This is a genomic window from Streptosporangium sp. NPDC049248 (genome assembly GCF_040678965.1).
Lineage (GTDB): Bacteria > Actinomycetota > Actinomycetes > Streptosporangiales > Streptosporangiaceae > Streptosporangium > Streptosporangium fukuiense.
Window position 1 is genome coordinate 1 of the sequence record NZ_JBFAQY010000033.1, and the last position, 53,760, is coordinate 53,760.

63 protein-coding genes, 2 tRNA genes and 1 pseudogene are annotated in these 53,760 nt (G+C 67.7%); 29 read left to right on the forward strand and 37 right to left on the reverse strand.

Annotated features, from left to right (window positions below; genetic code table 11):
• Positions 1-278: 278 nt before the first annotated feature.
• From AB0K21_RS37750 to AB0K21_RS37760, 3 genes are all read right to left on the reverse strand, one after another.
• Positions 279-665 carry a hypothetical protein gene (locus AB0K21_RS37750; RefSeq protein WP_343970877.1) on the reverse strand — a complete coding sequence of 129 codons (387 nt, stop codon included), beginning with the start codon at positions 663-665 and terminating at the stop codon, positions 279-281.
• A 3-nt stretch (positions 666-668) separates the two neighbouring features.
• Entirely contained in the window at positions 669-1,091 is a 423-nt protein-coding gene (locus AB0K21_RS37755; RefSeq protein WP_364156920.1) for a hypothetical protein, read from the reverse strand.
• A gap of 243 nt (positions 1,092-1,334) precedes the next feature.
• The gene (locus AB0K21_RS37760) at positions 1,335-1,958 is read right to left on the reverse strand and encodes a hypothetical protein (protein WP_364156923.1); all 624 of its coding nucleotides are present in this window, start codon (positions 1,956-1,958) and stop codon (positions 1,335-1,337) included.
• A gap of 111 nt (positions 1,959-2,069) precedes the next feature.
• Here AB0K21_RS37760 and AB0K21_RS37765 point away from each other — a divergent pair, with 111 nt between their 5' ends.
• A complete protein-coding gene (locus AB0K21_RS37765) occupies positions 2,070-2,645 on the forward strand; it encodes a cadmium resistance transporter (protein WP_364156926.1) in 576 nt (191 codons plus the stop codon).
• 106 nt (positions 2,646-2,751) lie between these two features.
• Positions 2,752-3,501 (forward strand): PrsW family glutamic-type intramembrane protease, encoded by a 750-nt coding sequence (locus AB0K21_RS37770; RefSeq protein ID WP_343970889.1) that lies wholly within the window; start codon positions 2,752-2,754, stop codon positions 3,499-3,501.
• 18 nt (positions 3,502-3,519) lie between these two features.
• Here AB0K21_RS37770 and AB0K21_RS37775 read toward each other — a convergent pair whose 3' ends face one another.
• Positions 3,520-4,383, reverse strand: a complete 864-nt coding sequence (locus tag AB0K21_RS37775) for an NUDIX domain-containing protein (RefSeq protein ID WP_343970892.1) — start codon at positions 4,381-4,383, stop codon at positions 3,520-3,522.
• Between the two features lie 255 nt (positions 4,384-4,638).
• On the opposite strand from AB0K21_RS37775, the gene AB0K21_RS37780 reads away from it, so the two are divergent.
• Positions 4,639-5,100, forward strand: a complete 462-nt coding sequence (locus AB0K21_RS37780; RefSeq protein WP_343970895.1) for a DUF4328 domain-containing protein — start codon at positions 4,639-4,641, stop codon at positions 5,098-5,100.
• On the forward strand, positions 5,091-5,441 hold the full coding sequence (locus AB0K21_RS37785) for a VOC family protein (RefSeq protein ID WP_364156932.1): 351 nt from the start codon (positions 5,091-5,093) through the stop codon (positions 5,439-5,441). Before AB0K21_RS37780 ends, AB0K21_RS37785 begins: the two co-directional genes overlap by 10 nt.
• 71 nt (positions 5,442-5,512) lie before the next feature.
• Here AB0K21_RS37785 and AB0K21_RS37790 read toward each other — a convergent pair whose 3' ends face one another.
• Together AB0K21_RS37790 and AB0K21_RS37795 are read right to left on the reverse strand one after the other, a co-directional pair.
• A complete protein-coding gene (locus AB0K21_RS37790) occupies positions 5,513-6,529 on the reverse strand; it encodes a TerC/Alx family metal homeostasis membrane protein (protein ID WP_343970901.1) in 1,017 nt (338 codons plus the stop codon).
• A 490-nt stretch (positions 6,530-7,019) separates the two neighbouring features.
• The gene (locus AB0K21_RS37795) at positions 7,020-7,286 is read right to left on the reverse strand and encodes a hypothetical protein (RefSeq protein ID WP_364156935.1); all 267 of its coding nucleotides are present in this window, start codon (positions 7,284-7,286) and stop codon (positions 7,020-7,022) included.
• Positions 7,287-7,427: 141 nt separating this feature from the next.
• On the opposite strand from AB0K21_RS37795, the gene AB0K21_RS37800 reads away from it, so the two are divergent.
• From AB0K21_RS37800 to AB0K21_RS37810, 3 genes are all read left to right on the forward strand, one after another.
• A complete protein-coding gene (locus AB0K21_RS37800; RefSeq protein WP_364156938.1) occupies positions 7,428-8,132 on the forward strand; it encodes a hypothetical protein in 705 nt (234 codons plus the stop codon).
• Between the two features lie 82 nt (positions 8,133-8,214).
• Positions 8,215-8,583 carry a hypothetical protein gene (locus AB0K21_RS37805; RefSeq protein WP_364156941.1) on the forward strand — a complete coding sequence of 123 codons (369 nt, stop codon included), beginning with the start codon at positions 8,215-8,217 and terminating at the stop codon, positions 8,581-8,583.
• The gene (locus AB0K21_RS37810; protein ID WP_364156944.1) at positions 8,580-9,335 is read left to right on the forward strand and encodes a DUF2637 domain-containing protein; all 756 of its coding nucleotides are present in this window, start codon (positions 8,580-8,582) and stop codon (positions 9,333-9,335) included. The genes AB0K21_RS37805 and AB0K21_RS37810 overlap by 4 nt, the downstream gene beginning before the upstream one ends.
• 63 nt (positions 9,336-9,398) lie before the next feature.
• On the opposite strand, the gene AB0K21_RS37815 is transcribed toward AB0K21_RS37810, so the two are convergent.
• Positions 9,399-9,629 (reverse strand): GntR family transcriptional regulator, encoded by a 231-nt coding sequence (locus AB0K21_RS37815; RefSeq protein WP_364156947.1) that lies wholly within the window; start codon positions 9,627-9,629, stop codon positions 9,399-9,401.
• Between the two features lie 168 nt (positions 9,630-9,797).
• Here AB0K21_RS37815 and AB0K21_RS37820 point away from each other — a divergent pair, with 168 nt between their 5' ends.
• Both AB0K21_RS37820 and AB0K21_RS37825 read left to right on the forward strand, forming a co-directional pair.
• Entirely contained in the window at positions 9,798-10,046 is a 249-nt protein-coding gene (locus AB0K21_RS37820) for a hypothetical protein (RefSeq protein WP_364156950.1), read from the forward strand.
• Complete coding sequence (locus AB0K21_RS37825) at positions 10,043-10,249, forward strand: hypothetical protein (RefSeq protein WP_364156953.1); 207 nt, start codon at positions 10,043-10,045, stop codon at positions 10,247-10,249. The genes AB0K21_RS37820 and AB0K21_RS37825 overlap by 4 nt, the downstream gene beginning before the upstream one ends.
• Before the next feature lie 107 nt (positions 10,250-10,356).
• Here AB0K21_RS37825 and AB0K21_RS37830 read toward each other — a convergent pair whose 3' ends face one another.
• The 10 genes from AB0K21_RS37830 to AB0K21_RS37875 all read right to left on the reverse strand — a co-directional run bounded on the left by AB0K21_RS37830 (position 10,357) and on the right by AB0K21_RS37875 (position 17,882).
• Entirely contained in the window at positions 10,357-10,962 is a 606-nt protein-coding gene (locus AB0K21_RS37830; RefSeq protein WP_364156956.1) for a CheR family methyltransferase, read from the reverse strand.
• A complete protein-coding gene (locus tag AB0K21_RS37835; protein WP_364156959.1) occupies positions 10,959-11,684 on the reverse strand; it encodes a methyltransferase domain-containing protein in 726 nt (241 codons plus the stop codon). The genes AB0K21_RS37830 and AB0K21_RS37835 overlap by 4 nt, the downstream gene beginning before the upstream one ends.
• Before the next feature lie 3 nt (positions 11,685-11,687).
• Entirely contained in the window at positions 11,688-12,413 is a 726-nt protein-coding gene (locus AB0K21_RS37840) for a hypothetical protein (protein WP_364156962.1), read from the reverse strand.
• 14 nt (positions 12,414-12,427) lie between these two features.
• Positions 12,428-13,108: a hypothetical protein gene (locus AB0K21_RS37845; protein WP_364156965.1), complete on the reverse strand. Its 681-nt coding sequence runs from the start codon at positions 13,106-13,108 to the stop codon at positions 12,428-12,430.
• Between the two features lie 110 nt (positions 13,109-13,218).
• The gene (locus AB0K21_RS37850; RefSeq protein WP_364156968.1) at positions 13,219-13,629 is read right to left on the reverse strand and encodes a hypothetical protein; all 411 of its coding nucleotides are present in this window, start codon (positions 13,627-13,629) and stop codon (positions 13,219-13,221) included.
• Entirely contained in the window at positions 13,626-13,853 is a 228-nt protein-coding gene (locus AB0K21_RS37855; protein WP_364156971.1) for a hypothetical protein, read from the reverse strand. Before AB0K21_RS37855 ends, AB0K21_RS37850 begins: the two co-directional genes overlap by 4 nt.
• Positions 13,828-14,529, reverse strand: a complete 702-nt coding sequence (locus AB0K21_RS37860) for a helix-turn-helix domain-containing protein (RefSeq protein ID WP_364156974.1) — start codon at positions 14,527-14,529, stop codon at positions 13,828-13,830. Before AB0K21_RS37860 ends, AB0K21_RS37855 begins: the two co-directional genes overlap by 26 nt.
• Positions 14,530-14,641: 112 nt before the next feature.
• A complete protein-coding gene (locus AB0K21_RS37865; protein WP_364156977.1) occupies positions 14,642-15,118 on the reverse strand; it encodes a hypothetical protein in 477 nt (158 codons plus the stop codon).
• Positions 15,115-17,631 carry a DUF3854 domain-containing protein gene (locus tag AB0K21_RS37870; protein WP_364156980.1) on the reverse strand — a complete coding sequence of 839 codons (2,517 nt, stop codon included), beginning with the start codon at positions 17,629-17,631 and terminating at the stop codon, positions 15,115-15,117. The genes AB0K21_RS37865 and AB0K21_RS37870 overlap by 4 nt, the downstream gene beginning before the upstream one ends.
• Positions 17,628-17,882, reverse strand: a complete 255-nt coding sequence (locus tag AB0K21_RS37875) for a hypothetical protein (RefSeq protein WP_364156983.1) — start codon at positions 17,880-17,882, stop codon at positions 17,628-17,630. Before AB0K21_RS37875 ends, AB0K21_RS37870 begins: the two co-directional genes overlap by 4 nt.
• 204 nt (positions 17,883-18,086) lie before the next feature.
• Here AB0K21_RS37875 and AB0K21_RS37880 point away from each other — a divergent pair, with 204 nt between their 5' ends.
• Both AB0K21_RS37880 and AB0K21_RS37885 read left to right on the forward strand, forming a co-directional pair.
• Entirely contained in the window at positions 18,087-18,797 is a 711-nt protein-coding gene (locus AB0K21_RS37880) for a helix-turn-helix transcriptional regulator (RefSeq protein ID WP_364156986.1), read from the forward strand.
• 173 nt (positions 18,798-18,970) lie between these two features.
• Positions 18,971-20,113 carry a site-specific integrase gene (locus tag AB0K21_RS37885; RefSeq protein ID WP_364156989.1) on the forward strand — a complete coding sequence of 381 codons (1,143 nt, stop codon included), beginning with the start codon at positions 18,971-18,973 and terminating at the stop codon, positions 20,111-20,113.
• A gap of 15 nt (positions 20,114-20,128) precedes the next feature.
• On the opposite strand, the gene AB0K21_RS37890 is transcribed toward AB0K21_RS37885, so the two are convergent.
• Entirely contained in the window at positions 20,129-20,929 is an 801-nt protein-coding gene (locus AB0K21_RS37890) for a M15 family metallopeptidase (protein WP_364156992.1), read from the reverse strand.
• Between the two features lie 93 nt (positions 20,930-21,022).
• Positions 21,023-21,430, reverse strand: coding sequence for a MerR family DNA-binding transcriptional regulator (locus AB0K21_RS37895; RefSeq protein WP_343970907.1), 408 nt, complete (start codon positions 21,428-21,430; stop codon positions 21,023-21,025).
• A 53-nt stretch (positions 21,431-21,483) separates the two neighbouring features.
• On the opposite strand from AB0K21_RS37895, the gene rplK reads away from it, so the two are divergent.
• Both rplK and AB0K21_RS37905 read left to right on the forward strand, forming a co-directional pair.
• The gene (gene rplK / locus AB0K21_RS37900; RefSeq protein WP_343970910.1) at positions 21,484-21,909 is read left to right on the forward strand and encodes a 50S ribosomal protein L11; all 426 of its coding nucleotides are present in this window, start codon (positions 21,484-21,486) and stop codon (positions 21,907-21,909) included.
• A 360-nt stretch (positions 21,910-22,269) separates the two neighbouring features.
• Complete coding sequence (locus AB0K21_RS37905) at positions 22,270-23,451, forward strand: ATP-binding protein (RefSeq protein WP_030921042.1); 1,182 nt, start codon at positions 22,270-22,272, stop codon at positions 23,449-23,451.
• A gap of 155 nt (positions 23,452-23,606) precedes the next feature.
• Here the strand turns inward: AB0K21_RS37905 and AB0K21_RS37910 are convergent, their stop codons facing one another.
• Both AB0K21_RS37910 and AB0K21_RS37915 read right to left on the reverse strand, forming a co-directional pair.
• Positions 23,607-24,446, reverse strand: a complete 840-nt coding sequence (locus AB0K21_RS37910) for a MauE/DoxX family redox-associated membrane protein (protein ID WP_343970915.1) — start codon at positions 24,444-24,446, stop codon at positions 23,607-23,609.
• A gap of 5 nt (positions 24,447-24,451) precedes the next feature.
• Positions 24,452-25,402 (reverse strand): hypothetical protein, encoded by a 951-nt coding sequence (locus AB0K21_RS37915; RefSeq protein ID WP_343970918.1) that lies wholly within the window; start codon positions 25,400-25,402, stop codon positions 24,452-24,454.
• 306 nt (positions 25,403-25,708) lie between these two features.
• Here AB0K21_RS37915 and AB0K21_RS37920 point away from each other — a divergent pair, with 306 nt between their 5' ends.
• A complete protein-coding gene (locus AB0K21_RS37920; RefSeq protein WP_343970964.1) occupies positions 25,709-26,215 on the forward strand; it encodes a SigE family RNA polymerase sigma factor in 507 nt (168 codons plus the stop codon).
• Positions 26,216-26,355: 140 nt separating this feature from the next.
• Here AB0K21_RS37920 and AB0K21_RS37925 read toward each other — a convergent pair whose 3' ends face one another.
• Entirely contained in the window at positions 26,356-26,853 is a 498-nt protein-coding gene (locus tag AB0K21_RS37925; protein ID WP_343970921.1) for a MarR family transcriptional regulator, read from the reverse strand.
• 96 nt (positions 26,854-26,949) lie between these two features.
• On the opposite strand from AB0K21_RS37925, the gene AB0K21_RS37930 reads away from it, so the two are divergent.
• Together AB0K21_RS37930 and AB0K21_RS37935 are read left to right on the forward strand one after the other, a co-directional pair.
• A complete protein-coding gene (locus AB0K21_RS37930; protein ID WP_343970924.1) occupies positions 26,950-27,513 on the forward strand; it encodes a YceI family protein in 564 nt (187 codons plus the stop codon).
• A gap of 271 nt (positions 27,514-27,784) precedes the next feature.
• Positions 27,785-27,874 (forward strand) — tRNA-Ser (locus AB0K21_RS37935).
• Between the two features lie 215 nt (positions 27,875-28,089).
• Here the strand turns inward: AB0K21_RS37935 and AB0K21_RS37940 are convergent.
• Positions 28,090-28,230: a hypothetical protein gene (locus AB0K21_RS37940; protein ID WP_343972340.1), complete on the reverse strand. Its 141-nt coding sequence runs from the start codon at positions 28,228-28,230 to the stop codon at positions 28,090-28,092.
• Positions 28,231-28,985: 755 nt separating this feature from the next.
• On the opposite strand from AB0K21_RS37940, the gene AB0K21_RS37945 reads away from it, so the two are divergent.
• Positions 28,986-29,336 carry an Imm8 family immunity protein gene (locus AB0K21_RS37945; protein WP_343972342.1) on the forward strand — a complete coding sequence of 117 codons (351 nt, stop codon included), beginning with the start codon at positions 28,986-28,988 and terminating at the stop codon, positions 29,334-29,336.
• Positions 29,337-29,917: 581 nt separating this feature from the next.
• On the opposite strand, the gene AB0K21_RS37950 is transcribed toward AB0K21_RS37945, so the two are convergent.
• Positions 29,918-30,832 (reverse strand): CU044_5270 family protein, encoded by a 915-nt coding sequence (locus AB0K21_RS37950; RefSeq protein ID WP_343972347.1) that lies wholly within the window; start codon positions 30,830-30,832, stop codon positions 29,918-29,920.
• Positions 30,820-31,434: an RNA polymerase sigma factor gene (locus AB0K21_RS37955; protein WP_343972350.1), complete on the reverse strand. Its 615-nt coding sequence runs from the start codon at positions 31,432-31,434 to the stop codon at positions 30,820-30,822. The genes AB0K21_RS37950 and AB0K21_RS37955 overlap by 13 nt, the downstream gene beginning before the upstream one ends.
• Before the next feature lie 512 nt (positions 31,435-31,946).
• Between AB0K21_RS37955 and AB0K21_RS37960 the strand changes: the two genes are divergently transcribed.
• From AB0K21_RS37960 to AB0K21_RS37990, 7 genes are all read left to right on the forward strand, one after another.
• Positions 31,947-32,399 (forward strand): hypothetical protein, encoded by a 453-nt coding sequence (locus AB0K21_RS37960; protein WP_343972354.1) that lies wholly within the window; start codon positions 31,947-31,949, stop codon positions 32,397-32,399.
• Positions 32,386-32,943 carry a DUF3995 domain-containing protein gene (locus tag AB0K21_RS37965; RefSeq protein ID WP_343972357.1) on the forward strand — a complete coding sequence of 186 codons (558 nt, stop codon included), beginning with the start codon at positions 32,386-32,388 and terminating at the stop codon, positions 32,941-32,943. The genes AB0K21_RS37960 and AB0K21_RS37965 overlap by 14 nt, the downstream gene beginning before the upstream one ends.
• A 4-nt stretch (positions 32,944-32,947) precedes the next feature.
• On the forward strand, positions 32,948-34,144 hold the full coding sequence (locus AB0K21_RS37970) for a histidine kinase (RefSeq protein WP_343972360.1): 1,197 nt from the start codon (positions 32,948-32,950) through the stop codon (positions 34,142-34,144).
• 24 nt (positions 34,145-34,168) lie between these two features.
• Positions 34,169-34,822: a response regulator transcription factor gene (locus AB0K21_RS37975; RefSeq protein WP_364157004.1), complete on the forward strand. Its 654-nt coding sequence runs from the start codon at positions 34,169-34,171 to the stop codon at positions 34,820-34,822.
• Positions 34,823-35,820: 998 nt separating this feature from the next.
• Complete coding sequence (locus tag AB0K21_RS37980; RefSeq protein ID WP_343972366.1) at positions 35,821-37,293, forward strand: endo-1,4-beta-xylanase; 1,473 nt, start codon at positions 35,821-35,823, stop codon at positions 37,291-37,293.
• Positions 37,294-37,703: 410 nt separating this feature from the next.
• On the forward strand, positions 37,704-38,075 hold the full coding sequence (locus tag AB0K21_RS37985) for a ClpX C4-type zinc finger protein (RefSeq protein ID WP_343972369.1): 372 nt from the start codon (positions 37,704-37,706) through the stop codon (positions 38,073-38,075).
• A gap of 306 nt (positions 38,076-38,381) precedes the next feature.
• Positions 38,382-39,425, forward strand: coding sequence for a hypothetical protein (locus AB0K21_RS37990; protein WP_343972372.1), 1,044 nt, complete (start codon positions 38,382-38,384; stop codon positions 39,423-39,425).
• A gap of 17 nt (positions 39,426-39,442) precedes the next feature.
• On the opposite strand, the gene AB0K21_RS37995 is transcribed toward AB0K21_RS37990, so the two are convergent.
• The 8 genes from AB0K21_RS37995 to AB0K21_RS38030 all read right to left on the reverse strand — a co-directional run bounded on the left by AB0K21_RS37995 (position 39,443) and on the right by AB0K21_RS38030 (position 47,766).
• Positions 39,443-40,216 (reverse strand): alpha/beta fold hydrolase, encoded by a 774-nt coding sequence (locus AB0K21_RS37995; protein ID WP_364157009.1) that lies wholly within the window; start codon positions 40,214-40,216, stop codon positions 39,443-39,445.
• A 68-nt stretch (positions 40,217-40,284) separates the two neighbouring features.
• On the reverse strand, positions 40,285-41,064 hold the full coding sequence (locus tag AB0K21_RS38000; protein ID WP_364157012.1) for a DUF6069 family protein: 780 nt from the start codon (positions 41,062-41,064) through the stop codon (positions 40,285-40,287).
• A gap of 5 nt (positions 41,065-41,069) precedes the next feature.
• Entirely contained in the window at positions 41,070-42,068 is a 999-nt protein-coding gene (locus AB0K21_RS38005) for an RNA polymerase subunit sigma-70 (protein ID WP_364157015.1), read from the reverse strand.
• Positions 42,069-42,836: 768 nt separating this feature from the next.
• Entirely contained in the window at positions 42,837-43,022 is a 186-nt protein-coding gene (locus tag AB0K21_RS38010; protein WP_343972384.1) for a hypothetical protein, read from the reverse strand.
• Positions 43,023-44,558: 1,536 nt separating this feature from the next.
• Positions 44,559-44,990: a hypothetical protein gene (locus tag AB0K21_RS38015; protein WP_364157018.1), complete on the reverse strand. Its 432-nt coding sequence runs from the start codon at positions 44,988-44,990 to the stop codon at positions 44,559-44,561.
• Positions 44,991-45,252: 262 nt separating this feature from the next.
• The gene (locus tag AB0K21_RS38020) at positions 45,253-46,008 is read right to left on the reverse strand and encodes an SDR family NAD(P)-dependent oxidoreductase (protein WP_364157021.1); all 756 of its coding nucleotides are present in this window, start codon (positions 46,006-46,008) and stop codon (positions 45,253-45,255) included.
• 63 nt (positions 46,009-46,071) lie between these two features.
• Entirely contained in the window at positions 46,072-46,479 is a 408-nt protein-coding gene (locus AB0K21_RS38025) for a MarR family transcriptional regulator (protein ID WP_364157023.1), read from the reverse strand.
• A 78-nt stretch (positions 46,480-46,557) separates the two neighbouring features.
• Positions 46,558-47,766: an esterase-like activity of phytase family protein gene (locus tag AB0K21_RS38030; RefSeq protein WP_343972395.1), complete on the reverse strand. Its 1,209-nt coding sequence runs from the start codon at positions 47,764-47,766 to the stop codon at positions 46,558-46,560.
• Positions 47,767-47,884: 118 nt separating this feature from the next.
• Between AB0K21_RS38030 and AB0K21_RS38035 the strand changes: the two genes are divergently transcribed.
• A complete protein-coding gene (locus AB0K21_RS38035) occupies positions 47,885-48,349 on the forward strand; it encodes a MaoC family dehydratase (RefSeq protein WP_343972397.1) in 465 nt (154 codons plus the stop codon).
• Between the two features lies 1 nt (position 48,350).
• Here the strand turns inward: AB0K21_RS38035 and AB0K21_RS38040 are convergent, their stop codons facing one another.
• Both AB0K21_RS38040 and AB0K21_RS38045 read right to left on the reverse strand, forming a co-directional pair.
• Positions 48,351-48,986 carry a response regulator transcription factor gene (locus tag AB0K21_RS38040; protein WP_343972399.1) on the reverse strand — a complete coding sequence of 212 codons (636 nt, stop codon included), beginning with the start codon at positions 48,984-48,986 and terminating at the stop codon, positions 48,351-48,353.
• Positions 48,983-50,110 carry a histidine kinase gene (locus AB0K21_RS38045; RefSeq protein WP_364157026.1) on the reverse strand — a complete coding sequence of 376 codons (1,128 nt, stop codon included), beginning with the start codon at positions 50,108-50,110 and terminating at the stop codon, positions 48,983-48,985. The genes AB0K21_RS38040 and AB0K21_RS38045 overlap by 4 nt, the downstream gene beginning before the upstream one ends.
• Positions 50,111-50,241: 131 nt before the next feature.
• Here AB0K21_RS38045 and AB0K21_RS38050 point away from each other — a divergent pair, with 131 nt between their 5' ends.
• Positions 50,242-50,796, forward strand: a complete 555-nt coding sequence (locus AB0K21_RS38050) for a hypothetical protein (protein WP_343972405.1) — start codon at positions 50,242-50,244, stop codon at positions 50,794-50,796.
• A 68-nt stretch (positions 50,797-50,864) separates the two neighbouring features.
• Here AB0K21_RS38050 and AB0K21_RS38055 read toward each other — a convergent pair whose 3' ends face one another.
• Positions 50,865-51,494, reverse strand: coding sequence for a nitroreductase family protein (locus AB0K21_RS38055; RefSeq protein ID WP_364157029.1), 630 nt, complete (start codon positions 51,492-51,494; stop codon positions 50,865-50,867).
• Between the two features lie 103 nt (positions 51,495-51,597).
• On the opposite strand from AB0K21_RS38055, the gene AB0K21_RS38060 reads away from it, so the two are divergent.
• Positions 51,598-51,897, forward strand: coding sequence for a helix-turn-helix domain-containing protein (locus AB0K21_RS38060; protein ID WP_364157032.1), 300 nt, complete (start codon positions 51,598-51,600; stop codon positions 51,895-51,897).
• A gap of 107 nt (positions 51,898-52,004) precedes the next feature.
• A tRNA-Arg gene (locus tag AB0K21_RS38065) sits at positions 52,005-52,077 on the forward strand.
• 180 nt (positions 52,078-52,257) lie between these two features.
• Here AB0K21_RS38065 and AB0K21_RS38070 read toward each other — a convergent pair.
• Positions 52,258-52,618, reverse strand: a pseudogene (locus AB0K21_RS38070) (integrase core domain-containing protein); the annotation flags it as partial.
• 157 nt (positions 52,619-52,775) lie between these two features.
• Here AB0K21_RS38070 and AB0K21_RS38075 point away from each other — a divergent pair.
• A complete protein-coding gene (locus tag AB0K21_RS38075) occupies positions 52,776-53,645 on the forward strand; it encodes a GNAT family N-acetyltransferase (protein ID WP_343972414.1) in 870 nt (289 codons plus the stop codon).
• The last annotated feature ends 115 nt before the right edge of the window (positions 53,646-53,760 follow it).

The window sequence follows — 53,760 nt, forward strand, 5'->3', positions numbered from 1 at the left end:
GTCTGAGTACCTCATACCTCCAGGCTGTCACCTGGGCAAACAGTGCGGACAAGCACCCCCGAGCAACCCGTGACGCCCAACTTTCTTCGTCAGTACCTGGTCGTATTCCGGTCCGTCAGGAATGTCGAGCTTGATGCGCCTCGTCTGGAACGTCACTCTCCCAGTGTGAAAGCCCCGGCTCCGAAAATCGATCGCGCGCGCAATGATATTTGGCATCGGTTTCAACCGGATGGTTATGGCGGTCTGCCCGGGACGACGCTCCCGCGGCGGGCGGGGAGCTACGGCAGCGGATCGATCTCAAGGTTCTGGTCGTACTGGACGAGCTCGGCCCCGCGGTCCGTGAGGATGGGCCATCGGGTGGCGCGGGCACACCAGATGACGTGTCCGGCCGTGATGTCGCGCGATCCGTCGAGGATCTCCGCGATGTCCCCGACCTTCCCGTGTGTGAAGTCATCGATCTTCACGCCGGGTGTCGTGACGAGCTCGAACAGCTCCACCTGGGTGGAGATCGGGGAGATGGACAGGACGGCCGCGAGGCTGGTCGCCGGGACGCATATCCCGCCACCACGGAAAAGGCACATGGCGGCGACACTTCTGGAGTATTCGGTCTTCGCCACCGCGATGTCGACCAGCGCGCTCACGTCGAGCACTCGACCGGGAAGCACGGCTCAATGCCTCCTGAACGGGCGAATGCCGATCTGGCCCCACTCCGCCTCGGAGATCTGGTCGACCCCGAGGGATTCGGCTGCCACGTCGAGGTCTTCTCGGTTCAGGTTCCAGCGGTGCATCAGGGTGATCACGTGGGGTTTGTTGCCGATCTCTCGCTGGACCGCCGTGTGGATCACGTCGACGAGGCGGTTTCCGGTCAGCCGTGCCTTACGAGAGAGTGCCTCATAGTCCGCTTTATCCAGCTCTATAGTGATAGAGGTTTCGGGAGCTGATGTGCTGATGGTCTTCTGTCCTTCTCTGAGCTGAAGATGTGCCAGCCAGAGCGGAACCGAATCCGATTCATGTCTGGCGCTATCTTGATCATTCGCTGATGGTTTTTCCGATCCTGTGCCGTCTCGCCTTGTCGGCATGGAGTGGGCCATAAGCTCGACAGTAGCTGTGAATTGCGGATTATGGCAGCACTTCTACATGACTTCGATGGCAGGTGCGAGGGGGATTCCCGGTCGCGTGCCGGTTGTCGTCCGCGTCACCTGCCTTTCCGTACCCCGAGATCGCGTCTCATCTCCGGTGGGGACATCGCCGGTTTCGGACATCCCCGGGACTACGCGTATCTCTACGCAACCAAGCGTATCCACATATGTGCATATGTGCAGGTCCCAAATTCATTATTCAAGGAAACCTGATGGCTGGGTGGGGGTGGATGGGCCTGGAGCGGGATCGGAGGGGGCTGAGGTGGGAGTGGCGGTGCCGCAGAATCCCGCGGCCCGCCGCTGCTCGGCTATCTGGTCGACCGGTTTCCGGTACTCCGACTGCTCCTCGGGTGGCGGCTCGTACCGCCACGAGTCGCTCTCGAAGACGAAGCCGAACTCCGTCGTCTCGCCGAGCCGGCTGGCCCGGACTATGGCGGTGTCGCCGGTGATCGCGACATCGGCGATGGTGAGCGGGGAGTTGGCCACGAGGGGCGGGCAGAGGCCGAACAGCCTCGCGTACTCCTCCCGGGTGATCAACCCCTGTGCCCGGGTGGTCCACAGGTCCCAGAAATCACCGTAGGAGCCACTGCTGTACGCGTCGAGCGCCGGCTGGGCGGCCTGGCGGACCGAGGCCTCCGAGTGCTCGGCATCAGGCGTTGGAGCCGCGACCGGCGGTGAGGAGGGTGGGTTGAGCACCATGAACACGGTGATGACGGCCCCGATGACCATACCGAGGGCCATGACGACTATCACGGTCAGCCCGCGCCCCGTCTCGCCCCGCGGCGGCTGACCGTACTGCGGCGGAGGCGGATAGCCCACGTGCGGTCTCCGAAGGGCCGACAAGAGCGGATGAACGTGATCATAATCCCCGCAGCCTGCGGCTGGCCACGGTCGCCGCCCACATTAGGAAGAAGGGGACATAATTCGCTCGTGATCCAAACGATCGGTACGGCCGTCGCCGTCTTCGCCGGCACTAACGTGGACGACATCATCCTGTTGACCGTGCTGTTCCTGACATCCCGGGCGGGTGGTGTTCCGCGCCCATGGCAGATCGTCGCCGGTCAGTACACGGGCATCGCCGCCCTGGTGGCCGTCTCGGCCGTAGCGGCCCTCGGGCTCGCGGTGCTGCCGGACCGCTGGGTGGGGCTGCTCGGCCTGGTGCCGTTCGGCATGGGGGTGTGGGGGCTGGTCAGAGCAGGAAGGGGTGGTGACGGTGAGACGTCACGGGTCGCCTCCGGCCTGCTCTCGATCGCGGGGGTGACCGTCGCCAACGGCGCCGACAACATCTCCGTCTACACCCCGCTGTTCCGCACGATCGGTCCGGCAGCCAGTGCCCTCACGATGGCGGTGTTCGCGCTGCTTGTCGCGGTCTGGTGCGCGGCGGCCTCCTGGCTCGGGTCGCACAGGAAGATCATCGAGCTGGTGGAGCGGACGGGCGCCTGGCTGGTGCCCGTGGTGTTCATGATTATCGGTGTGGTCATTGTGGCGGAGTCGATATTTAGATAAATATGGACAATTCGCCCGAATTTGGGGCAGGTGTATCGGGGAATTAATCATTATGCGAGACCATTTGCGCTTCTATCGGCATCGATGGTTCAAGGCGTGGATCGCCATGATCGTTCTATCCTTCTCGCTCATCGCCATGATGCAGGCGGCCGGCAACCAGGCGGTCATGCCCGCGGCCTTCTTCTACGGGGCCGCGGCCGGGCCCATCGCGCTCCTGCTCGCCATCCACGACCGTATTCATATCGCCACCAGCGTGCCGGCCATGACGCTGATGGGGATGTTCCTGTTCGGCGGGGGCGTCGCCCTGTTGCTCGGCGGTTATTTCGACTCGCTTTTCATCTCCCAGAAGAACAGCACCTCGATCCTGCGGGTCGGATGGATCGAGGAACCCGCGAAACTCGTCCCACCTCTCGCGGTCGCCCTCACCGGGCGCCATCTCACCAAGGCCGCGGGGGTCGCACTCGGCCTGTCCTGCGCGACCGGATTCACGATCATGGAATCGATGGCCTACGCCTGGAAGAGCATCGCCAACAACGGCGGTGCCGTCGGTGCGGGCACGATTCTCCTCATACGCGGTCTCACCACCCCATTCAGCCACCTCGTCTGGACCGGTCTGGTGTGCGCGGTGGCCTTCGGGGCCTGGCAGATCAGAGGCCGTGCCGTTGTCACCATCCCCATCATCGCCGCCTTCATGACGGCGGCCCTGCTCCACTCGCTCAGCGACGGCCTGCTCATTCTGGACATCCCCCAGCCCGCCCGCCTGCTCTTCCTCGTTGTCGCCGCGGCGAGCTACTGGCTGTTCCACCGGGCCACCCGCGACCTGAGACCACAGGCCGCCCCGGCCACCGAACCTTGAGATGTTCCACGTGAAACGTCACAACTGGGAGAGCAGCCACCGGGGACCGGCGACCTCGGCGCCCAGTTCGGTGACCCGCTCGCGCAGCCCCCGGTCGGCGGTGACGACCAGGATGCGCTCCCACGGGCGGGCGTCCCGCACGGCCTGGACGACCGCGTCGTCCCCGCTTCCCGGTGCGGCGATCACGGAGACGCCGGACACCGGAGGGGTGTCCCGGGCGGCCCCCTCGACGATCGCGGTCACCCGGGGGAACCAGCGCGCCAGGGCCGGGATCTGGCCGGGTACGGTCCACAGGCCACCGGCGGCGTGCGTGCCGACCTCGGTGAGCAGCCTGGCCGCCGCGCCGGCGCGGTCCCTCCACCAGCCGTGCTCGGCGCGGGCGCCCACGATGTTGGCGATGTCGAGGACGATGAGGGAGGGGGCGAGCGCGAGAGCGATCACCGGCCAGGTCTCGGCGAAGCCGGGGTGAAGTTTTTTGGCGGTGACCTCCTCGGCGGGAAGCCAGCGCAGGTCGGCGCTCTCACTGTTGCCGGGAACCGCTTTCAGCAGTTCCACGGCCTCGGTGATCACTGTCTCGAAGGACCAGCCGCCGTGGTCGTCGAGGTAGACGCCCTGGATCCGCAGGCCGGTGCTGTCCAGCGTGGCCTCCTCGAACGCCTCACGCAGGGCGGCCGTGACGGTGTCCTCGTGGCTGTCGCGGGCACCGCCGGGCAGTCCCCAGGTGCCGCCGTGGTGGCTCCAGAGGGAACGCTTCTGCATCAGGATGTGCGGCTTCCCCGTGGCGTCGTGGTGGACGGCGAGCAGCCCGGCCGCCCCGTACACGCCCCAGTGCCGGTGCCCGCGCTCACATTGGGCCCAACCGTCCCCATCCCTGGCCGCCATGGACCAATGATGCATCAGCCTGGTCCGGCGGCACCGGACCGGGTCGGCCTTCCCGCCCGTGCTCCCGGCGACCTGTCGCAGGTCAACGCTCGCGGGTGAGGGGCCGCGGCGCACCTCGCGGAAGCGGACAAGCCTTCCGCTGACGGTCAGAAATACCTCTATATCGGCTATGCCAGATCCGCAATACTTGCGTACCCCGGCCCCCGCTAAAGGACTCGCATGAAGTCGAGCGCGTTCTCTATGCACATTCGCCCGTTGCGCCCGATCCGTGCGTTCGCAACCGTTGCCATCACCCTGATCGCTCTGGTCACCATCGTGTCCGTGGGCCTGTCGGGGCTGCGGATCCTCTACGAGGGGGACCGGCTCTGGCGACTGGTCTACGAGTGGGAGGCCCTGTACACGCTCCTCCTCTCCCCGGCCGTCCTCCTTTTCCCGATCCTCTGCCTTTTGGCGGGAATCGCCTTCGTATGCTGGCTGTTACGCGCCCGCGCCAACTCGTACGCGATCTCTCCAGGGGTCTTTCACGTGTACGCCGCGCCGTACCTGGTGCTCGGCTGGATCCTCCCCATCGTCGACCTGTTCGCCCCGAAGGGGATCGTCGACGACATCCTGGCCACTTCCCGGCCAGGTGGCCTACGACCGGGGAGCGACCTCTTCAGGGCCCGCCGCTCGGGTCTGGTCTGGGCATGGTGGCTGACGTGGGTGCTGTGGCCGTAGTCGATCTCCTCGGCTTCGAGCTCCTGGAGGACAGGCCGCAGGGGGAGGGAGGGCGCTGGGTGACGGTCCGCCCACGAGGCCCGCGGGAGACGGCGCTCCTGCTCGCGCGCGCCGACGGTCCCGAGCAGGAGGCCCGCGTCGGCGACCGGACCGGCGGCAGGGCCGGCCTGTTCCTCCACACAGACGACTTCGCCCGCGACCACGAGCGGATGCCGGCGGCGGGCGTCACCTTCGAGGAGACTCCGCGGCACGAGCCCTACGGCACGGTCGCCGCCTTCCAGGACCTGTACGGCAACCGCTGGGATCTGGTTCAGCCCCGCCTCTCACCCGCGTACGGCTGAGCCTCGCCGACCGGATGACCGGTCGGACCCGGACGGCCGCCGCGCGGCCCCGTGCTCGTGTCCTCGCCCGGCTACCCGCGTTCGGCGGGTGCGGAGGCGACCTTCGCGTCGAGGCGGTTGGCGTACAGGCTTGTGGCCGTGACGGTGGCCAGGACCGCGATGATGACGCCCAGCGAGACCGGAGTGGGGATCTCCGGGATCCACGTCCAGACACCGTGCGCCCAGTGCAGGACGAGCTTGATCCCGATGAAGGCCAGGATGATGCCGAGTCCGTGGTTCAGGTGCCGCAGTTTCGCCAGGAAGCCCAGGAGGACGAAGTAGAGCGCGCGAAGGCCCAGGAGGGCGAAGGCGTTGGTGGCGAAGACGAGGTAGGGGTCCTCGGTCACGCCGTACACCGCGGGCACCGAGTCGACGGCGAAGACGATGTCGGTGGCGAAGACGGCCACGATGGCCAGCGCCAGCGGGGTCAGGGCACGGCGGCCGCCCTCACGAACGACCAGGTGGGAACCACGGTAGTCGTCGGTGACCGGCATGAAGCGCCGTAGCAGCCGGACCGTGCGCATGGAGGAGATGTCGACCTGCTGCTCCGTCCCGCTCAGCGCGTCCTTCATGATCTTCACGGCGGTGACGATCAGTATCCCGCCGAACAGCAGGAACGCCCAGGTGCCGCTCTGCAGGACGGCGGCCCCCAAAGCGATGAAGATCGCCCGCAGTACCAGCGCCCCGATGATGCCGTACAGCAGGACCCGCTGGGCCAGGGCGACCGGGACAGCGAAGGCGGACAGCAGCAGCATGAACACGAACAGGTTGTCCACCGACAGGGACTTCTCCACCACGTAGCCGGTGAAGAACTCCACCGCCACGCCGGACCCGAAGACCCCCCACAGATAGACGCCGAAGATCAGGGGCAGTGCCAGGTAGAAGACCGACCAGCCCACAGCCTCGCGCATCCGTACCTCGTGCGGCCGCCGGGTCAGTATGAAGTCCACGGCGAGCAGCAACAGCAGAGCGGCCACGGTGATGGTCCACAGTTGTGGCGAACCGATCGTTTCAAGACTGGCTGCTGACAGGAATGCCTCGGTGGGCATGAAACCTCCTCGAACGTGCTTGGCCGTTCGAGGTCTCCTTCACCCACACTGTGCAGGTGGCCGCCCGGGGACGTTATGAAACGTCCGTACTGACCGGATCGACTCTTGGGAAGTACTCCCCTCGTCGTCCCAGATTAGGGCAGTCGCCGGATGGTCCTCTACTTCGGGTCGCTGTCGGGGTCGGATCCGCACAGATGGTGGAATCAGCCACCTCGATCGGCGACACGGCCACCGAGCACGGGGAGACCCGGCGGAGTGGCCCCGCCCGCACCGGCCGGACGGTCACGGCGGCGGGAGCAGGGGGACGAGACGCCGGGCCACGGGCCTCAGCCGCCGCCCTTGCTGAAGTGCTGGTTCTTCTAGCTGCGATTCTGTGACCTGGGGGTATGCCGGTCGCACCCTGCGTGGCCTGCGTTTTTGCCTACTGTTGACGTTTGCTGTGATTGGCAGAAAACGGCCCTGTGACGGCCCAGGAACGGCCCAGAGGCCGTCAGGTCTCCTTGCGGGGCCTGCCGCCTTTCCGGGCGCGACGTTCGGACAGCTCGGCCTCGGCCCTGGCCAGCTTCTCCAGTTCCTTGGCGTCTCCGTGTTCGCGGACGGTGGTCACCATGTGCTCGACCAGGTCCTCGGAGCGCTCTCGCTGGAGGACGCGTCGACAGACCGACTCGTACGCCTCCCAAAGATCATCGGGGGCGCGAAACCGGCGGATCGGAGTATGGCTCGAATCGTCGCCTGGAGTCTTTTTCTGTGTGGTCACATGGAAATCCTGACACACGTCTTGTGTAGCCACAAGGTTTCTCGATACCGTGTAGCCACAAAGAAAGCGGGCCCGCCCCGGTGTGCAACCACCGGAACAGGCCCTTGATCACCACCTGCGCTATCAGGAAGTAGATCCACCATGCACGGTACCAAGCTCGACCGCACCCCTCCCGCTCTTCCCGTGAACCTGCGGACCCGTTCCACCGGCACCGTCCACGCCTCCACCGCCGACGGCGCCCCCCTGTGCCCGACTCGCATTACCTCCGGCGCCCTGGAGTCCACCTCCGAGCCGGTCTCCTGCCGCTCCTGCCGCTCCTGCCTGAAGCTCCACTCTCTCGAGGTCGTTGAGCGCCAGGAGCAGCCCGTAGCCGATGAGTCGCCGGCGCCCCGTGAGACGGGGGTGCGTGGCACCGTCCGCACCGCCGAAGGCATCGGGCCGCGTGTCTACCCGGGTGAGAACGTCGCCGAGCTGCTCGACACGCTGAAGGGCGTTCAGAGGCGCGGTGGCCTGCCCATGGACGCCGAGGTCGTGTCCCGCGCCCCTGGGGGCGTCTGGGAGCCCCTGGAGGCCATCCCCGCCCCTTCGGTCTCGCCCTGCCCGTCCTGGTGCCGCACCGACCACGCGGGCGGTGTCGACGTCGAACACGAGTCGGACCTGGAACACGTCGACGAGCACACCGACCTCATGACCGGGTTCCGCCAGGACCCGGGCGGGCCGGTGCTGATCGTGCTGTCCGACGACGAGCGCAGCGACGGCACTCTCACCCTGGAGCAGGCCGAGCACCTCGCGACCCACCTGCAGACCCTCATCACGGCCGCCCGTCAGGGTGGCTGTTCCTCATAGCAGAACGGCCCCCGACCGGTGTTCTCAGCACCGGTCGGGGGCCTGGACCACCAACCCCCTGATTCATCCAGGAGATGCGATCGTGGAACCGACCGTACCCAACCCCGCGCCCGGCTGGCAGCCCTGCCCCCTGCCCTGGTGCGACTCCACCCACAACCCCGGCCCTGACGTCGAGCACACCCGGCAGATCGTCGACCTCGACCTCGGCCAGCGGACCGTCGAGGTCATCTACTGCCAGCCGCAGAAGGCCGGCCACCTGAAGGACCCGCTGATCCGCGTCACCTGGGGCGCGGACTTCGCCCCGTACGGCACCCTCGACATCCCGCCGCACGCGGCAGAGGCGCTGGGGAGCATTTTCGAGCTGCTGACCGTGCAGACGTACGCCGAGTTCGGTGCCGCCCTGGCGCGCGGCGCGAAGGGCCCCGGCCCGGCTCGGCGGGTGAAGTGGTGATCCGCTTCTGTACGACCCTCGTGGTCGTCCTCCTGGCCGCGGTCGCCGCGATCGTGTCCTACCAGCACGCCTTCGAGGTCGTCACCGCGAACGGCGAGTCCGGTTTCACCGCGTACCTCGTTCCGCTCACCATCGACGGCGCGATCTTCGCCAGTTCCATGGTGTTGCTGGACGCGGCCCGCCGAGGCCTCCCTGTGCCTGCTCTGGCGCGGTGGACGCTCGCCCTGGGCATCCTGGCCACCCTCGCCGCGAACGTCGCGACCGGGTGGGCTCACGGCCCCGTCGGTTCGATCGTCGCCGCGTGGCCGGCGGTCGCCCTGGTGCTGTCCTACGAACTCCTCATGGGCATGATCCGGCGAGGTACAGCCACTCGAGCGACGCTCGAGATCGTCGCCTCCGGTGAGATGCCGGTGGGCGAGGTCGAGCGGGCATGGCGGGATGTCGAGGAACTCCTGAAGCTCACCGAGCAGGTCGAGGTACACATGCCCGCTGTACCTGTGCAGGTCACCGGGACGGCGACGCCGGGAGATCCGCGGGAAGTCGACGACCTCGCCGTGGGCGAGGTACAGCCGGAGGGCGTACCTGAGGACGACGATCCGCTGTACCCGCTCGCCCTGAGCAACTTCCTCGGCGACGTCACCGCCGGTGTGGTGCCGCCCGTCCGCACGATCAAAACGCGGATGTCGGTGGGTACGGACCGGGCGCGGAAGCTCCAGGCGTACCTCGGCCAGCTGGTCGCGGTCGCCACGTAGGCCGGCCAGCTGCACTCGACACCCTCACCCGGGCACAGGCCGGGGTGAGGGTGTTCGCATGCGTCAGCTGCGGTCGGCGACGAACGAGCCCATGGCCGGCGTCGTGATGATCAGCCCGTCCTCGCGCAACTGCGCTGTCACCTTGCGGATCGTGATGCGGGCAACGCCGAACTCCGCTTCCAGCTTCACCTCGGAGATGAGGGATTTCGGCGGGTACTCGCCGGTTTCGATGCGCTGGCGGATGACGGCGTAGATCTGTCGCCACTTCGGCTGTGTGGGGTCGAACTCGTACATGATCATGACTGTATGTAGGAGCTGAGCTGCGCTCATAGAAGCTCATAGGTATAGACAGGCATGGTTAGGGCAACGTACTTTGGTGCATGACGGTTGCTCAACGTGACGAGCCCGCCACGACGCTGGAACCGTCGGACGGGCTCTTGATCGGACAGGAGGGTCCGACCCATGCACCAGCATGGCACCACAGACCGCGCCGCGCTGACCGGCGACCAGATCGCCGCGCTCGCCCGAGTGATCGGCCACACCTTCCCCAGATGGGCGGTATGGGAGTTGAACGGCCACTGGTACGCGGCCGGCCCATACCCGAACAGCATGTGCTCACGCACCCTGCACGCTGACGGCCCGGCCGAGCTGTGCCGCCAGCTCGACCACTGCGAGCAGCTTCCCGTGGCCTTGCAGAAGGCGCCGCTATGACCCCCGGCGAGCTGGACAAGATGCACGCCGAGGCGGTGAAGCGCGGCGCGGACCCCGACGAGCTGGACCGTCTCCGCCAGGAAGCCATACAGGAGTGCGGCAGCGTCGAGGAGATGGTGCGGTGGGCTGGTTGGTTTGCGAGGCTTGACCACTACTACCGGGACCTGCGGGGCGAGATCTTCCGCGACCGCTTCCGTCTCTGATCTTCCTTCCGGGCATGCTCACACTCCTGCGTTACCAGGAGGCCCGGGAGGACAGCGACGCCCCCGCACCTGGAGGAGGTGCCGGGGGCGTCGCCATGTTCAGGCGCCTACCTCGGCCGCCAGATACAGCTGTGCTCCGCCTCGGTGAAGTACCGCGACAAGCCGACCGGCTCAACCGGCTCCAACCGAGCGTTCAGCAGGTCTCCGCCCCCCAGACCGAGACGACCCTCCACAGGCAGGAGCTCGCGCACCTCGCGCATCACCCGGGCCTGCACGGCGAGGTCGAGGTGACGCCACACGTTGCGGAGCAACGCCACATCACACGCGGGCACCGCATCGACGCCGAGCTCCCGCACGGAGAAGATGACACGCTCACGGATATGCGGAGCGACCACGTACCCGCCGTGCACGGGCCGGAAGTGCTTGGCGACCTGGACCCGGGACAGCCGGCCCTCACGAAGATTGGTGTCGATGTTCGCCCGGTCATACCGGCCGCGTTCGGCGACCTTCAGAAGATCGGCGTCCAGATCGCTGGCCAGGACCTGCCCGCCGATGCCGTGATCGTGCAGGAGGATCGCCGCGGAGTAAGCCTCCTCGCCCGTCCCGCACGCCCCCGACCACACAATGACCGGCCGGTCAAAACCGGTGAGCGTCGAAGCCAGGAACGGCCAGACCGCAGGAAGCCGGAACCACTCGGTGACGATCTGCCTCACGCCTCGACCTCCTTGACAGACAGGTACCCCTCGAACAGCAGATGCCGGTGCACGACTTCCACACTCTCAAGCCCGGCCCGGTGCAGCATGGCCACGTTCTGAGCCGACGTCAGCGGAGTCAGGACCCCTCGGAGACTGCGCGCCTTGCCGATGACCTCGGCGGGGCTGTGGCCACCGTTCAGCTTGTGCTCGGCGTACACCTGGCCGGCGAGATCCTGCATGCGCGCGGACTCGGCAAGGGTCTTCTCGAACACCACCAGGGCGCCACCGGGACGCACCGCGGCGCCGAGCCGAGCCACCAGGGCCGCGCGCTGCTCAACCGGCGTGAACTGGAGCGTGTAGTACGCCACGACCAAATCAGCCGGGGCAAAGTCGTAGCCGGCCGCATCCGCATCGACCACCTCGGCCCCCGACACGTCGGCCAGGCGTAGCCGGGCAACCGCGGTCATGTCCGGCTCAACGTCCAGCCCGACCACCTCGGCAGCCGGGTGCCGTGCGGCCAGACGCGCGGTGAGAGCGCCGGTCGAGCATCCGACGTCGTAGACGCGGCCACCGGGGCGAACGAAGAAGTCCGACAGGCTGACGATCAGGTCATGGCCGAGGGTGTAGGCCGGGATGGACCGGGCCGCGTGCTCGTCGAAGTGATGGGCCGCGGCCCCGGAAAATCTCCATCCTCCGGGACGCGCGGCGATGCCATCTCCTACAGGGAGGGGAGCTGCCATGGGTCAGGCGTCCCGCCGGATCGTCGCCCGCAGATCCACCGGCGTGCTGGACACGCCCTCGTACCAATCGCCCTTGTCGGTGATCTCCTGGTCGATGTAGCACTTCAGGAACGAGCGCGGGTACGGCGACATGATCCGGAAGACGGTCGCGCCCACGAACTTCCCGGCCACCAACGGCCGGTACACCTTCGAACCGATCGTGACGCTCCCGGCGCTGATCTCGCGGGAGAACCCCTCCGGGCCGGCCTGCTCACCATGGGTCGCAGCGATGCCCGCAGACCCGATCATCCGATACCACCGGGTAACACGGTCGTTGTGGTCCGCCATCGCCCCGCACAAGCCCCTCAGAGCCGTCTCGAAGACGTCCAGCGCGGCGACCACGTTCTCAGCCCCGTCGAGATCCGCGGCGGCCTCCTGGCGGATCTGGGCGCGGATGGACTCCCACTCGGCGTGCTTGCGCTTCTCCCGCACCGCCTCGGTACGGCGCTCGGCAGCGGAGACGCGCATCTGGGCGAGGTCGACGGCCGCACGCAACTCGACCAGCCGGGCCGGGGTCACCTCGGCCGCCTTCACCGCCAGACCAGCCGACGGGCTCTCACCGCGCGCCACCTGCTCGGCCTCCTGGAGCGCGCGCTCAGCCTGCTCGGCGTCGGCCAGGGCGTCACCGAGAATCGCGTCCACCTCGGCCTCGCTCATGGCCAGATCCGGGTCTGTCTTCGTCTTCGTCATGGGTGTGGTCCTGTTCATCGACGGAAGGTGGGGTTGAGGCGGGAAGCCTGAGCGCGCTCCTGTGCCTGCCGCTCGGCCGCGGTCCGCAGGCCAGGGAGGGTGAACATCTCGTCAGGGCGCCGGGCCGCCTGGAACGCCTGGAACGCCCACGCCCGGCCGGGCCCGCGGCCCTCGATCTCCTCACGCAAAGCCCGCATCTCCGCCAGCACCTCCGTCTTGCCGGCCGCCTGAGCCCACGCGTCGATCAGCTTCACCTGCCCGACATCGGCCGCCGCGGTGAGCACGGCGCGTAGGGCGGGCTCGTCGCCGAACCGCAGGGCATCGGCGAGCATCTGGCCGCGCTGCTCCGGGGAAGCGGTACGGGCCTCACTGAGGGCGGCACGGAACGCGGTGGTCATCACCGCGGCATCAGCCGGGGTGGCGTCGGCGGGAACCCCGGGACCGTTGGGGATCTGCCCCTGCAAGTAGGCCAGGCGGGCGGTACGCCGCTCCTGCAAGTCCCCGGCGAGCTTCTCCAACTCGGCGCCGTGCTGCTCGTGGGCGGCAACGACAGCCTCGGCCTTGGCCAGATCCGACAGGTTGAAGTCGTTGCGGATCGCGTCCAGGCGGGCCCCGTAGGACTCCTGAAGGGTCTGCGCGGCGGTGATGGCGGGATCATGCTGGGCCGGGCCCATCGGCGCGGGAGGCTGCTTCATCGGCTGGAAGGAGGAGACCAGCGGGGCGGGGGTAGCTCCGCCGGGAAGCCACCCGGGCGGGGTGACAGGCGCCGGCGCGGGCGAGGGTGTGGGCTCGTCGGGCACAGGGGTTACCTCCGTGTTCTGGCCACCTCCAAAGCGGTGGCGTCGTCAGCTCTCCACAAGCCCCGGGCCACCGGCTGAACATGCCTGTCCCGGGCGATGTTGCGGGCTTGCCGCGGGGTCACGCCGAGACGGGCAGCCAACTGGTCGGTGGTGATCAGCGCCTGCTCTGACGAGGATGCGCTGATTTCCGCGACCGGTAGCGAGGGCCTTCCGCGACCGGAAGCGATGGTGTGCAGCTGCCCGGCCGCGCGCAGCACTTCCAGGGCGGTGACGATCTCGGGGAGGATGTGCCCTCCGTCGGCCTGGTGCTTGGCGAGGTAGGCGCGCAGGACCCGCCAGATGGGATCACAGACGGACCCGGGCAGGTACGCGCCGGTGGCGATGAGCGCCGGGCCCGGCTCATCAGGAGCGCTCACAGGGCGTCTTCCTCCGGCTCGTCGCCGGTGCCGAACCGCTTCTTGACCGCGTCACTCCAGATGTCCCACTCCCGAAGCGTCCGCGGCTTCCCCCGGCCCTGGGCAAGTCGCCGGCCCCGCTCGGCCTTCTGTAGCTCGCGAAGGAGACGCCGCATCTTCGTGATGTCGGGCTTGCCGTCCGTCGTCACGTCGTACCGGTCAGGATTCTTGAAGGTGTCGCTCAAGGTGGGTTCTCTCCAACGGGTGGTATGGCCAGGCGAGCGTGGCGGCGAGGTCGTGGGCGCGGCGAGACAGGCGCTCACACTCGGCGCTGAGCGCTTCGGCGCGGTCGAGTTGGGCTTCCAGCCGGTCGAGCTGGGCTCGGGTGAGGTTGCCGGCCGGGGGGATGGGGAAGGCGCGGGCCCCGGCGAGGGCGAGCTGTCGCGCGGCGACACGGGCTCGACCAGCCTCCCGCCCGACCTCATCCCGGAGCGCCTTCACCTCACGGCGAGCCTTGCCGAACCGGCGGGCACGTCTCCGGAGACCCTGCGGGGTGTCGGGGCGTAGGGAGTCGGCGGCCGCGGCCTGGAGCAGCTCGGCGACCGGGCCCGGGTTCTCATGGTCGAGTCCGTAGGCGAGCGCAGCCAACACCCCGGGCCGGGGCCGGCGCTCCCCGGCCTCCAGTCGGGTGATGGTCGACCGGGCCACCGTCGAGCGGACGGCGAGGGCCCGGGTGGACAGGCGGCGTTCGGCACGCAGGGAGCGAAGCAGGGCGCCGAGCGTGGCGGCCAGGCGCTCCCGCTCCGCGTCGTCCGGCTGGGAACGTTCGAACCGTACGGACGCAGGATGGTCGCCTGACGCGGGCGCATGCGCGATCGCGCGCGGGGGGAGTGACCGGGCGAAGCTGCGGACGTCCGTCATCTGGTCGCCTGACGCGCCCGCGCACACGATCGCGCGTGGGGCAGGAGTGACCGGTCATTCGCGCGCGTGTACGCGCTTCTTGTGGGTTGACGCATCGGGGCGGGCGGGGTCGTCATGCGGCGGGCCGGTCGAGTTGCCGGCAGGGCGTGCACAGGGCGAAGTGGACTTGTACGGGGGGGAGGGAGCGGGCGTGTCCGCTGGGCAGGGTGAGGATGACGGCGGGGAGCTGCCAGCCGAGGGTGTTGGTGGTGACCATCGTGCGCCTGCACCGGTCGCACTTCCGGTCTTCGCGGGTGTTCTTGATGCGCTGGTATGCGCGGTCGGCGCAGGGGGCGCAGCGGATCTTTCCGGCTGCCCAGGGAACCCAGAACGCGGGTTGGGGGGCGGTGGAGGACAGGTGGGTGCAGAAGCCGGTGGTGCCGCGGGTGAGGCCGGTGTGGAGTCGTTCGAGGATGTGTGTGCTGATGGGTCCGGGTTCGCTGTGGCCGAGGGTGCCGTTGAGGCGGTGGGCGAGGTGGGCGAGGGAGCGGAGGGAGTGGTTGACGGCGGCGCCGGCCTGGTCGAGTAGGGCGGTGGTGGCGGTGTTCATGCTGCGCTCTCCTTCTGGCAGTCGCTGCAGAGCTTGCTTGTGGCGTGTGGGCCGTTGACGAGCCACGGTCTGCGACATCGGGCGCAGTGACCCATGTTGCGGGGGTCGAGGGTGACGAGGGTGACGCTCGATGACGCCCCATCTCCATTTGCGTGCTCGTCCGCATGACGTGCCCCCTGCCCCCCTTCGCTTTTTCTCGCCTCAACAGAGGGAGGGGGTACGAGAGCGTCACCCTCGTCACCCCAACCGGACATTTCTCCATCCGTCGCAGGCCAGCGAGTTGGCATCGGGGTGACGAGGGGGGTGACGCTCTCCCTGTCTGGGGTGACGCTCTCGCCCTCTGGGGTGACGCTCTCGGGGGTGGGGTCGTCACCCTTGATCGTCAGCGAGATGAGCCGCTTCCCCTTGATCTTCTTGCGCTCGACCTCGATGCCGATCTTGCGAAGAGCGGGTGTCGAGCGCGTCAGGTAGCCAGAGAAGGTGCCGGCGGTCTTTGGCCACCACTTCGGCCGGGGGGCGAACGTGCGAGCCTCGATGAGGCCAAGCAGCTGCGCGGGGGTGTCGGTCCAGGTGCCGTGCTCCCTGGCGATGTCGCGTACGGCGGAGGCGATGGGGTCGTCGTCGATCAGGTCGGCGGCGATCTGGTCGCGCGCGTCCAAGTAGCTTCTCAGCGTGCTGGTTCCCCGCACGGAGTCGAGGGCGGCCAGGATCTCGGCGAAGTCCGCCATCCGGGGGCGCGCGGTGAGATTCCGGCGGGCCTCGGGGAGTGCGGCGAGCATCTGCGCGGTGAGGTCGAGCAGCGCGCCGAGGATCTTCGGGTGAGCCGCGGCGTACGCCTCGGTGAGTTCGCGGTCTGTTCGACGACGCTCTTCAGGGATGGGGTGAAGCTCGATGGAGAGCAGCCGGTCGGCCAGGTCCCCACGGAGTGAGCCGGTGTCGATGCTCGTGAGCAGCAGGACGCGGCGGAAGTGCAGCACGGAGAGGTCGCTGTTGGTGTAGAGGCGGCGAGAGACCAGGGCCTCCCCGGTTACGGCGCGGCACATGGCGTCCGACAGCCACGGCTGGATTGTGGAGAGGTTGTCGATGCCGACGACCCAGGACGCGGAGGCGGCCACTCCCCAGTTCTGCTCATCGCGCGGCATGGCCCGCATGGGCGCGGCCGAGGGGTCGATCAGGTTGACGAGCATCTTGCCCGTGGTGGTCTTGGCCGTACCCTGCTCGCCAATGAGTAGTCCCACGGGGTGGGGGATGTCGGGCACGTATGCCGCGACGAGCCAGCCGAGCAGGAGGGGCCAATACTCGTCTGCGACGTTGATCAGCGAGCGCAGCATTTCGACGTTTCCACCTCGTACGGGGGTGGGGAGTTCGCCGGTGACCTCGGTGCGCCGGAACAGCGGGCCCGAGGTCGGGTAGGTGATCTCCCATCCTGCGGGGGTGATGTGGACGATGGCGCCGTCGTCGTGTCCGAGGTCGAGCAGGATCCCACCGGCACCGTCTGGCGCGGTGCGTAGGTGAAGTTCTACGGCGGCCTGTGCCTGTGCCTGTCCTTCGATGGCGAGCATCGCGTCGGCGAGTGCGCTGTTGGAAGCGGCGCGCCTGGAGGTTTCCCGGTAGGCCGCGGCGAGCTCGGCGCGCAACGAGTGCTGTCCGCCTCGCAGCAGGCGGGCGAGGTAGGGCCCGTCCTTGGCCACGGCGAACGGCTCGCCCGCCTTGGATCGCCCGAGGATGTAGCGCTCGGCACCGAGGTCGAGCAGGACGTCGGCCTGTGACGGGCCCTTGCCGGAGCCAGGGCGTTCGGTGGCTCGCTCGATCCTGCGGGCGAAGCTGTGGAGCTGCTCGATGGTGCCGCCGGCCGCGATGAAGTCGTCGAGGCCGATTTTCGCCCCGTTTTCGCCGTCGGGCAGGTAGACCAGTTGGACGCGGGCGCCGCGGTATTGCAGCCATGCGCCGAACCGGTCGAGGGCCTGGGCGACGGAGTCTTTCTCCATGACGTCGGAGTCGAAGGCCACGAAGATGTCGCGGCCGTTGATCGCGATGTCCTCCCACGCGGGCAGGGTGACCTTGCCGGGGGTGCCCTTCCAGTTCCAGACGCCCAGGAGCGCGATGCAGCACAGGCCGGCGGTGACCGCTGCGTCGGCTTTACGGGATCCCTCGGTGATCCACAGCGGGACGCTGGGGTCTCCCATCTGGTGGCGAATCGTGGTGGGGATGTCCACCGCCATCCTGACGCCGACGGGCATTTCGTACTTCCGCGACTTGCCCTTGTCGTCCACGTGGGGGTTGTCGGGGCGGTACTGGTACATCTTGACGAGGCCGTCGGCGCCGCGGATCGGGATGAGCAGGCCGGGGATGCGCTGGCCGACCTTGGCGAAGTTGAGAGCGTCGAGTCGGGCCTTGGTGTCCACGGAGACGTAGCCGCGGGCCTTGGCCACCTCGACACTGATGGCGGAGTCGATGAGGAGCTTGGCGTGCTGGGGGAAGATGCTGCCGCCGTACTTGGGCGGGTTGGTCACGCGAGCCGCCGAGCCGCCTGCGGGTCTTCATCGCGCTGTGCGTCGAGCCAGGAGTCAACCTCGCTCTTCCACGCGACCAGCCTGCGACCTTGACGCCAGAGCGGCGGCGCGGCTGGCCCGCCTACGTGTCGCAGGTATCGGAGGGTGGCCTCGGTGCGCCGGACGTAGTCGGCGACCTCGGGGAGCAGCATGAGCCGGTCGTTCGCAGGGCGAGCGCTGGGGGTGCGCCGGGGCGCGTGTGTAGTCTTCATTCGACCTGTCCTGAGCTGGTAATTCGGCAAACGGATGGGGTTCACGGCCCGGCAGGGGGATGTTTGGCGACGATCCCTGTCGGGCCGCTTCGCGCCAGATGCGGCTTTGTAGATTGCGATCTTCGGATCATTATTTAGTACGACCGATACTCCACGCAACTGCCAGCGTTTACAAGCATCTACAAACCGTTATATCTTGCGGTCGTGGAAGACCAGCCGAACCCGCACGCGATGTGGGAATACAACTTCATCCAGCAGATGAAGCGTCTCCGAGAAGCGCGGAAGATGACCCAGACCGACCTCGCGCGTCAGCTCAAGGCATACGGGCTCCCCTTCCACCAGCCGACCGTTCAGCGAATCGAGACGGGCGAGCGCCCGGTACGTCTGAACGAGGCACACCTGATCGCCAAGGTGCTGGGAGTCGACGTCGACTCGATGGCTACCGCGGCATCTCCTTCTGACCGCGAGATCCGCTACGCCGTAGACCGGCTGCGATCCAGCTCCGAGCTACGGTCCGACGAGGTGAACGAGGTGCTGGGTGAGTGGGTAGAGGACGTGGAGTCTTTCGCCCTGGCGCTCATGGAGCGGATTCCGGCCTCCGCCCAGAGTGCGGAGGATCTGGATCCAGTGACCCGCTGGGGGATGGCGTGGGCCTTCAAAGTGCTGGAGGCCTGGCACGCGTTCCTCACTCTGTGGGAAGGGCTGGAGGGGATAGGTGGTGAATCGCTCCCGAGCTACCTCAAGGACGCCCCGGAACTCCAACTGCCCGATCCGGATGTCATGTCTACCTTGCAGAGCTGGCAAGACCGGTTCGCTGAGGGAATGAGCGACGAGGTGCAGGCCAGCGGGCGCGTCCTGTATGCCCGGTTCCCCGGCGAGGGCGATACCGCCGGCCACGAGGACTCGGAGGGCTGATGGCTCACATCGATGATCGCTGGATGCGCCGGAAGCGTGGCCCCGATGGGAAGTTCGTCGTCGGTCCGACGGGCAAGCCGGTCATGGAGCGGGATCCGGCTCGGTACGGCAAGGGCAAGCGGTGGCGCGTCCGCTACCTCGATCCGGACGGCGAGGAGCGCAACAAGTCCTTCGTGAAGAAGGCCGACGCGGACAACTTCAAGAAGGAGGTCGAGGCCGACGTCTTGCGGGGCACGTACATCGCCCCCGACGCGGGCAAGGTCACCTTCAGGAAGCTTGCCGAGGACATCATCGAGAGCCGGACGCTTGCCCCCGGCACCGGGGGCAAGATGCGCGAGCGGCTGGCCAAACACGTGTACCCGGTGATCGGGAAGAAGGAGATCGGTCTCCTGGCGCGGCGCCCCAGCATGATCCAGCAGCTCGTGAAGAGCATGGAGAAGTCGGGGCTCGCTCCGAGCTATATCGAGGTCATCATGGCCCACGTCGGCCTCGTGTTCTCGGTGGCGATCGGCGATGAGCTGATCACCAAGAACCCTGTCAAAGCCACCGCGGTCGTTCTGCCGACAGTAGTAAAGAAAAAGATCAAACCGTGGAGCATGGAACAGGTGTGGGCGGCAGCCGATGCCCTGCCGCGGCAGTTCCAGGCGACGGTCTCGGTAGGCGCCGGGATCGGCTTGCGGCAGGGTGAGATCTTCGGGCTGTCTCCGGATGACATCGACTGGCTGCGGGGCGTGGTTGAGGTCCGCCGTCAGGTCAAGGTGATCAAGGGGAAGCTGGTCTTTGCGCTCCCCAAGGGCGACAAGACGCGCGAGGTCCCCCTGGCCGAGCTGGTCAAGGTGGATCTCGCGGAGCACATGAGGGAGTTCCCGCCCATCGAGGTGACCCTCCCGTGGGCCGACCTCGACGGCGACCCGGAGACGGTCAAGCTGTTCTTCAGCATGCCGGGCAACACCTATGGCGGGGCGATCTTCCGGGATCGGTTCAACGAACGCTGGCACACGGCGATCGAGACCGCCGGCATCGTGCCGAAGCTCGGGCCGGGCGAGAAGCGCGGCCAGCGATTCCGTGAGCACGGAATGCACGCTCTAAGGCACTATTTCGTCAGCCTGCTGCTCGCCGAGGGCGAAGCGATCACGGCCGTCTCCGAGTGGGCTGGCCACCACAGCGCGAAGTTCACGCTGGACGTGTACGGGCACCTGATGCCGTCCTCGGAGCAGCGGATGCGCAAGACCATCGACGGGGCCCTTCGACGACCCACGAACGAAGATCGTCTTGAAGATCACGGCCCAGGCACGGCCCAGGGGGTGACGGAATGAGCGTTTTCCCAGCTCTTAGCCCCCACCCTTGGAGAAGTGCTGGTAGTCCTTGATACCTGACCAGTAACCGCCCCATTCCCAGCCTTTCGCCTGGAAGGCCTTGACCACCCGGTCGCCCGGGTTGATCACACCGGGGGCCTGCACCGGGCGCTTGGCGAACTTGCGGGCGTTGCTGTGCGCCACCGAGCCGTTCGACGAAACGTACGGGTTCTCGCGCGGATTGATGTCGATGGCCCGGCCGTAGGCGTGCTTGGACCAGCTGCTCGATCCCGTCGCCGGGCGGCAGTTGAAGGCCGAGGTGTTGTTGGCGTCGATCGAGTCGAAGTCGTCGCCCTTGTAGACGTCGACGAGCTCCATCTTGTTGATCGGCCAGCGCCAGTCGTACAGGCGCCGGAAGATCGAGACGATGTCGTCGACCGCGCTCTTGTTCACCACCAGTTCGCCGGTGTGCGGCTTGTCGTCGAAGCCCCAGTAGGTCATCGTGATCAGCCGCAGGTCGCCGAGCGGGACCGGGCAGCCCGGCCGCCAGGAGTATTCGAGCAGCTGACGGGTGACAGGGGAGATCTTCGCGGAGAACTTCGGCGGGCCTGTCGGGGTCGGTGTCGCGGTACCGGGTTCCGGTGTCGTCGTCGGTGTCGTCGTCGGGGTCGCCGTCGCGGCGGCCGGCTCCGATGCCGCCGAGGTCGGCCGCGCGGACGACGTGGGCTGGACCGGCACGGACCGGGAGCCGGCCGTGCCGCAGGAGGCGGCCGCCAGACAGCCGACGGTCATCGCGAGCGCCGCCCGGGTACGGGCCGTGAATTTAGATCTTGCCACGTGCCGCCTCCCATCAAAACGGACAAAAGGGACAACAGTTCATTGTAATTGATCAATTACCCAAGGTGGCGGGCGATCGCGGCGGTGATTCACTCATTGGTGATCATGGAATCCGTCGGTCGGGGGTGCCGTTGACCGTGGCCACCGGCTCCCGGTATCGCGCGAGTCGTGCTCGGTGTGGTCCCGTGGCACCGACTCCGGGGTGCGCTCCTGTGCGTCGACGATGAGCGCGAGGATCCGGGCCACGCCGTCGCGCACCCCGGCCGACGCCCTCTCCGTGATCAGGATGTCGGCCTCGTGCCAGGCGGTCGGATCGAGTTCGCCGGCCCTCTCCCGGAACTCGCCGCCCATCTCGCGCAGGGAGGCGCGGAAGTCGTCGTAGAGACGGTAGCCACTCCGGGTGCGGCCGCGTTCGGGAAGCACCCCGATGTCGGAGTGGGAGCGGATCGTTTTCACCGGCGGACCGGAGAGTCTGGCGAGCTGTCCGATCGTGTAGCTCATGCGGTCATTATTCCGTTGAGTCTCCAGTAACTGGAGATTTTAGGTTGCCGGACATGTCGAAGAAGAAGGTCAGCAGGACCGCCAAGCTCCAACTCCCGGCCGGTGAGGCCGGCCCCGCCGCCGTGGGCAAGGACCTCGGCCCGCTGGGACTGAACCTCATGGAGTTCTGTCGCCGGTACAACGCCGCCACGCAGGACCGGCGGGGATTCGTGGTCCCCGTCGTCGTCACCGTGTTCGAGGACCGCTCGTTCGAACTGGCGATCAAGGTGCCCACCACGGCCTCGCTGATCCGCCGGACGATCGGTCTGGACGGAGGCAGCCCCCGCCCGGGGCATCAGGCGGCGGGCACGATCACCCGCGCGCAACTGCGGGAGGTCGCCAGGAGCAAGATGCCCGATCTCAACACCGCGGACCTGGACCAGGCCGAGAAGATCGTCGCCGGCACCGCGCGTTCGATGGGGCTGACCGTCCGGGACTGAACGCTCATGGCCGACGAGACGACCCGCCGGCCGTTCTTTGAGGCCGGAGTGGCTCCGGGGCCTGTCCGTGGCGCGGCTTACGCCCCGATCTGTAGCTGCTTGGCACGCGAACCCGGGTTCCTTGGGAAGGCTTTTCATCGAAACGTATCGCGCCTGTGTTCGAACCCGCGCTACAGTCATGGGCACGGGATCGAACACGGGTTCGGGCTGACGTCCTCCCAGGTGAAGGGGTGTGCCATGGCGATGCTCGCGACACACGCTCCGTTTCCTCGGGTGCCGGTGGAGCGCGGTGCGACACGCCGTAGCTCTTTCTACGGAAATCTAAGCCGACCGCTATATCCCGTCATAAAGTCCGAGAGCGTGGACCCCGTGCGCAATCCCTACGCTCCAGGTGCCGGACAGCGCCCCCCAGAGCTCGCCGGCCGCGACCGTGAGCTACAGCAGTTCGAGATCGTCCTTGAGCGGGTGGCCCGCGGGCGCCCCGAGCGCAGCATGGTGGTCACCGGGCTGCGCGGCGTCGGTAAGACCGTCCTGCTCAACACCTTCAAATCGATGGCCATGCAGCGGCTGTGGGGCACCGGGAAGATCGAGGCCAGGCCCGACCAGTCGATCCGGCGTCCGGTGGCCGCCGCCCTGCACATGGCGGTCCGCGAGCTGGCCCCCAGGCACCGGGCACCCGAGCGCATCGAGGAGTTCCTCGGCGTGCTCAAGGCGTTCGCGATGCGCGACCCGTCCGCGGCCAAGGGCACCTCGCACTGGTCGCCCGCGATCGACGTGCCCGCGGGGCGGGGACGCGCCGATTCCGGGGATCTGGAGATCGACCTCACCGAGTTGTTCGTCGACGCCGCCGGGGTCGCCACCGATCTGGGTGTCGGCATCGCGTTGTTCATCGACGAGATGCAGGATGTGCAGGCCCCCGACGTCTCGGCGCTCTGCGCGGCCTGTCACGAGCTCTCCCAGAGCGGCGGCCCGTTGATCGTGGTGGGTGCGGGGCTGCCGCACCTTCCCAGCGTGCTGTCGGCCAGCAAGAGCTACTCTGAGCGACTCTTCCGCTATGCCAGGATCGACCGTCTCGACCGCGACGCGGCCGACCTGGCGCTCATCGCCCCGGCGGAGAGCGAGGGCGTGGAGTTCACCCAGGACGCCCTGGACGCCCTCTACGTGGCGGCGGACGGCTATCCCTACTTCGTCCAGGCGTACGGCAAGGTCGCCTGGGACCTGGCGCTGCGCAGCCCGATCACCGCCGACGACATCAGGGTCTCCGCGCCGGAGGCCGAGGAGGAGCTCGCGGTCGGCTTCTTCGGCAGCCGCTACGAGCGGGCCACCCCGGCCGAGCGCGACTATATGCACGCCATGGCCGCCATCGGTGACGAGCCCGTCGCCACCGCCGAGGTGGCCGAAGGGCTCGGCCGTAAACCGTCGAGCCTCTCTCCGGCCCGAGACAGCCTCATCAAGAAAGGCCTGATCTACAGTGCGGAGCGAGGGCTGATCGCGTTCACCGTGCCGCACTTCGGAAAGTTTCTGCGATCCCAACCGGTCTGAGCGAACAATTGTTCGATATACTATGGGGGAGCTCCTAGCTCTCTATATGGCTCTCTAGTGGGGAAGCTAGAGAGCCATATAGAGCCCAATCCTGTGTCTCGGGAAGCGCTGTCTGACCGCGGACAGGGCCTAAAGGAATCTAGGGTTCTCTAGCATCAGGCCGATACCGGCAGAGATTCCGGAAGAGACGTGGTCTCCACCGGACGCCCGTCGGAGCCGACCATGGCAACCCGCACCGCCGGATGGCGCCCGCTCAGATAGACCGCGAAGACCACGTCGACGGGGTCGCCCGCGTGGCTCTGTCCCGGGTAGACGAAGAACCGCCAGCACAGCTCCCGCCAACTGTCGACCGGCTCCGTGCTCGTCAGCCGGCCGGTGTGCGAGCGCCAGACCGTGCTCGACCGCAGTCGGCCGAGCGCGGTGGCCGGGTCGAAGCGGCGCTGCTCACAGGGGGCCCGGTAGCGGAGCCTGGCGACCGCCTCCTCGATCTCCGGCGAGAGCGCGGCGAGCACCAGCAGTCCGGCGATCACGGAGGGCAGGTGCGTCCACGTCATACCGGCGATCGCCTCCCAGCCGGAGATCTCCGGAGTCAGCAGCAGCCCCGCGGACATGGCCGTCAGCACCATGGTGCGGCCCAGCGATCGCCGTCCCACCGGTACCGCACTGACCTCGCCGAAGCATCCGCATCCCACGTCCGGGCGCCGGCGCCGCAGTTCCCACAGGACATAGGTGGACACCGCGAAGAACGCGACGACCGCCCACCGGAAGAACGGCCGGCCACTCACCAGCAGGCCGCACGCCAGGAACAGCTCGCCGAACGCGCAGACCAGCATCATGTGCTTACGCCAGCGTTCGGGCACCAGCACGGCAGGCCCCAGCCTGCTCAGCATGCCGGGTTCGGCCTCGCGCACGACGGTCCAGACCTTCGCGACCGTACCTGCGGCCAGCAGCAGGAGCAGGACCGGCAGTTGTCCGGCGGCGATCGTCGTCAGCATCCGTGTCACCCCATTCCAAGTCTGGCGTTGAAGCATCCGGCGGTCAGGTCTCCACCGAGCTCCACGAAGGAACTCGGTGACAGCTCAAGAATCCGGCCGCGAGGGGAGGTGCCGCACTCCAGGCACCGGTCGCAGAACCGGCCGGCCAGACAGCCGCACGCCACGATCGGCAGGACCGAGGTTCGCCCGGCGCACACGTTGCGTACGTTGAGCATCGAACCCAGCGACAGGTACGGCAGCCCGGTGCAGGACACTCCGGTGTCGTCGCACGCGGCATCGGACCGCTCCAACATGGGATAGGCCACCCCCTGCTCCCCGCAGTCGAAGGTGTCCGACCAGGTGGCCGTGCCCGAGATCCGCGACTGCGTGCCGCTGTAGCCTGGCGGAGGCGTCGGCACGGCCTTCCACCGGTAGGGCGGCTGCGAGGTCGCGGGCAGTCGAGCCTGTGCCACGCCGTCCTCGCGGACCCCGATGGCGTCGAACAGGTAGCCGGGTTCGAACTGCGGATGCCTGACCCGCAGGCGTCCCGAGGCGCGGTAGGGGATGACGATCGTACGCCGCCCGCGGTGCGGCCCGCAGTACAGCTCCACGGAGTGGTCCTTGCCCTTCGCGTCGATCGACTGGATCACACCGGTGATCCTGGTGATGTCCGCCCAGATCCGATCCACGACCCGGCCGGCCCGCAGCGCTCTGATGATCACGTTGGAGCCCACGGGAAGGTCTGCCGGAGGGACGGCCTCGCCACGCCAGGCGGTCGCCCACGGTGCGATGACGAGCCGCTCCTCGTGGCCGTCCGGAGTGTCGATGACGATCAGGTGTGGGCTGACGTCGAGGATCGCACCGCTGACCGAGTGGAAGGACTCACCCTCGACGGGGAGGGGGCCAGGCTCCTGCGCCGCCCGGCCGAGCGCGGCTGCCGCCAGTGCGCGGCGGCGATCGGCGCTGAGATAGGGCATCGTCGCTCCCCAGGTTCTGCGAGGTGTCGCAGTCAGCGTCACACGCTTCGCGGAGTCTCGCTGTCCGCTCCACCAATAATCACGGCAGGTGTCCAACCAGGTACTACAGTTCCCCTCCTTGGTAGAACGCATTGGTGTCCACTCGATGACAAACCGCTATCTAGTATCTCTTGCGTGCTCCGTCGCCCATCGAAGCCGATCTTTACCGTTGATGGGATGAAACATAGATTTCGGTTCAGCCGCAGTATGGGTTCGGGCTGCGATTCTGGCCACCATACGCACCTGGAGCACAGGCTGGTGATCACGGTGGCCGGCGGGACCGATGAGGAGTTCCGCGAGTATGTCGTTGCTCGCGGCCCGGCGTTACTGCGTGCCGCCTACCAGCTCACCGGGAATCCGAGCGACGCCGAGGACCTGCTGCAGGTGGCACTGGTCAAGACCTACCTCGCCTGGGACCGTATCCAGGACCACGCCGCCCTGGACCGCTATGTGCGCCGGACGATGGTCAACATCAACATCTCCTGGTGGCGGCGGCGCAAGCTGGAGGAGTATCCGTCCGAGGAACTTCCCGAACCGATGCTCGCGGGCGGCCCCCACCTGCCCGAGCGGGTCGAGCAGGCCCTCGACCGGCTGCCCACCCGGATGCGGACCGCCGTCGTCCTGCGTTACTACGAGGACATGACCGAATCGGAGATCGCCAAGACCCTGGGCATCAGCGTCGGGACCGTCAAGAGCACGGTCTCCCGGGGAATGGCCAAGCTCCGCGGCGACCTCACGCTCTCCGACCCACGGGAGTTGGAGCATCGGGTTTAGCGCCTGTCCCCTGGATCTTTCGCCCATCGCGATCAGGTGGGGCCTCGCTACAGTGAGATCCGCGGGACAACGCCCGAACCGGTCCGCCCGAACGTCGACCGGAGCCCTCCCGGCCAGGTGAGAGTCGGAACCCCACGGTTCTAGCCATGGGAAGACGGGACGGACTCGGTTTCCGCTCCCGCGGTGGCACACGGCCGTACGGCGTCGCGAATGATTCTGAGAGTGTCGAGGAAGATGCTGAGCTGCTCGGAGGAGAGCAGGCCGGTGAACCAGGTGTCGATGTCGATCAGGTGCCGGGGGAGGATGCCGCTGAGCCGGTCGGCGCCGGCCTCGGTGAGGACCGCGTAGGAGGCCCGCCTGTCGGTGGCGCACGCCTGCCTCATGGCCAGCCCCTCGCGCTCCAGCCGGTCGACGACCCGGGTCATCCCGCTGGTGGACAGGCTCGTCTGCGCCGCCAGGTCGCTCATCCGCAGCCGCCGTCCCGGCGAGCGCGCCAACCTGATCAACGTCTCAAAGTCGATCTCTGAGAGCCCCGCGGTCGCAAAGGACTCATGTGTCTTGGCTGAGATGCCGGTGTAGACCTCTGCCAGGAGGCCCATCGCCGTCAGCCGGGAGTCGTCAAAGGGGATCACGTTCACACTCTATCCGAAGGTAGTTGACGAGAGGAATATTCCTCGTGTAGAAATCTGTTGCTGCAATCATCTACTCAGCAACCTTCTCATCGGGAGCACAGCATGACCACTCGGACCTGGGAGAACCTTCAGATCCCCGCCGCCGGAACCTTCGCTCTGGACGTCGCCCACACCCGGATCGGCTTCGTCGTCAAGCACATGATGGTGAGCAAGGTCCGCGGCCACTTCGGCGACTTCTCCGGCACCGTCACCATCGCCGAGAACCCCCTGGACTCCTCCGCGGAGCTCTCGATCAAGACCGCGAGCATCGACACCGGTGTCGCGGACCGCGATGGCCACCTGCGCAGCGACGACTTCCTGTCCGCCGAGAAGTTCCCCACGATCACCTTCCGCAGCACCCGTGTCGCCGGCCACTCCGGCGACGAGTTCACTCTCGTCGGCGACCTCACCGTCCGCGACGTCACCAAGCCGGTCGAGCTCACCGTCGAGTACGGTGGCGCCGGCACCAACCCGTGGGGCCAGGACGTCTGGGGCTTCTCGATCACGACCGAGATCGACCGCGAGGAGTTCGGCCTGACCTGGAACCAGGCGCTGGAGACCGGTGGCGTCCTGGTCGGCAAGAAGATCAAGATTGAGATCGAGGGCGAGGCCAACCCGGCCGCCTGATCTCCGACACCACTCGGGACCCCTCCCGCCCCTTCGGGCGGCGAGGGGTCTCAGCATGTCCGCTTGTTGAGATGTAGCGTCTCGCAAATCGGGAATCCACAGGATTCCCGTCGAGCCCAGCTGGGGACTCCCTGGTTTGTCCACAGGGGTGGTGAAAGTTATCCACCGCCTGTGGACAACTCTCGCCCAACCCTTGCCCGTGATGTGATCACCAACCGCTTTGCCGCCTCGCCGGATGGCCGGTACTCTGTCCTGAGCCGAACGGTTACCAGGAGGCTTCGCCTAGTCAGGTCTATGGCGCCGCACTGCTAATGCGGTTTGGGTTTACCGCCCATCCGGGGTTCAAATCCCCGAGCCTCCGCAGATCAGAGGCCCTCTCCCGAGACACAGGGAGGGGGCCTTTTTGATCTCTAAAGGTGTCGTGGTTGCAGTCCTGGTTGCAACGCTCAGGATTTTCCCCAGAGCGCGGAGGCGGCCGTTCCCCGGCATCGCGCATCAACGGTGTGGACACGTGTGCGTACCTCTCGGTCGTGGTCACCCTCGTATGGCCCAGGACCTCCTGAACGACGCGGATGTTCACACCCTGCTCGACTCAGGCGAGATGTCCGCCCTACGGGGGAAGCTCAGCCAGCCCATCTCGATCGTCCTGGTCGACTCCAGCGGCACCGAAGGACTGCTCGCGAACTGGGTACAGGGCGTCGAGGTCCACCCGGTCACCCCTCTCCCGGCCCAAGTAGTCCTGACACGGCAGGGATGGGTCACCCCCGACCCTGTCCCCTGCCAGTGCTCGGAAGCTGGGTGTCACTCGCCCCACCTGCTAAACGCCCTCCGTACACCCCGGGTCTTCGGTGGAGGAACTCCAATTCCGCAATGAGCAGGTATACGCAGGTGGATGATTTCGTCCATTGGATCAACTGTGGGATTCTCTCCAGCATGACTGAGCCTACAGAGACCCCGCCTCCCTACATTCCTGGCCCTAGATCCGACGACGATGTCGTATCTGTTCGCATGCTGGGGTCTATTGCGTTGGTTGGCGGCGCCGCTCTGTCCTTCGGCATTCTGCTCTTCGACGGTAGGTTCCCGTCATGGCCATGGCTCGTGGGCTTATGGTTCACCGCGCTGATCGGTCTTGGATTACGCCTGGAGGCGGCGATTCGCGAGCAGAAGCGACGTCGTTAAGTTCGCCGCTGTCGCTCTTGATCTCTGCGCTGATGCCCGACGTCGGGCGGATCGTTGGTTTCGTAGACACAGAGTCGCTCTGAGCGGCAGAGCGACAAGGCTCGTACGACAACAGTGGTCACCTTGGCGGCGGTTGGGCCATTAGCGGGCCTTAACCAAGGTGGCGAGAGGTCAACCACGGCCACTCATGATCGGCCGAATACCCAGCTCAACCATTCCTCAAGGCGTGATCGACGCACTTCCCAAGCTGACAGCCCGCTCATGGCTTCACCCTGTTACGCGACCATTGGGTGATGAGAGCACACATGGGCGCCTTCCGATGGCCAGACCTCGAACTCGGGCGGAGCATCGACGACCCTGCCCATGCCTGCGAGCTGCTGGAGGTGTACGTCGGCCCGCAGGGAGAGCCGGGCGAGGAACGGTTCCAGCTCACCGTCTGCACCCCATCGGCCCTCGCCGATCAGCTGCAACGTCATTCTTTTCTCATCGGCCGCCATTGGCTCTTCGTGCCCGAGTTGCATCCCGCCGAGGTGACCACGTGGCTGAGCGACCGGATAGCGGTGCTGGAGGCTCCGACGTGGAGCGAACTTGCGGAGAAGATCGGCCGGATTGGAGCGTGGGAGTTCGAAGACTACGACGGTTGAAGCCTCCGGGCCGGTTGCAGTTCACCGCCGTCCCAAGGCGCTCCGTCGCCGATCGTGCAGCGTCGCTACGATCCGCGGGTGCGCCGGCGCACTATGAGGATCAGTCCCATCTGGATGAGGAGTAAAACCAGTGCGACGACTCCCGATGCGGCGGCCAACTCTTCCTCTGAAAGCCCGCCGACGCATTCCGTTATGTTGCCACCCTCATATAAAAGGGTGCAGGTAGGGCTAAGAACCATGAGAGCTATGAACCAGTTGGCGAGCAGAAGGGGAACCGAACCCAGGACAAAGAGCAGCGTGATGTGGTTCACCATCCCGCTCGTCGGGTTCGCCTTCGCTGAAATAGGTGCTGGACGCCCGCCTACATCGGAATCATGACTCACTTCGAACATGTAAGCAGAGGCAAGTGATCATGACAAGGGCGGCACGATGCATCTCCAGTCAGGCGGTTTCGTTCTCCTCTGTGTACATCACCGGCTCCCGAGCTGTCCGGCTGGGAGGATGAAAAGGGCTCCGTGGACTTCCACTACCGGCGGCTTCGGGTATACCCAGGTCACACCCTAATTGACCAGGCAAATTCCCTATGGCTGCGCGCCTGCGGTATCCGTCACGCCGACCGCTAGCTGCGCGGCCCAATCGACGATTTTGTCGCCCTTGGCGATGCCGTCGCGGCCGACGTCCTCGACGTAAGTGTGACGGGTACCGAGGTAGGCGAAGGTGTGAGGGTCGAGGATGAGGACCATCTCAGAGCCGCCGAACTCCGACCCGGGTTCCCACGCGATGCCCAGCCCTCGGCGATCCGTCACGTCCAGGACGTCCTGAAGGACTCGTGTCCCAGGCACTTTTGCCAGCGCCCGATAAGCCGCGGGCCGCAGATCTGACGGGAGGACGGGGTTGGCCAGCAATCCGGCGAGGTATCCGGCGACCCTCTCATCGGAGTCCGCAGCGGGAAGGTTCCGCAGGTAGACGAGTAGTTCGTCGGGGTCGGTCGGGAGCGTCCGGAGTTCGGTGTAGCGGATCGGCACGATGTGGTACTCGCCCGGCTTGGGCGGGGGAATCACCGCGCGCTTGCCGTGTTCGATCCTCAGCCCTGCGTGGCTGCCGTTGACGGATTCCCACCGTTCGTTGGTATAGGGATGCGAGGTGCTGCCGGGTGCCCCGGACCACCGCGCCTCCTTGACGTAGACGAACTGGTCGTCGCGTGGGGTGGGATCGGGCTTGGTCTCTGCCGCCTCGGCTGCTCGATCGAGTATGGCGGCGGCTGCGACGGCGGACGGTTGGTTCGGCGTCTCCCCCGTTACGTTCACAGCGATCAGTGCGACGGCCATGCTAAGGGCGAGTGCGCCGGTGACCGCGATCCGCGGCCAACGGAGAGGCGTCCTGGTTGTGCTCGTGCGTGTGGCGGCGAGTAGCCGGCCGCGGCCCACGGCCAGCGCGTGCGGTGAGGCGGGCGCCACTTCGGCGCACATCCGTTCGAGTTCGGTCAGTTCGTCCATTGGTTGCCTTCCTTCTGTGCGGGATCAGTGGGGTTCACTCCGCCCAGCGCTTCACGCATCTTCTTTCGAGCGCGATGCAGCCGGGAATGTACGGTCCCTATGGCGACGCCGAGTGCCGCTGCCACCTGCTCTTGATCGAGGCCGCCCGCCGCGACCAGCAGCAGCACGTCGCGCTGCCCCGCGTTGAGGCGAGCCAGGGCGTCAGCCAGTTGCCGCCGGATGCTCTGCGCGCCGACCCGATCGGTCACCTCCTCGGCGATCGACTCGATAGCGGGGTCGACTCCGGTGCGCGCGATGGCACGAAAGAACCGCACCTCCGCGCGCCGGTGCTTACCGATCAGATTGGTGGCCATGCCATACAGCCAGGGGCGGGCGTCGTCGCGGGTCAGGTCGTATCGGTCCCGGCGGCGGAACGCCGCGAGGAAGGTCTCGGCCGTGATGTCGTCTGCCGTTTCCCGCCCTAGCCGGCGCGTGACGTATCGATGTATCTCCTCCGCGTGCCTGTCATACAGGTCGGCGAACCGGTCGGGCTCATGACGGGACCGCTCGATGATGGTCGCGTCACAGATCCGCTCGACCTCCGCGCTCCATCCCGTCGTCATCTCCGGCTCTGTTCACTCATGCGCAATTCCTCGAAGCTCGGGTTAGCAAGGTGGGACATCATCTGCTCTCACCCGTTCACCCGGATCGGCTTCCCGCCCAGACAATCGGCGTTTCGCGCTCTCGCCATAAGAAGGAGGTGTCGGATCACCGGTTGCGATCCCCGTTGCGGTTCAGGATCGTTCAAGGCCGTGCAGGATGGACCACACACGCCCTCTGACCTGCGTTGAACTGTCCGGAACTCCTCAAGATCGATCGTGGCGCGTTCAGCCTCGCGGAATATGCGCGGGATGATCTTCTGTGGCCAGAGTTGGAAAGGATGCTCCTTCCCTGTCTCGTTCGACCTCGTCCCGCTTGGCCTGGACGTCGGCCCGGAACTCGATCGGCCACCCGCCTTCGAGATTCGAACGGGAACGCGCTCAAAGGAGGCCGCTGGTGTTCTCCCCCGGCCGGGGGAGGTGCTTCCCCCGCTGTGGGGAATGACGTTTGACGTGCGGCTTCTACTCTCGTGGTCATGGTTACCTCTGATCGCCGGCGACGCTGGCCGGCGTACGCGGTGGCGGTGCTGTTCCTTGGTTACGCCGTGGGGAAGGCCGCTTTTGCTCTGCAGGCCCGGCTCGGGTTCCCGGGCGGCCCTCCGGTGTCGGCTGCCGAGACTGGAAGCTATTTCTTGGAGGCGGCCACCGCACAGTGGCTCGCAACCGCGTCCGGCGTGTTGGGCGCGTGCGTCGCCCTCGCCACGGTCACGGCGCTGGGGCATCGGGTGCCGAGAACGTTGATGCTGCTCGTACTGGTCGGAATGTTGTTGGCCGTTGGCGGCGGTGCGGGGATCATGATCGTGGACGGGTTCGTCGGCATCGGTGTGGGCTGGCAGTGGTACCACGGAGTCCTTGGCATCCTCGTGATCGGGCTGTTCCTGGAGATGACCCGGTCCTACGCGGCGGCGACGAGACATGTCGCGGGCTGACCGGGCGCGGATGGGCGCGTACGGGGCCGCGGTGTGCGCCGCGGCGTACGGATCGATGAAACTCGCTCAGGCACTGGGGGCCAACGCACTGGCCGACAAGGACCCGCTGCCCCCACACCTGCGCGAACAGTTGCTCGCACGTGATCCCTTGTTCGTGGCAAGCCACTGGTTGCTGGCCGGTGCCGCAGTGGTCGGTGTCATCGTCGCGCTGGCCACCGTGAGGCCCTGGGGCGCGAGAGTACCGCGCCGGTTGCTGCTCGCGATCACCGGGACGCTCGGAGTCTTCATGATCGTCCGGTCGATCGGCGTGCTTGGGTTCGGCTTCGTCGGCGACGTGCTGCTGTTGACCGGAGTTCGCCCACCCCCGGTCGAGCACGCCTCGCTGGCGCGCGACCTGGCACGTTGGGATCTGCTGCTGTGGTCGCCGTTCTTTCTTCTCTGGGGGGTGTGCTGGGCGACGGCCGGATGGCGGCTGGGCAGAGCGAGTGGGGTCGCGCCCGCTGGACTCGCCCGCCGTGCGGTGTCCGCGGTTGAGGATGATTGAAGGCATGCTGTCACCCCTTGTCGGCCGCGCCACCTATCTGCGGTGGGCCTGTCTCGTCCTCGGCGGAGCGCTGCTGATGCCGTACGTGATGGTGGGTTCCATGATCGGTGGCCTGACCGGGTTGTCGGCCGCGTCAGGCGACTCGCTCCAGCCGCTGGTCTTCCTGGCGGTGCTGCCGCTGGTGGCACTGACCGGGCTGGTGCTGCCGGTCCGGGCGCTGGAGGTGACGGCGGCGCGTAGCCTGCTGGGCGCCGAGATCGACCCACTGCCCGCCGGGTGGGCGTCCGGGAGGCGGAGCTGGGGTGAGCGGCGGCGCACCGCCACCTGGTTCACCCTGCACCTGGGGGTCGGCGGGGTGATGGCGGGACTGACGCTGACGACGGTCCCGTTCGTGGTCGTGGCGATTCTGCTGCCGGTCACCGGTGCCCCGTTCGATCTGTGGATCATGTCCACCTTGCGGGCGGTCTGGTGGGGCGGCCCGCTGCTGGGCGTCGCCCTCCTGGTCGCGCTCGTCTACCTGACCGCCGGGGTGGGCGCGCTGCTGGCCCGGTCGGCGCCGAAGCTGCTAGGTCCCTCACCCGCCCAGCGGCTGGCGCTGCTGGAGGAGCGGGTCCGCCGCCAGGCGGTCCGCAACGGCCTGGCCCGTGAACTGCACGACTCGATCGGGCACGCGCTGAGTGTGGTGACCGTGCAGGCCGGGGCGGCCGCCCGGGTCCTGGACCGCGACCCCGTGGCGGTCCGGGCCGCGCTGGGGGCGATCGAGGAATCGGCGCGCGCGGCGTTGGAGGAGCTGGACCAGGTGCTGGGGGTGTTGCGCGAGCAGGAAGACGGGTCGTCCACGGCCCCAGCGCGGACGCTCGCCGACCTGAGCGGCCTGGTACACGGGACCGGCGCCGCCGCTGAGATCACCGGCGACCTGGCCACCGTGCCCACCGAGGTCTCCCGGGAGGTCTACCGGATCGCCCAGGAGTCGCTCACCAACGCCCTGCGCCACGGGACCGGTCCGGTACGGCTGGCGCTGGCCGTGCACGACGACCATCTGGAGCTCGACGTGTGCAACCCGGCGGGACGGGCGCCTGGCAGGAGTGGGCGCGGCATCGGTGGCATGCGCGAGCGGGTCACGCTGCTGGGCGGCGACTTCGACGCCGGTCCCGCAGGTGGAGAGTGGCACGTGTCGCTACGGCTGCCACTACGTCCCTGAATGGTGGTGGATAGTGTCGGGCGCATGCCGATTCGTGTGGTCATCGCCGATGACGAGGATCTGATCCGGACCGGTCTGCGGATCATCGTCGACACCGAACCCGACCTGGAGGTGGTGGGCGAGGCGGCAGATGGAGCGGCAGTGGTGCCGGTGGTTCGGGCGACGCGGCCCGACGTGGTGCTGATGGATGTGCGGATGCCCGCGGTGGACGGCATTCAGGCCACCCGGTTGCTGCTGGCGCTGCCTCAGCCGCCCAAGGTCATCGTGGTGACCACCTTCAACGACGACGACTACATATATGACGCGTTGCGCGCGGGGGCCAGCGGCTTCCTGCTCAAGCGCAGCCGGCCCGACGACCTGGCCCAGGCCGTCCGAATCGTCGCCGCCGGGGAATCGCTGCTGTTCCCGGCCGCGATCCGCGCGCTCGCCGCGAACCGTCAGAGCCGGTACGCCGCCACCCGTGCCGTCCCCGGGCTCGGGAAGCTGACCGCGCGTGAGGCCGACGTGCTGCGGCTGATGGCCTGCGGCCGATCCAACACCGAGATCGCCGCCGAGCTGGTCATCGGGGCTGAGACGGTGAAGACCCACGTCGGTAACGTCCTGACCAAGCTGGGGGCGCGCGATCGCACCCAGGCCGTCATCACGGCCTACGAGTCCGGTTTCGTCTCCCCCGGCTGAGCTGAGACCACGATGAGGTCGTAGGGTGATCATGAGGGGAACGGTCAGGGGCACCTCGTTCGAGGTGTTCGAGCGCGTCGCCGACGTTCTGGACATGCCCGACCCCGCCAGGCTGATTCCTGGCCTCACACCGCGACGGCTCCCTACAGCACCACCATCTGATGAAGCGGTGCCACCATCAGGTACGGGTCTGTTGACCCGGCACCTGGCCGGTTCGACTGTTCCGTGCCAGCGGGAACGGCCCCGTTCGGTGGTCGACCGTCGACGGCTGCAGTGTCGCATTCTGGCAGCGACAGCCGGCGGCAAACGCGACGAAGCCGACATTCGACGGAGACTCATCCCGATAGGGATCCGGTCTCTCTCCGTAGCGCCATCCTTCGGAGTCGGCCGGCAGCTCTGCCTCACGCGCGAAGGCAGAGCGGCGGACACGGAGTGACCTGGGAGTGTGGTGCCACCCAGGTCCGACCACATCGCGCACCTCATGGAAGGGACGCCATGGTAGCGCTACCAAATTGTGGTGCGACCTCCCTTCGACATCCCGGCATCTCGGGTGGTGATGGCGGTGAGTAAATACAGCGGGACCGGATGTCGTCAAGAGGCAGGGGTGCTCCGTGCCCGGCGTCGCCGAGAAGGCGCCGCTGCCTGTGAGTCCCAGCCCCAGGTCCGTAACTTGCGGATCTGAGCTGAAATTTTCAAGCTGCAGCAGCCGGTTAATTTCTCCTATTTACTCGGCGCATATGTCTCGCCGTAGCTACCTTGGGCTCATGGTGAGGGCATCGCTACTCGGGTAATGTGGCCGAAAATTTCGTTCAAGCATTGACATGTTTCGGCTGGGTTTCCACAATGAGTCTCCGAAGCGGTCGGTCCTGCCTGATGTGGTGATCGAGTGAGGGCCGCCGGTCATGACGCCATCGTGGTGTGCGCCCCGGTTCGGGTGCGGCGTCGTTCGCCGGGTTCCCGTGTATCCCTTTTTCCGTGATTTCAGTATGGAGTCAGGCATGGGTATGAAGGCTTCACCCTCATCCGCGCGCCGAGGTTTCGGTGCCCTCAGCAGGGTCATCGGCGCCGGCGTCGTGAGCGTCGTAGGTGCGGCGCTGTTGGTGTCGGTTCCCGCGGATGCGGCCGCCAGCACGCTGGCCGCCGCCGCGCAGCAGAGCGGTCGCTACTTCGGCGCCGCGATCGCCGCGGGCAAGCTCGGCGACTCGCAGTACACCACGATCGCGAACCGTGAGTTCGACATGATCACGGCCGAGAACGAGATGAAGATCAACGCCACGGAACCCAACCAGAACCAGTTCAACTTCAGCAGTGGCGACCGCATCTACAACTGGGCGGTGCAGAACGGCAAGCGGGTACGCGGGCACACGCTGGCCTGGCACTCCCAGCAGCCGGGCTGGATGGAGGCCATGTCGGGCAACAGCCTGCGCCAGGCGATGATCAACCACATCAACGGCGTAATGAACCACTACAAGGGCAAGATCTACGCCTGGGACGTGGTGAACGAGGCCTTCGCCGACGGCAACTCCGGTGGCCGGCGTGACTCCAACCTGCAGCGAACCGGGAACGACTGGATCGAGGTGGCCTTCCGCACCGCACGGGCCGCCGACCCGTCCGCGAAGCTCTGCTACAACGACTACAACATCGACAACTGGAGCTGGGCGAAGACGCAGGGCGTCTACAACATGGTCCGCGACTTCAAGCAGCGCGGTGTGCCGATCGACTGCGTCGGCCTGCAGTCGCACTTCAACGGCAACAGCCCGTACAACAGCAACTACCGCACGACCATCCAGAGCTTCGCGGCGCTGGGAGTCGACGTGCAGATCACCGAGTTGGACATCCAGGGCGGTTCGGCCACCACCTACGCCAACGTGGTCAACGACTGTCTGGCCGTGCCGCGCTGCACCGGCATCACGGTGTGGGGGGTCCGGGACAGCGACTCCTGGCTGGGCGCGAACACCAGTCCGCTGCTCTTCGACGGCAACGGCAACAAGAAGGCCGCCTACACCTCCGTGCTGAACGCGCTCAACGCCGCGAGCCCGAACCCCACGCCGACGGTGACCCCGACGGTCACGCCCCCGCCGGGTGACGGGGGACAGATCCGGGGTGTGGCATCCGGCCGTTGTGTGGACGTGCCGAACTCCACGACCACCGACGGCACCCAGCTCCAGTTGTGGGACTGCCACTCGGGCTCCAACCAGCAGTGGACCTACACCTCCGCCCAGGAGTTCCGCGTTCTCGGCAACAAGTGCCTGGACGCCGCGGGCACCGGTAACGGTGCCAAGGTGCAGATCTACTCCTGCTGGGGCGGCGACAACCAGAAGTGGCGCATCAACTCGGACAACTCCATCGTGAACGTCCAGTCGGGTCTGTGCCTCGACGCCGCCAACTCCGGCACCGGCAACGGGACTCTGCTCCAGACCTACTCCTGCTGGGGCGGCAACAACCAGAAGTGGACCCGGAGCGGATCGTGAGACGGCACCTGTAGGTGCCGACCGGGATCGGGACGGCGATCACCGCGGCGATCACCGCGGTGATCGCCGTCCTGGTCGGGCTCCTGGCTCAAACGTCCACAGCGAGATAGGCGGCGGCGCGGCGTGTCGCCGCACGGTCCGCCCGCCATCCGGGCGTGTGGTGTGGGCGCCGATCCCGAACGGTGGCGGGGATCGGCCCGCCCGCCGTACCGCCGCCCAGGGGCGAGAGCCTTCGCCTGGCAGGCCCAACCTCTTCGAGGCCCTTCGGGTGCTTCGCACCGCGTCGGCCCGCTCGCTCTCTCAGGTCTGGAATCCCGTCCGGCCCGTGACTCCGCCGACGGTTGATAGTTGTCAGGGGCACCCTGACGACTTAAGGTGTCAGGGATGCCCTGACACCTTAGGAGTGCGCTGTGACAACGCCTGACACCCTGACCGAACTCGCTCGGTGTTCCTTCTGCGGCAAGCCGACCACCGAGGTCGACAAGCTGGTCGCCGGCCCCGGCGTGTACATCTGCAACGAGTGCGTGGCCCTGTCCGCGTCGATCATCGACGGGAGTCCCGAAAATCCCGCAGGATCGCGCGTGCCCATGTGGGAGTCGCTGACCGACGAGGAGATGCTGAGCCACATTCCACGCGTCGCCGCGCACATCGACCAGGCCGAGGCTGACCTGCGCTCGTGGGCACAGGAACTACGCCGGCGCGGCGTCACCTGGGCCAGGCTCGGGGAGGCTCTCGGAATCACCCGCCAGTCCGCGTGGGAGCGGTTCTCCGGCGAGGAGTGACGCGATCTGGGGCAGCCCACCTGCGTCTGGGGATCATTCGTACGGCATGATTCCCGTACCCGTACCCGTACCCGTACCCGTGGCAAGGGCAGGGGCAGCCCTTAGGCATCGCCTCAGAGGGCGGTTCACGTCCGGGGGCGCGCGTCCTGCGTCAAGGAGGGGTAGCGCCTGGTGACGGTCACCCGCGTGTGGCCGAGGAGGGCGGTTCGACGGCAGACGGGACGAGCAGGCGGCTGTGCCGCGCGCCACGGAGCCGTCGTGCGGGGTGTTACGCGGATCTTATGGCCGGGCTGAGAGCGTCCGGCCATGTCCGAGAACGGAACCGTTCCACCGGGGAGGCCCTGGCCGATCCTCCTGCCGGGTCAGGCCGCGGTCTTCGGGCTGGCCGTCTTCCTGCTGGACCGCGCCGCGAGCGGGGTGGTCGCGGAGAGGGCCGCAGTCACCGTGCGGGTCACCGAGGATGCGCGGGCCGAGCTTGTGCGGTACGGGGAGAGCGTCGTGGTGGGCGGGGCCACGAGCTTCCTCCTGATCGCGACGATCCTCCTGGTGCCCGTGGCCGTTCTGCTGCGGTGCGGTTCGCGCCGCGCCGCAGCCGCCGGCCTGGTCACCATGGGGCTGCTCACGCCGCCGTACCTGGCCGGCCTGGCCGTCGTGGCCTTCACCACCGATCCGGTATCGGGCATCCAGGCCGGCTTCATGTCATCGCAGACCGCCGATCTCCTGAGATCGTGGCTGCCCGGCTGGTACGCCCCGGCTCGCACGGCCCTGCCGGGTGCGGCGGTCATGGCCTGGCTGACGAGCGTGTTCCTGCTCAGCCGGTCGGCGGCTGTGCGGTGGCGGGCCGTACCGGCCCCCAGGGCGGTGCCCTTGCTGCTGGGGCATCTGCCGCTGATCGGGGTGCTCGTCACGGTGTTCGGTTCCGTCGCGATCGGCCAGACGGAGCGGCTCGCCCACCAGGAGGCGCGGGCCGCCGCGGGCGAGTACGCGGGCGCGGGACTGTTCTACCTGGAGCATGCCACCGGGACCGTCTGGCGGTATGCCGTGCTCCTCGCCGTCGCGGGAGCCCTCGCACTGATGCTGGCCGCCGTCGTCCACCGCACCGGAATCCGCGCGCCGCTGCTGGTGGTGCACGGGATGGCGGGCGTCCCCCTGCTGCTCCTGCTACTGGTCGTGTCGTTCGCCACCCCCTTCGCGGTGAGCGGGGCCGCCGATGAACCCGTTCCTCCGGTTCTCGGTTCCGGACCGGAGTGGTACTTCCCCGCTCTCCTGACCCAGACGTTCCTCGGGGCCTTCGCCTATGTCACGGCCACGGTGCTGCTGATCAGGGGCGACCGGGCCGCGCAGGGGTGATTCGGGAGAGGGCCTTGTCAGACGGCTCCACCGAAGAAGTCGGCCAGTGCGGGGGCCAGCACGTCGTCGGACACACCGTGCCACTCGCCCTTGAGGGTCAGGTGGCGGCCCCGGGGAAGGGCCGTCGCCGCGTCCGCGGCCCAGCCACGCAGGCGGTCGTCGCTGGACTCGCTGTTGACGACCAAGGCAGGCACGGTGACGGACCGGAGGCTGTCGTGGGAGAGGGCCGTGGTTATCCGGCTGTCGTAGGCGAGCGTGTGCGCGATGCCCTCCAGCAGCGGGAAAAAGGGGGCCCGGCGCATCTCCGCGGTTATCTCGGCGGGGACACCGATGCCGGTATGGAAGTGCTCGACCGCATCGGCCCGGCGACCTGCGGCGACGAGCTCGTCGATCTCGGCTGCGAGGTCGTCCTCCCGCGGCTGGTCGAGGACGATCGGTGGTTCGAGGAGCGAGAGCATCGAGATCGGCAGCCCGGCTGCCGCGCCGAGCAGGGCCAGGACCGCGCCGGAGGAGAACCCGTGGACGAACGCCGATCCTCCGCCCGCCTCGATCACGGTCGCGAGGTCCTCCACCTCCCGTTCCACCGCGTACGGCGGGGTGTCACCACTCTCGCCGCGTCCGCGCCTGTCGTAGGTCACGACGGTGAACCTGTCGGCAAGGCGTTCAGCGAGGGAGCTCATGGGACCGAACCCGCGGAACCCGCCTGCCGCGTCGACCAGTACGAGCGTCGGCCCTGTTCCCGCCTGCTCGAATCCGATCCGCGTGCCGTCGCGTGACGTCACCGTGGCCATGGGCGATCCCCTCGTTCGGCGATCTCCGACGCTACAGAGCGCCACCGACAAATCCGCGGACCGGATGCTCATTCCTGGGTCGAATGCTCCGAACGTGACAGCATTGTGGTTCGTGAATCGGTCCGGGTGCGGAGGCTCCGCGCCAGGGTGGGGATCATCACCGCCGCAGGGACGAGGTGTAGCCCGAGGAGGGCGGTGGCGGTGGCGGTGTCCGCCCCGGAGAGGAGGGGCGGGACCAGCGAGATCGCGGTCAGCGACACTGCCGTCCACGCGAATCGCTCGGCGGGGCGAGCGCTCCAACGAAGAAGAGCGACGGCAATGACGACGCCCACGACCGAGAAGAAGCCGGTCACCACGGCGAAACCGGGCAACGGGATCGTCTCGCCACCATCGGGGACCTCGAAGTCGATGCCGACGGCCTGGGCAAGCGCGGCGGCGAGGGTGGTGGTCACCATCGCCGCGAGCGAGGCAACGAAGCCGGTGCCGGCGAGCCCGCGGAGCCGACGGGTGTGGCTGGTCCGGCCCGATGCCGGGCCTGCGACGACCCCGGTGTCATTCCTACTGTTCATGTCATCCTCCATCATTCGGTGACCGGTGTGGGGGCGTGTGACGGTCCTGGCCCTGGGGGTGACGATGCGCACCCTCGCCGTGCGACGGCCGGGGTTCCGCAGGGCGCGGACGCCGGTGCCCCGGAGCCAGAACCCGGCGTCGCGTTCGAGGACCGGCCCGGGCTCGCCGTCGCGCAGCTCCAGCTGCACCCGGCCGCGGGTGACGACGCCGAACGCGTCGCACCACTCGGCCGCGACCACCGCGACCCGCGCGCCACCTCGCAGCGCGAGCGTCCGCACCGGGACTACTCCGTGCCGTCCGCCGGCAGGCGCTCCGGCAGCCCGAGCCGCGGGAACCGGTCGTCGTGGAACGTGACGATCTCGGTGATCGCCCCGTCGGTGACGCGCAGGACGTCGATCGTCAGCGGCAGATAGGCGCCCTCCTGCTTCCGCCAGAGGTAGAAGGCGACGGCGGGCTGCCGGTTCACGGAGGTGAGGACGGCGCGCAGGTGCTTCATGCCCTCGAAGCCGCTCTCGACCCATTCGTTCACCACCGTGTCGCGGCCGACGTACAGGCCCGGCGTGGGCGGCATCGAGCAGCGGACGTCGTCCCGCAGCAGTGCGGCGAGTCCGTCGACGTCCGTGGCCACGCTGGCGTCGGCATAGCGGCGCACCAGCTCGCGCGTCCCGGAGTCCTCCTCGCCGCCGGTCCAGTCCTGCCGCTCGGCGGGCAGGTGCTCCCGCATGCCGGCGCGGGCCCGCTGCAGCGCGCTGTTCACGGAGTTGACGGAGTCCCCGAGGAGCTCCGCGACGTCCTTCGCCGGCCAGCCGAGCACGTCCCGCAGGATCAGCACGGCCCGCGGGCGCGGCGCGAGGTGCTGGACTGCGACCAGATACGCCAGCTCGATCGTCTCCCGCGCGACGGCGACGGTCTCCGGCTCGTCCGCGCCGTTCGCGGGCAGCTCGTCGAGCAGCCGGTCCGGGTAGGGCTGCAGCCACAGCACCTCGCCGCCGGTCGCAGGCTCCGGGCGGCACTTGGCGAGCAGGTCCAGGCAGGCGTTGGTGGCGATCCGGTACAGCCAGGCCCGGAACGTCGACCGCCCCTCGAAGGTCTCCCGTCGCCGCCAGGCACGGAGGAACGTCTCCTGCACGGTGTCCTCGGCGTCCTCGAACGACCCGAGCATCCGATAGCAGTGCACGTGCAGCTCCCGCCGGTGCCGCTCCGCCAGCCCCGAGAACGCCGGCTCGTCGACCTCGCCCAGACCGCCCCCGCCCAGCTCCTCCAGCCGCGTGTTCGCACTCATCACGTCATCCTTCCGCCTCGTCGTGTCCCGTCGTAGGTGTGACGGGTACAGGCGCGACAACTCATCACCAGGGTCGGTCGGCATGGCTGATCCGGTGGCGGAGCACGACGCGCGGTACGGCGAGGGGGGCGCGACCGCCTGGCGCGTGCCGGGGTCGCCTGGCTCACGACGGCGCGGCGGGCACTGACGTACGGGCACGGCACGAGGTCCACCGAAAAGGATGGGCTTGATCTTGGAGTCGAGACCCGGCCCACCTGGGGAGATGCGCGCCCGAAGGGATTCGCGCCCGGGCGCTGTCGCGTTACCGGATCGGCGGAGAGGCCAGGCCCGCCGGCTACCAGTCAGATCGCTTCGGCGAGCTTGGTGAACGCCGAGGCGACCCGCGGTGCGGGACGGGCGTCGACGCCGAGGTCGTGGTGGGCGCGGCGCAGATTCTGGACGAAGGCGTGGCCGGCGATCACGGCTTCGCGGTCCGGTCAGTTCGTGGGCCGCGCATCGGTCTCAGCCGGCGCCTCAGGCGACCGTGATCAGCTTCGATCGGGTTGTTCGCGTACTGAGCCTTTTCATCCGGCCGGCGTTCACCTCCGTGAGGAGGGCGCTGGGTGGGTCGCCGCGCACGAGTGACATCGAGCGCGGCAACCCACCCTTTGAATCGCTGTCACCTGGCTCGGGCACCACACGGGTCCCAGGAGCTCGTGCCCCTGCTGAGCAGGGGCACGACCTCTGGCCGGTGAACGCCGTGGAAGCATGCCGCCTCTTCGCCGCGGGCTACACGCACCCGATGGCTCCGTACGAGCTGACGAGGCCCATGGCACCGGTGGTGCAGACAGATCCGGCGAGGCCGATGGGAGCGGCGGAGTAGACATGTCCGCTCAGGTCGGTGGGCACGGCGGAGTAGACATGTCCACTGAGACCGGCGGGTGTGATGGCGCAGACGGGTTGGAGAGCGACCATGGCGCCGGTCAGGCCGACGCATCCGCTGGACGGGGGCGTGGCGAGCCCTGCCAGGGGTGCCGCACCTGCCGGGCCTGTCGCGCCCCTGGGTCCTGCCGGGCCCGGAGGTCCTGCGGGGCCTCTAGGTCCTGCTGGTCCCGGGAGTCCTACCGGCCCTGACAGGGGCGTCGCACCCGCGGGTCCCGCCGGGCCCGTGGCGCCCCTGGGTCCTGCGGGACCCGTCGCACCTCTCGGCCCTCCCGGTCCCGCCGGTCCTCCTGGTCCCATAGGTCCTGTTAGACCCATCGGTCCCGCCGGTCCTCCTGGTCCCATCGGCCCTGCCGGTCCTCCCGGTCCCATCGGTCCTGTGGGCCCTGCCGGTCCGGCCGGCCCTCCTGGTCCTGCCGGTCCTGCCGGTCCCATCGGCCCCGCGGGCCCTGGAGGTCCTGCGGGTCCTGGAGGTCCTGCAGGTCCTGGGGGCCCCGCGGGACCTGGAGGTCCTGCGGGTCCGGGAGGCCCTGCGGGCCCTGCCGGTCCTTCGGACGCGTTGGTGGAACTGGTAGCAGTGGGGCGCCCGGTAGGCCTGCCGGGGGTGGTCAGATCGATCACCCTGGGTTCGTCGCGCTCGTCGTCGCGCTCGTCGTCCTGGTCGCGATCTCTGTCGAAGGCGGGCTTGACGCCCCGGTCGCAATCGTCCCGGTCACCGCCGCCACCCCCACCCCAGCCTCGATCCCCCCAGCCGCGACCGCCAGGGCACCCGCAGCGACGGCCCCTGCGGCATCCGCAGGAGCGGCACGGGCGAAGAATGGGCTTCTCACCGTTGTGCACGGAATGTTGAAGACGGGCTTTGCCCCCGTTGCCTCCGTTACCTCCGTTGTCGCCGTGAGGTGCGAACAGAATGCTTGCGTTGTCGGCGGTGGCGCTCGCCGGCACCTGGTTCGACGACATCACGAGGATGCCTGCCATCGCCGCGACGGCCAAAGCGCCGGCACGCTTGCCGGAATGGGCTGGCGCCCACTTGCTCCTACGAGGAAGCACGTTATTTCCCCATATCTTTACTAATTTCGAAAATACCCTTATCCGTCGTGCAGCCACGGAAGTGACGACGGAACAGGAGATACCCGGGGCTTATGGGGATAACGCTCCGGCATAGTTGAGGAAGAGCAAATAAGCGGTACTGTGCAGAAAAACCTATACCTCATCTACGGTTTAGTCAGATTTAGGATGATTATTCGGTCGTAGTGTTTTATAGGAACTCTTGTGATGTCCGACGAATGGGGAAAGGTGATGAGATTGGAGGCGGAAGGGTGGGACGGCTCAATACCGATGATCAACTATATATATTCCTGGAAAACGTGTTTTCTCATGGTTCGGCGGTATAGCCATATGTAACTTCGCGCTTTAAACAACAGCGTGTGTCGTACCGGTGTGAACCGGTACGACACACATGTCTTTCCTGCTCCTGTTGTGGGTGACCGCTCCTGCTCGTCATGCCGTGCCGTCATCGGACGGGTTCCACTCGGTGGCGTACCACCTGTCGCGGTCAGGTGACAGGGATTACTTGTCGCGGATGATGATCTCCGGGAATGACGGGTCGTTCTGAAGATCCCTCATCATTCTTTCCGAGCGCGTGAGACGCTCGCGCCCGGGTCCCGCGTTCTCGTTGAAGTCGTTCCCGCCCCGGCGTCCGCGGTAACGGTCGTAGGGGCGGTCCTGGTGGCGGTGCGGCCTGCCCCGCCATCTGTCCGAGGGCCTCTCCTCGCGGTACTGCCGGCGGGAGGGGTTGGGGTAGGGGGAGAGACGGCCGTCGAGAGTGCTGTCGGCATTCAGCTGTGAGATCGAGCCGAGCGCCTGGACCTGCCCGATGGCGGCGTTGGCCGGTGCCTGGTTCGACGTCATGAGGATGCCGGAGACTGCCGCGATGGCGAGGACGCCCACCCGCCTGCCGGAGATCGGCCCCGGTGTCCGTCTGCTCTTTCGAGGAAGCACGTTATTTCCCCATCTCGTTTCTGGTTCCGAAAACATCTGATATCCCTCACTACCTCATAAGCGGCAGCAGCTAGGAGATACCCCTCGGACCGTGAGATAGCTCATTGAAACGGTTGAGGCAGAGCAAATAAATGGCGCCCTGAAGGCCGATGGGAGTTTATCTATTGTTATTTACGGTTTTGTCGTAGTTGTTCGTACGTTATGAGAGGCGGGTTGTGAGGAATTCCAGGCGGATTCCCCGGAGGGCGGTCCCGAGATGAGGTCAGGCGCCGCCGGTCACCGAGATGACCTGCCCGGTGATGCCGGTGTTGGCGGCCGATCCGAGGTAGACGACCGCGTTGGCGACCTCGGCGGCCTCAAGCAGGCGGCCGATGGGGGCCCGCTCGCTGTACAGGTGGCCGACCGCCTTGGCCATCGCCTCGTTCCGTGCGGTCCTGGTGAAGCCCGGCAGGACGACGTTGGACAGGATGTCGCCGTCGCGGCCGAGGCTGAAGGCGACCGACCGGCTGAAACCGTGCAATGCCGCCTTGGCGGCCCCGTAGTACTCGCCACCGGACATGCCGTCGACCGCGATGCTGGACGAGATGTGCACGAGCCTGCCGAAGTGTCGCTCGCGCATGAGCGGAGCGACCAGCCTGGTCAGCCGGACCGCGCCCTCGGTGTTGCGTCGCAGCACCTCCGTCCACTCCGCGTCGGCGATGTCCTCGAAGGTGCTGCCCGGCCCCGGCGGGCGCCCGCCCCACCGCACGGCGTTGTTGACCAGCACGTCGATCCGGCCAGTCCATTCCAGGGCGGTGGCCACCAGGGTGGCGGCCGAGCCGGGGTCGCCCAACTCGTACGGGGCCACCAGGGAGCGTTCGCCGATCTCCTTGGCCACCGCCTCGGCGTCGTCGCGCGAACCGTTGTAGGTGAGCACCACATGAGCTCCCTCCGCCGCGTAGCCGCGGGCGATCTCCCTGCCGATGCCACCCGAGGCACCGGTCACCACCACGGTGCGGCCGTTCAGTCCCAAATCCATGCGAACTCCTTAATGGATTAACTAAATGAACAAGGTCCTACCAGGGATTTCGGTCATACTTGATCACTTCAGGAGTTCGACGGCCCTGCGCTGGGCCGGCGTCAGGCCGGAGAGCCAGGCGGTCTCGGCGGCACGCCAGATCTCGGTGACCGGACTCTCCAGTGCCCTGCCCGCCTCGGTCAGCCAGATCCGCTGGATCCGGGCGTCCGGGTCGTCGCGCCGCCGTACCACCAGGCCCTGTCTCTCCATGCCGTGCAGCACCTGCGTGACGTTGGCCGCGGAGACCTTCGCCTGGCCGGCGAGGGCGCTCTGTGACAGACCGTCCTCGCGCCAGAGCAGAGCCAGGTAGAGCTCCTGGCCCAGACGCAGTCCCAGCTCCTCCAGACCCGCTGCGATCTGGCGCTTGTGCGAGCCGAGCCGCACGAGCATCGCGTACATGGTGCTGTCCAGCAGGGAGTAGCCGTCCTCCATGCCGTGAAAGATAGTTAATGGGTTAATTAGTGTCAACGGCGGGCCCTCCCCTGATCGGAAGGGAGGGCCCACGGGCTGTTACCGGTAGACGCGGGGGTCGGCCAGGAGCGGGTGCGACAGGCGCACGGTGATGAACTCGTTGTCGTCGGGCCGGCCCGGGGTGCGGCCGGCGGAGAACGGGAAGTTGTTGTCGTCGAGCACGCCCAGGGTCCGGTCGTCGAGGATCACCACGTCCTCGATGGTCTGGAACGGGAACCTGAAGGTCTCCCCGAACCCACCCAGGCCGTGCGGGTTGGCCAGGTCGAGCAGGTCGGCGACGAGGGTCTTGCGCAGGTCCGCGTGACGGATGTCCACCAGGTAGATGCGCTTGGTCCTGGCCGCGTCCCCCTCAAGGTTGTCGCGCTCGATGACGAGGAACCGGTGCCGGTCGACCGCGATCATGTCGCCGATCGCATTGTCGGGGCTCTCCAGCCTGTAGGTCCAGCGCTTGCCGGTGTAGGCCCGCTTCCGCAGGTCGAACTCGTTCATCCGCAGCGTCCCGGCCTCGTCACCGGTCACGGTGCCCTCCAGCAGCGGGTACAGCGTGCGGCCGTCGACCGAGCGGGCCATGCCCTCGAAGCCCTTGCTCCGTCCCAGGTTGGGTTGCTCGCCGCCCAGGGACGGGTTCTCCGGGGCCTTCACGCCGGGCAGCGGGATCGGTGCCTCAAGCAGCTTGCCGGTGGCGGAGAAGTGCAGCAGGAACGGGCCGAACTCGTCCCCGATCCAGTAGGTGCCGTCGGAGGTCCGTACGATCGACTCCACGTCGAAGTCCGCGCCGGTCAGCTTCCGGTCCGCCCGGGTCAGCGCCCAGCCGACGTGACCGTCGGGGTCGCTCAGGTCGAATCCGCCGAGTACCGCGACCTTGCCGCGCTTGAAGTCGGGCTTCACCCGGTGCACCCGCAGCAGGAAGTCCGCACTGTTGGCCTTGCCGCCGTAGCCGTTGTCCGACAGCACGTCGAAGGTGCCGTCCTGCCGCCGCACGATGCCGCTGAAGCCCTGCACCGGCTGTCCGGAGAACGGCGGGGTCACCCCGTTGACCGGGGTCGTGCCGAGCTGCGCCCCCGACGGCTCGCTGCCGGGTACGAAGGTCAGCGCGGGCAGGGAGGCGAACCCGGTCAGGGTGGCACGCCCGAACTCGGAGCGGCCGGACCTGTCGGAACCGGGCTGTCCGGGGTCGGCCACCGCCGGTGCGGACACCGCCAGTGCCAGTACGGCCGCGCCGATGGTGATCGTCATACGTCGTCTCATGGCGGGCACGCTAGGGAACCAGGATGAACGGCCGATGTTGTGCCGCGGGCCGTACAGCGAAAACAGTTGATGTGCTTGGAGCTTCTCGCCGCCCCCTCAGCGGAATAAAGTTCCAGACATGAGGATTTTTGCCAACATCACCGAGCTCAAGACCGCCGTCGGGGAGCATCTCGGCTACACCGAGTGGCGTGAGATCACCCAGGAACAGGTCAACCTGTTCGCCGACGCGACCGGTGACCACCAGTGGATCCACGTGGACGTGGCGAAGGCGGAGCAGGGGCCGTTCGGCGGCACCATCGCCCACGGGTACCTGAGCCTGGCGCTGCTGCCCTCGTTCATGATGGAGCTGTTCCAGGTGGGCGGCCTGGCCATGGGCATCAACTACGGGCTCAACAAGGTCCGTTTCCCCTCGCCGATCCCGGTCGGCGCGCGGGTCCGTGCCGGTGCCGAACTCGTCGACCTCAAGGGCACCCCCTCGGGCTACCTGTCGAACATGCGGTTGACCGTGGAGGTCGAGGGCAAGCCCAGGCCCGCCTGCGTCGCGGAGACCCTCTCGCTGTACGTCCCGGCGGAGAACTCCTGAGTCACCTCTCCGTGGAGAGCTCCTGAGCCAGGATCGCGGCCTGGACGCGACTGCGGAGACCCAGCTTGTTCAGCAACCTGCTGACGTGGGTCTTCGTCGTCGCCTCCGCCATGTCCAGCTCCACGGAGATCTCCGTGTTCGACAGGCCCCGGCCGATGCAGGCCAGCACCTCGCGCTCACGCGGGGTGAGGCCGCCGATCTCGTACGGCCTGCGCGCGGGGACCGACGCGCCGAAGGCTGAGATCAGCCGCCGGGTGACCGAGGGGGCGATGAGCCCGTCGCCCCTGGCCACCACCCGCACCGCGTCCACCAGGGCGTCGGCGTCGGTGTTCTTCAACAGGAACCCGGCGGCTCCGGCCCGCAGCGCCCCGAAGACGTACTCGTCGATATCGAAGGTGGTCAGGATCAGCACGTCGGCGATCCCGCTCAGCGCGCGCGTCGCGGAGATCCCGTCGAGCTTCGGCATCCGGATGTCCATCAGCACCACGTCCGGACGGAGCTCGGAGGCCATCGCGACGGCCTGCTCGCCGTTGGCGGCCTGGCCGACGACCTCGATGTCGTCGTGACCGTCGAGAATGAGGACGATCCCGGCGCGGACCGCCGCGTGATCGTCGGCGACGAGGACCCGGATGGTCACGTGCTCTCCAGAGTGGGCAACTCGGCGCGGACACGCCAGCCGTCATCATGCGGTCCGGCCTCGAAGACGCCGCCGACGAGGTTCGTGCGCTCCCGCATGCCGATGATCCCCGCGCCCGCGCCGGGCAGCCCCCGCCCCGCTTCGCCCACCGGGTTGTCCACGGTCAGCGTGACCAGTCCCGGCAGATAGCCGATCACCACGTCGGCGGCCTTGCCGCCATGCTTGAGCACGTTGGTCAGCGACTCCTGGACGATCCGGTAACCGGCCAGATCGACCGGGGCGGGCAGCTCCCTGGCATCGCCGTCCACCCGCATCCGCACGTCAAGCCCCGCCTCCCGGGCCCGCTCCGCCAGTTCTTCCGCCTCGGCCACCCGGCGCCGGATCGCCTCCGGCTCCTCGCCGTCCTGCCGGAGCAGCCCGATCATGGCGCGCATCTCGTCCATGCCCTCGACGCTGTTCTCCCTGATGGACTCCAGCACCTTCCGTACGGTCTGCGCGTCCAGATCCCGGCGGGAGAGGACGGCGGTGGACTGGATGGCGATCGCGCTGAAGTGGTTCGCGATCATGTCGTGCAACTCCCGTGCCATCCGGGCCCGCTCGGCCTGCACCGCGGCCGCCCGGTCCAGCTCCGCCAGCCGCGCCACCTGCTCGGCCCGCGCCCGTTCGGAGGCCGCCTGGTCCTCCAGCTGTCTTATGATCATCGCGGTGAGGACGGGGGTCACCCCGACCAGGCCCGTCTGGACGAGGAAGACGGTGGCGGCGGCCCACTGCCTGAACAGGACCCCGGCGACCACGCCCGCGACAACGGCGATCACCGAGGTGATGCCGAGCATCCACCTGCCCAGCTCGCGGGGACCGTACCTGACCCCCGAGTAGAGGTTGTCGGTGACGATCAGGAGCGTGCCCAGCGACGGGCCCATGGCGAAGTCGCCGACGAAGGCCACCCCTCCCAGCCCGAGCGCCAGCAGCGGCCTGCTCCGCCGTACCGCGACCCCCGCACACGAGATCGCCAGCGGCCCGGCGAACAGCGGGGCGGCGGCCCATCGGTGCTGGTAGGCGCCCGCGGCGAGCAGCAGCAGGCCGACAACGAAACACGCCACGGCCCACAGCGCGTCTCGTCTCATGCCTCTCATCTCACCACCCCGATACGGCTCACCGGAACGGTGCAGGGAGGACCGACGGTACATAGAAGGATGTACACCGGTTCATCAGTCCCGACGATGTCCCGGGCCGACCGATCCGCGACCGTGGACTCATGATTCTGGCCATCATCGTCGGCTGCGAGATCGGATTCTGGATCCTGCTGGGGCTGGGTCTCGCCTCACGTTACCTGTGGGGCATGCGCCGGCTCAGCACTGCGCTGCTGCTGGCGGTCCCGCTGCTCGACGTGGTCCTTCTCATCGCCTCCGTCGTCGACATGCGCGGCGGTGCCCAGGCGGACTGGCACCATGGGCTGGCCGCCGCCTACCTCGCCTACTCGGTCGTCTTCGGCCACCGCACGATCACCTGGGCCGACGCGAAGTTCGCCCACCACTTCGCCGACGGCCCCGAGCCGTGGCGGCCCCCACCCGGCGGCATGGCCAGAGCCCGCTACGAGTGGGGAATCTGGCTTCGGATCGTCCTCGCGTACGGCATCGCCTGCGCTCTGCTGTTCGGCCTGATCCTCATCATCGGCGACCCGTCACGGACCACGGCGTTGAACGCTTTCATGGTCGGTGCGCTCAAGATCCCTCTGATCGCTGTGCTCTGGCCGCTGAGCTACACGTTGTTCCCGAAGAAGGTCGGCGTCGCCGACGATCCCAGCAGCTGACCCCGCACATCGGTCGTGGTGTCACCGGCGATTCCAGCGGGTTTGAAGATCGCTCCCCGGAAAGGATGTCACCAGCGATCCCAGTGGGTGACCTCCTCCATCGGCACCCGCCGCGCAGGCTTGAAATCGGTGCCGATGGTGTAGGCCAACGGGACGAACGCCACCTGCATCACCTTCCCGTACGGGATGCCGAGCACCTGGGCGGCCTCCCGCTCCAGTCGGAGCGGCCCCAGCCAGGCCGTGCCCAGCGACCTGGCCCGCGCGGCCAGCATGAAGCTCCAGACGGCCGGCAAGATCGAGCCGAACGTGTTGGCCTGCTCGTGCACGCTCGTCCCCTCGGTCCGCCCGGCGATGCACGGGATGAGGAACGCAGGCACCTGGTGGATGTGCCGGTACAGGTGATCCGCTCCCTCCCAGACCCGCTCCATCGAGCCCGGGAACGCGTACGCCCGCCGCGCGTCCTCCTCCGGCATCGGCGTCCCGGGCAGACGCATCCCCTCCCGCCACAGCGTCGCGATCCTCTCTCGCTGCTCCCGCTCGGTGACCACGACGAAGTGCCAGCGCTGGCGGTTGCGCCCGGTCGGAGCCTGTACGGCGAGCTTGAGGCACTCCTCGATGAGCTCGCGAGGGACGGGCCGGGTGAGATCCAGTCGCCTGCGTACGGCCCGGGTGGTGGAGAGCACGTCGTCGGGAGTCATCTGGCCGCCAAAGGTTTCGATGATGGTCGAATTGTCATATCCGATTGTGCCGACGAATTTTGATGTTTGTCAAAGTCTCGAATTCCTTGGCTAGGATCGACCCATGAGAGCCCTTCACCATCCGGACGTCTCCTCCGTCACCCTCCCCACCATGCTGAACGCTCTCGCCGACGAGGTCCGACTCTCGGTCGTTCGCCAGCTCGCCGAGGCCGGAGGCGTGGTCTGCGGCCAGTTCGACGTCCCGGTGAGCATGTCGACCCTCTCCCACCATCTGAAGGTCCTTCGTGAGGCCGGGCTCCTCCGCGTCACCCCCGAAGGCAGCTTCCGCCGCCACGAACTTCGCCTCGCCGAGATGGAGATCCGATTTCCCGGTGTCCTCTCCTCGATCCTCCGGTCCGCCTGACCTTCTGATCCAGGGCCTGTCGCGCCGCCCGACCTCGGCGCGGAGCCTCGATCGCGAAACCGGTTCGAGGCACCCCACAAAACCCGCTATGCTTGCTTACGCAGCGAGCGGCCGTAGCTCAATGGATAGAGCATCTGACTACGGATCAGAAGGTTGGGGTTTCGAGTACCTCCGGCCGCACAGTGCGAATGCCCAGGTCATCACCACGATGACCTGGGCTTTTTCGTGTCTGCGATCAGTTCTGATGTCCGGCTGTGTCCGGTCGTCACCGAGCGGCGGTGGTTGATCCTTCCCAATGCGTTCCCACGCTCCAGGCGTCCAGACGTCGAAATGAGGGAGTGATCACTGACAGTTTGTTTGTCTGGACAAGTCAGCCGGGGTGGCCATGTCCAACGCCTGGTGCGGCCGGACCGCGTGTAGTCGGCCACACACGCATCCAGCAGTGCCTGGGCGGCCTGCAGGCTGGCGAAGCCCTCATGGGAGAGGAACTCCTCTCGCACGGTCTTATGCCAGCGCTCGATCTTCCCGGTCGTGGTCGGTGACCGCGGCTTGGTGTTACGCACCGTGACACCGTTCTCCCGGCAGATCCGCTCGAACAGCACCTCGATCGGGCGTGGCTTGGTGAACCGGCCGGTGAACTGCTTGCCGTTGTCGGTCAGCACCTCCTCCGGCACGCCGAAGTGCGCATCGCGGTGGCGAACGCCTGGCACACCGCCCGCCCCGACGCTTCAAGGGCCGCGCGGACGGACTGAAACCGCGTTGACAGCGACACCGGCGGGGATGCCTACTTACTGCCCATCGGCGCCGTCGCGTCGGCCCGGCGTCAGCCGCCACGGCCGGCCGTCGGGCGATCGGCGACAGTGAAAGGATAAAGGATCGTGGTGGACCCGGGCAGGGACGCGCTGACCTGGAAAGAGTTCGGCGAGGAACACCTCGCGGCACTGGCTGAACTGGCCGAGGCGTGCCTGGCCGTCGACGGTGGCCTCCCGCTGTTCACTAGCTCTCCGCTGCTGCGAGCCCGGCTGCTCCAGTCCCGTACCCTCGGCGCCTGGCATGAGGGCGGCCTGGTCGCGGCCGTGAGCGTCGGCACCGCCGGGCAGCCGGCTACCAGCACCGGCCTGGTGAATCCGGCCTGGCGGGGGCGGGGCGTCGGTAGCCGGCTGCTGAGCTGGGCAGACGAGCAGGCCGGCGACGCCGGTCTGCTGCTGACCACCGAGTCGTGGAATCCTGGCGCGGACGCCCTGTTTACGGCGCGCGGCTTCGAGCGGACCTTCGTCGAGTGGGTGCTGCGCCACGACCTCACCGCCCTCCCGGAGGTCGCCCATCCCGACGGCGTGACCACCGAGCCGGTGACACTCGATTCCGAGCTGTTCGCGACCTATCGGGCGTCTTTCGCGGGCCGGCCCGGCTTCGTCGAGCCGGTGGCCGAGGAATGGCTGGATGAGCTGCGGGAGGACGATGGGTACCGGCCGGACCTGTCCCTGATCGCGCGTGGTCCCGACGGCACGGCGGTCGGCTTCTTCAACATCATCGACAACTGGATCGACCAGGTGGGCGTGGTCCCCGCCTGGCGGGGCCGGCGGGTCGGAGCCCACCTGGTGGCAAGGGCGCTGCGGTCGCTGGCCGCCGACGGCGCCCGGGAGGCGTGGCTCTGCGTCAACGACAACAACCCGGCCGCCTCCCTGTACCAGCGGCTCGGCTTCCACGACGCCGGCCGCCGCGCCCGCTACCTGCGCCGCCGCGCGTGACCGCCGCTACTTCAAGGCGGCCCGCCCTCCGAGGGGAGCGGGCCGCTTCGTCGTCTGGGCGAGCCGCCGAAAGAATCAGCGGCGCTGGGAGCCTCTGAAAGCGCCTGAGCGGCCA

Excerpts from the sequence above, each read along its gene's own strand:
- AB0K21_RS37875 (WP_364156983.1), bottom strand. The coding sequence starts at position 17,882 with ATGAAGACTACACACGCGCCCCGGCGCACCCCCAGCGCTCGCCCTGCG.
- rplK (WP_343970910.1), top strand. The coding sequence starts at position 21,484 with ATGTCGAAGAAGAAGGTCAGCAGGACCGCCAAGCTCCAACTCCCGGCC.
- AB0K21_RS37790 (WP_343970901.1), bottom strand. The coding sequence starts at position 6,529 with ATGCCCACCGAGGCATTCCTGTCAGCAGCCAGTCTTGAAACGATCGGT.
- AB0K21_RS37945 (WP_343972342.1), top strand. The coding sequence starts at position 28,986 with ATGAGAGCACACATGGGCGCCTTCCGATGGCCAGACCTCGAACTCGGG.
- AB0K21_RS38025 (WP_364157023.1), bottom strand. The coding sequence starts at position 46,479 with ATGGAGGACGGCTACTCCCTGCTGGACAGCACCATGTACGCGATGCTC.
- AB0K21_RS38055 (WP_364157029.1), bottom strand. The coding sequence starts at position 51,494 with ATGACTCCCGACGACGTGCTCTCCACCACCCGGGCCGTACGCAGGCGA.
- AB0K21_RS37930 (WP_343970924.1), top strand. The coding sequence starts at position 26,950 with ATGACCACTCGGACCTGGGAGAACCTTCAGATCCCCGCCGCCGGAACC.
- AB0K21_RS37775 (WP_343970892.1), bottom strand. The coding sequence starts at position 4,383 with ATGGCGGCCAGGGATGGGGACGGTTGGGCCCAATGTGAGCGCGGGCAC.
- AB0K21_RS38020 (WP_364157021.1), bottom strand. The coding sequence starts at position 46,008 with ATGGATTTGGGACTGAACGGCCGCACCGTGGTGGTGACCGGTGCCTCG.
- AB0K21_RS37800 (WP_364156938.1), top strand. The coding sequence starts at position 7,428 with ATGCACGGTACCAAGCTCGACCGCACCCCTCCCGCTCTTCCCGTGAAC.
- AB0K21_RS37840 (WP_364156962.1), bottom strand. The coding sequence starts at position 12,413 with ATGACGAAGACGAAGACAGACCCGGATCTGGCCATGAGCGAGGCCGAG.
- AB0K21_RS37865 (WP_364156977.1), bottom strand. The coding sequence starts at position 15,118 with ATGAACACCGCCACCACCGCCCTACTCGACCAGGCCGGCGCCGCCGTC.
- AB0K21_RS38050 (WP_343972405.1), top strand. The coding sequence starts at position 50,242 with ATGATTCTGGCCATCATCGTCGGCTGCGAGATCGGATTCTGGATCCTG.
- AB0K21_RS38030 (WP_343972395.1), bottom strand. The coding sequence starts at position 47,766 with ATGAGACGACGTATGACGATCACCATCGGCGCGGCCGTACTGGCACTG.
- AB0K21_RS38060 (WP_364157032.1), top strand. The coding sequence starts at position 51,598 with ATGAGAGCCCTTCACCATCCGGACGTCTCCTCCGTCACCCTCCCCACC.
- AB0K21_RS37755 (WP_364156920.1), bottom strand. The coding sequence starts at position 1,091 with ATGGCCCACTCCATGCCGACAAGGCGAGACGGCACAGGATCGGAAAAA.
- AB0K21_RS37990 (WP_343972372.1), top strand. The coding sequence starts at position 38,382 with ATGTCCGAGAACGGAACCGTTCCACCGGGGAGGCCCTGGCCGATCCTC.
- AB0K21_RS37860 (WP_364156974.1), bottom strand. The coding sequence starts at position 14,529 with ATGACGGACGTCCGCAGCTTCGCCCGGTCACTCCCCCCGCGCGCGATC.
- AB0K21_RS38010 (WP_343972384.1), bottom strand. The coding sequence starts at position 43,022 with ATGGTCGCTCTCCAACCCGTCTGCGCCATCACACCCGCCGGTCTCAGT.
- AB0K21_RS37845 (WP_364156965.1), bottom strand. The coding sequence starts at position 13,108 with ATGAAGCAGCCTCCCGCGCCGATGGGCCCGGCCCAGCATGATCCCGCC.
- AB0K21_RS38035 (WP_343972397.1), top strand. The coding sequence starts at position 47,885 with ATGAGGATTTTTGCCAACATCACCGAGCTCAAGACCGCCGTCGGGGAG.
- AB0K21_RS37950 (WP_343972347.1), bottom strand. The coding sequence starts at position 30,832 with ATGGACGAACTGACCGAACTCGAACGGATGTGCGCCGAAGTGGCGCCC.
- AB0K21_RS37815 (WP_364156947.1), bottom strand. The coding sequence starts at position 9,629 with ATGTACGAGTTCGACCCCACACAGCCGAAGTGGCGACAGATCTACGCC.
- AB0K21_RS37820 (WP_364156950.1), top strand. The coding sequence starts at position 9,798 with ATGCACCAGCATGGCACCACAGACCGCGCCGCGCTGACCGGCGACCAG.
- AB0K21_RS37970 (WP_343972360.1), top strand. The coding sequence starts at position 32,948 with ATGCTGTCACCCCTTGTCGGCCGCGCCACCTATCTGCGGTGGGCCTGT.
- AB0K21_RS37995 (WP_364157009.1), bottom strand. The coding sequence starts at position 40,216 with ATGGCCACGGTGACGTCACGCGACGGCACGCGGATCGGATTCGAGCAG.
- AB0K21_RS37910 (WP_343970915.1), bottom strand. The coding sequence starts at position 24,446 with ATGCTGACGACGATCGCCGCCGGACAACTGCCGGTCCTGCTCCTGCTG.
- AB0K21_RS38045 (WP_364157026.1), bottom strand. The coding sequence starts at position 50,110 with ATGAGACGAGACGCGCTGTGGGCCGTGGCGTGTTTCGTTGTCGGCCTG.
- AB0K21_RS37975 (WP_364157004.1), top strand. The coding sequence starts at position 34,169 with ATGCCGATTCGTGTGGTCATCGCCGATGACGAGGATCTGATCCGGACC.
- AB0K21_RS37980 (WP_343972366.1), top strand. The coding sequence starts at position 35,821 with ATGGGTATGAAGGCTTCACCCTCATCCGCGCGCCGAGGTTTCGGTGCC.
- AB0K21_RS37770 (WP_343970889.1), top strand. The coding sequence starts at position 2,752 with ATGATCGTTCTATCCTTCTCGCTCATCGCCATGATGCAGGCGGCCGGC.
- AB0K21_RS37835 (WP_364156959.1), bottom strand. The coding sequence starts at position 11,684 with ATGGCAGCTCCCCTCCCTGTAGGAGATGGCATCGCCGCGCGTCCCGGA.
- AB0K21_RS37915 (WP_343970918.1), bottom strand. The coding sequence starts at position 25,402 with ATGCCCTATCTCAGCGCCGATCGCCGCCGCGCACTGGCGGCAGCCGCG.
- AB0K21_RS38005 (WP_364157015.1), bottom strand. The coding sequence starts at position 42,068 with ATGAGTGCGAACACGCGGCTGGAGGAGCTGGGCGGGGGCGGTCTGGGC.
- AB0K21_RS37955 (WP_343972350.1), bottom strand. The coding sequence starts at position 31,434 with ATGACGACGGGATGGAGCGCGGAGGTCGAGCGGATCTGTGACGCGACC.
- AB0K21_RS37960 (WP_343972354.1), top strand. The coding sequence starts at position 31,947 with ATGGTTACCTCTGATCGCCGGCGACGCTGGCCGGCGTACGCGGTGGCG.
- AB0K21_RS37965 (WP_343972357.1), top strand. The coding sequence starts at position 32,386 with ATGTCGCGGGCTGACCGGGCGCGGATGGGCGCGTACGGGGCCGCGGTG.
- AB0K21_RS37895 (WP_343970907.1), bottom strand. The coding sequence starts at position 21,430 with ATGAGCTACACGATCGGACAGCTCGCCAGACTCTCCGGTCCGCCGGTG.
- AB0K21_RS37825 (WP_364156953.1), top strand. The coding sequence starts at position 10,043 with ATGACCCCCGGCGAGCTGGACAAGATGCACGCCGAGGCGGTGAAGCGC.